The following is a 54,329-nucleotide window of genomic DNA, read 5'->3' as shown; positions in this document are numbered from 1 at the left end:
CCACGAGCCGATCGGGCACCTGGGACGAGCTGGTCGCCTCCCGGCTCGTCCAGGGCCCGGCGCCGGGCAGTCCCGGCAGCTCGGGCAGGACGGCGCGGCTGCCGGTGCACACGGCGACGGCGTGGCGCGCGGTGAGCACCCGGCGGTCGCCCTCGGGGCCCGCCACGACGACCCGGCGGGGTCCGTCGAGCCTGCCGTGGCCCCGGTAGAGGCGGGCGCCGGTGGACTCCACCCACGCCACCTGGCCGTCGTCCTTCCAGTCCCCGACCACGGCGTCGCGGTGGGCGAGGACGTCTCGGGCGTCGAGGGGGCCGTACGCCTGGCGGCGCAGTCCGGGCACCCTGCGCGCCTCGGAGCGGAGGATGGCGGGCCTGAGCAGCGCCTTGCTGGGCATGCAGGCCCAGTACGAGCACTCGCCGCCGACGAGTTCGCCCTCCACGACGGCGGTGCTGAGCCCGGCGGCGCGCACCCGGTCCACCACGTTCTCCCCGACCGGCCCCGCGCCCAGGACCACCACGTCGTACTCGTGCTCGTTTCGCGCCGCTGCTGTCATGGCACACAGTCTGCCGCGCCGGGGTGCGGAATAGCGCGGCTCGATACGCCGTTGTGCGGGGCGGGTCCCAAGGGGACCGTGAGGAAGGCGCGCCAAGGACGCCGGCCCCGGAGAGGTAGGAAGCATGAGCACTGTCGAGCTCACCAAGGACAACTTCGACCAGATCGTGAGCGAGAACGAGTTCGTTCTCATCGACTTCTGGGCTTCCTGGTGCGGCCCGTGCCGTCAGTTCGGGCCGGTCTTCGAGGCGGCGTCCGAGCGTCACGAGGACCTGGTGTTCGCGAAGGTGGACACCGAGGCGCAGCAGGAGCTCGCGGCGGCGTTCGAGATCCGTTCGATCCCGACCCTGATGATCGTCCGCGACAAGGTCGCGGTGTTCGCGCAGCCCGGCGCGCTGCCGGAGGCCGCCCTGGAGGACGTCATCGGCCAGGCGCGCGGTCTGGACATGGACGAGGTGCGCAAGTCCATCGCCGAGGCGCAGGCCCAGCAGGGGCAGTGACCCGAGCGCGGTGAAGGGGTGGTCCGGCGTCGCCGGGCCACCTCTTGCGCGTACCGCCGCGCCGATCGCTGACCGCGCCGCCGGGGTCAGCGCTCCAGGACGAGCGCGAGGCCCTGGCCGACGCCGATGCAGAGCGCGGCCAGCCCGGTGCCGGAGCCGGCCGCGGCGAGCTGGTGGGCGACGGCGCCGGCCAGGCGCGCGCCGGAGGCGCCCAGCGGGTGGCCGATGGCGATGGCGCCGCCGCGCGGGTTGACCACGGCGGGGTCCAGTTCCGGCCATTCGGCGAGGCAGCCGAGGGACTGGGCGGCGAAGGCCTCGTTCAGCTCGAAGGTGGTGAGGTCGCCGAAGCCGCGCCCCGCCTTCGCCAGGGCCTTGCGCACGGCCTCCACGGGGCCGAGCCCGAAGAGCTGCGGCTCGATGCCGGTGACGGCGGAGGCGCGGATCCGGGCGAGCGGTTCGCGGCCGGTCGCCCGCAGGCCCTCCTCGTCGACGACGAGCAGCGCGGCGGCACCGTCGTTGAGCGGGGAGGCGTTGCCCGCGGTGACGGTGCCGCCGTCGGGGCGGAACGAGGGCTTGAGCCTGGCCAGGGCCTCCGTCGACGTGTTGTCGCGGATGCACTCGTCCCGTACGAGCTCCACGCCCGGGTACGGGACGACCTCGCCGTCGTACAGCCCCTTGCCCCAGGCCTCGGCGGCCTTCTGGTGGCTGGCGAGCGCGAAGGCGTCCTGGGCCTCGCGGGTGAGGCCGTGCTTGTCGGCGACGAGTTCGGCGCCCTCGCCGAGGGCGACGGTCCACTCGGCGGGCATCCTCGGGTTGGTCATGCGCCAGCCGAGGGTCGTCGAGTGCAGCTGCTGGTGGCCGGCCGGGAAGGCGCGCTCCGGCTTCTGCAGCACCCAGGGGGCGCGCGACATCGACTCGACGCCGCCCGCGATGGCGATCGACGCGTCGCCGAGGGCGACGGCGCGGGCGGCCTGGATCACGGCCTCCAGGCCGGAGCCGCAGAGCCGGTTGACGGTCACGCCGGGGACCGAGGTGGGCAGTCCGGCGAGCAGGACGGCCATGCGGGCCACGTCGCGGTTGTCCTCGCCGGCGCCGTTGGCGTCGCCGAAGTAGACGTCGTCGATACGGGCCGGGTCCAGGTCCGGGCTGCGGTCCACGAGCGCCTTGACGACATGGGCGGCGAGGTCGTCCGGGCGGACGGAGGAGAGGGCACCGCCGAACTTGCCGATCGGGGTGCGGACGGCGTCGACGATGTAGACGTCGCGGATGCTCATCGGTTTCTCTCCCACGTGACCTTCGAGTACGGGCAAGGGTGCGGGGAGCGGCCTGGCGGGCGCCGCGCGGGCGCGCGGTGCCCGCTCGGCGTTCGCCAGGTGAAGTTTTCTTCGTCCCCGCGGGCCCGAGTCTCCGCCCGTCCGTGGCTCCTGTCAACGCCCCCTCAGGCCGTGCCCGGCCCCCTGATCAGCGCCGTCAGGCCGTAGTCGAGCTCCCTGCCGTCGACCAGCAGCCCCTCCACCGTGCGCGTGTCGGGATCGATGTCGGCGACCAGGCCGTGGCCCTCGTAGATCGGGTAGCCGGTCTCCCCGGTGCGGCCGGTCGCCTCGACGACCGCCGAGCGGACGGCGCTGTTCTCCACGGAGGCGCCCCCGCGGTCCTCCACGTGCGCGGGCACCAGCAGGATCTCGAAACGCTTCGGGTGAGTGCTCATGGACCGACGCTAAGCCGACCGGCCTCCCGCCGCCGCCGGGGGCGCGGCCAAGCCCGGGAGGGGGCACGGCCCGCGCCCGGGCGGAGACGCGGCCGGCAGCCAGGAGGGGCACGGCCCGCGCCCGGGAGAGGACGCGGCCCGCTCCCCCTTCCGGCCCGTCAGCTCGACTCCCGCCGCACCACCCTGGAGTCCAGCAGCTCCTGACGTTCCGGCGCCGACTCCGGGTCGCGGACCACCCGGTCGACGAGCTCGGCGAGCTCCCGCCCCAGGGCCATGTCGATGTGGACGGTGCTCAGCCGGGGCCGCAGCAGCCGGCCGAGCAGCAGGTCGTCCGAGCCGACCACGGCCGTCTCCTCCGGGATCGCGATCCCGGCGTCCTGGAGGGCGCGCATGAGCAGCATCGCGTACTCGTCGTTGTACGCGAACACCCCGTCGAGGCCGAGCTCGCGCCAGCGGGCGGCCAGGGCGTCGGCCGGCTCCTCCTCGTACCGCAGCGGCAGCGGTACGACCTCGGCGCCCGCCGCCTCCGCCGCACGCCGTACGCCGTCGAGGCGCGGCACCGAGAACATCTCCAGGCCGGGCTCCTCGGGCATCACGACCCCGATGGTCCGGCAGCCGCGCTCGACGAGGTGGGCGCCGGCCGCGTGCCCGACCTGGGCCTGGTCCATCACCAGGGCGTGGGTGCCCTCGACCCGCTGCGGGCCGACGGTGATGACGCCCTTGGCGCCGGAGCGCTTGAGCAGCTCGACGCCCTGCGCGGTCAGCTCGACCTGGCCGAGCGAGACCACGGCGACCGGGCGCAGCTCGGCCCAGGCGCGGGCCGCCTCGTCCGGGTCGAGGCCGACGCTGCCGTACTGCACCACGGTGTAGTCGAGGCGGCGCAGCGCCCACTGGAGCTCGTTGAAGAAGCGGCTGTAGAGCGGGCCGATCGGCACATGGGCGGTGGGCAGCAGGACCATCCGGCTGTGCCCGGCCCGCAGACTGCGGGCGGCGGCGTGCGGCACGTAGCCGAGCTCCTCGGCCGCCTCGCGGACCCGCTGGCGGGTGGGCTCGCTGATCCGCACGGCCGCGGTGTTGTTCAGGACGTAACTGACGGTGGCCCGGGAGACGCCCGCCAGCCGCGCCACATCGGCGCTGGTGGGGACGGTGCGTCCGGCGGACTGCTTGGGTGACTGACTCATCGCTTCGGCATCTTTGCAGAACGATCCGGACTCAGGTCTGGCGGATGGCCGGATTTGGGTGCTAGACAGGGCTTACACGCGTCACTGACACGTGTAACCCCCATCCTCACTTTCCGTTCCCGCCCCGCACGGGCGTCTTCACCTCAGGAGGGCATCGTGGCCCTTTCCTCCCCCGGAACCTCTCCGGACACCGGCAGCGGCACCGGCACCGCCGGCGCGGTCTCCGCCGCCGGTCCCCGGCCCACGCGCGGACTGCTCACCCTGCTCCTGGCCGGCAACACCGCGATGTACGCGCTCTACATCGGCGTCCCCGGCATGCTCCTCGCGCTCCAGATCGAGTCCATCGACCCGGCGTCGAAGGTGGCGAACTTCGGACTGGTCTCGGGCGTCTCCGCCATCTTCGCGACCGTCTTCAACCCGGTGGCCGGCGCGCTCTCCGACCGTTCGGGGCGCCGCAACCCGTGGATCCTGGCGGGCGGTCTGCTCGCCGTGCCGGTGATGCTGCTGCTCGGCAGCGTGCACACCATCCTGCTGGTGATGATCGCCTGGTGCCTCGGCCAGGCCGTGATGAACATCTACCAGGCCGCCATCACCTCCGTGGTGCCCGACCGCGTGCCTGTCGCCTCGCGCGGCAAGGCCTCGGCCGCCGTCGGTCTCGGCCTGCCGATCGGCTCCACCATCGGCGCGCTGGTCGGCGCCGCCTTCTCGGACGACTACCGCACCGGCTACCTGGTCTTCGGCGCGATCGTCGCCGCGACCGCCGTCCTGTTCACCTCCTGCGCGCGCGAGGAGCGCATGCCGGCCAAGGCGCCGATGCCGGTCGGGCAGCAGGTGGCGGCGTTCGGCAGCGCCCTGAAGGACCACGACTTCCGCTGGGCGTTCATCGGCCGCGCGCTGCTCGTCCTCGGCTACTTCGCCGTCGCCGGTTTCCAGCTCTACATCCTCAAGGACCACACCGACCTGCCGGCCGGGCTCAGCGCCGAGGAGGCCGTGGCGATCCTGATGCCGCTCAACGCGGTCGCCATGGTGGTCTCCACGGTCCTCGGCGGCTGGCTCTCCGACCGCTACGACCGGCGCAAGCTGTTCGTCGGCGCGTCCGCCGCCCTCGCGGCCGTCGCCCTGGTCATCCCGGCGGTCTCGTCGAGCTGGACCGCGATGCTCGCCTTCTCCGCCGTCAACGGCCTCGGCTTCGGCTGCTACATGGCCGTGGACACCGCCCTGGTGACGATGGTGCTCCCGAAGGCCGAGGACGCCGCCCGTGACATGGGCGTCCTGAACGTCGCCAACGCCGGTCCGCAGATCGTGGCGCCGTTCGTCGCCTCGCTGATCGTCTCCCTGAGTGGCGGATACACCGCGCTCTTCCTGGTCGCGGCCGTACTGTCGGTGCTCGGCGCGCTCGCCGTGCGCCCGATCCGTACCGTGCGCTAGGGACCGCCCGCGCACCCCGCAGAGAGGCACCGCCGTGCAGTTGCACACCACCACCTGGGGGACCGGCGACCGCGTCGCGCTCCTGGTCCACGGGATCATGTCCGACCACCGCACCTGGCGGCGGGTCGGACCCGCGCTCGCCGAGCGCGGCTACCGGGTGGTGGCCGTCGACCTGCGCGGCCACGGTGCCAGCGGGCGGGCGGACGGGCCCTCGGGGTACGGGCCGCGGGACTACGCCGACGATCTCGTCGAAACCCTGCCCGCCGGGGCCGAGTTGGCGATCGGCCACTCGCTCGGCGGCCTCACCCTGGCGAGCGCCGTGGAGCGGCTCGCCCCGCGCCGAGCCGTGTACGTGGACCCGGCCTGGCATCTGCCGGCGGGCCGCAACGGCTTCCGGGCCGAGCTGTTCACCCACGCCAAGTCGCTGACCCGGGAGCACGTACGGGAGTTCAACCCGCACTGGGCCGAGGAGGACCTGGACATCGAGCTGGAGACGGTACGCCTCTGGGACGAGCGCTCGGCGCACGGCCTGTCCCCGTTCGCGGGCAAGGAGCTCGCACCGGGGCACCCGGTGGTGCCCTCGCTGCTCATGCTGGCGGACCCCAGCATGCTGGTCACGCCGGAGCGGGCGAAGGCGCTCCAGGAGCGGGGCTTCCACGTCCGTACGGTGGCGGGTGCGGGTCATACGATCCAGCGGGACGACTTCGACGGGTTCATGAACGCCCTGGACGGCTGGATCTGACGTACCTTTCGGTCATGGACGACACGTCGATGGTGGGACTGCTCGGCCGGGTGACCGGCACTGTCGGACCGGGCCTCGTCGGTGAGGTGATCGTCCGGATCCGGGGCGGGGCCGAGCACTTCCTCGCCCATCCGGCCTCGCCCAAGGAGCGGATCGAGACCGGCACGGTGGTGATGGTCGTGGAACATCTACCGCCGCGCACCGTCTATGTCACAGCCGCGTACGACAGTTGACCGATCCATTGATCGGCGGGGGCACCGGGCGCACACTCCCTTCACCGGAACCGCACGGCTCCGGTGAAGGGGGACCAAGCCCATGAGCCTCGGGATCGTGGCGGGCGTCGTCGTCGGCGCGCTGGCCGTTCTGATCGCTCTGTTCAAACTGATGTGGCGCGTCGCCGAGCCCAACGAGGCGTTGATCATCTCCGGTTCCAACCACAGGATGGAGGGCCTGGGCGACGGCATGGGCTTCCGGATCGTCACCGGACGCGGCACGCTCGTGGTGCCGGGCGTCCAGGCGGTGCGGAAGCTGTCGCTCGACCTCAACGAGACGCAGCTGTCGGTGGAGTGCGTCACGCACCAGGGCATTCCGCTGAAGGTGCGGGGCGTGGTGATCTTCAAGGTGGGCGACGACTTCGTGTCGATCGCCAACGCGGCCCGGCGCTTCCTCGACCAGCAGAAGCTGATGTCGGAGCGGGTGCACATCGTCTTCGCCGGTCATCTGCGCGCCATCGTCGGCGGGTTGACGGTGGAGGACATGATCCGGGACCGGGAGAAGCTGACCGGGCAGGCGCGTTCGGCCTGTGGCACGGAGATGGAGAAGCTGGGCCTGATCGTGGACTCGCTCCAGATCCACGAGATCGAGGACCCGACCGGGTACATCAAGAACCTGGCGGCGCCGCACGCGGCGGCGGTCCAGCGGGATGCGCGCATCGCGCAGGCGGAGGCCAACCGGCGGGCGACCGAGGCGGAGCAGCAGGCCGCGGCGCGCATGTCGGAGGCGACCAGGGACAGCGAGATCCTCCAGGCGGGCTACCAGGCCGAACGGGACCAGGCGTCCGCGAAGGCCCGGCAGGCCGGTCCGCTGGCGGACGCGGCTTCGCGCCAGGAGGTCGTGGTGCAGGAGACCCGGGTCGCGCAGCTGGAGGCGGACCGCAAGGAGCAGCAGCTCCAGGCGGACGTGCGCAAGCCGGCCGACGCCCTGGCGTACGAGAAGCGGACGCTGGCGGCGGCCGAGCGTGACGCGCGGATCTCGGCGGCCGAGGCCGAGGCGAAGGAGACCGAGCTGGCGAGCGCGGCGGCGGCGACGGCCACCCGGGTGACGGGTGAGGCGGAGGCCGCGGCGGCGCACGCGAGGGGTCTGGCGGTGGCCGAGGCGACGCGGGCGAAGGGTCTCGCGGAGGCCGAGTCGATCAAGGCGCGGGCGGCGGCGCTCGCGGAGAACCAGGAGGCGGTGGTCGCGCAGCAACTGGCCGAGAAGTGGCCGGAGATCGTGGAGGCGGGCGCGTCGGCGTTCGGCAACGTGGATCAGATGGTGCTGCTGAACGGCGCGGACGGCATGGCGGACATGTTCGCCAAGGCGCTGACGATGGGCGGGACGGGCCTGGGCGTCGCCCGCCGGCTGCTCGCCACGATGGGCCCGGAGGCGACGGCGGTCCCTGCACCGCGCTCGGAGGAGATCACGGTCGGCGACGGGGAGTAGCAACACCGGCGGGGCCCGGCACCTCCCCGGTGCCGGGCCCCGCGCGCATACCGACGACCGCCGTCAGCAGTCCTCGCCCTTCTTCACAGCCCCGAGGTGGATCTGGCCCCCGTCGAGCGCGGCACCGGCCGCGGGCTCCTGGGTGCAGACCTTCCAGTCCTCGGCGTTCATGGGCACGCTCCGCCCCTTGCCGGAGACGTCCTCGACGAGCATCGACCCCGAGAACTGCGCCATCGCCCCGGCGACGCTGCCGCCCACGACGTCAGGCATGTACCCCTTGGCCGCCTGCGGAGGCTCACTGACCCCCGGGGTGGGCGTCTCGGGCCCCGCGTCCGGCGCCGGGGACGAACTACAGGCACTGAGCCCGAGGGCGAGCAGTCCGACGGCAAGGGCCGTGACGAGACGGGTGGTGCGCATGTATCCCCCTGGGACGAACGTGAACGGGGGACCATCATCCACGCTCCACACCTGACGTGTACACGCACCTCCCACCGCGAGGTGCGACGCCGGCAAGGGGAAGGCGCCCAACCGATGAGCTCGGACTGTCACACACCCCACGCGCTCCCTGTCTATGTACGTGTCGGGAAGCGAAACGCCCTGGCGCAGGGCGTCGAGTGGAAGAGGAAAGTGATGCAGTCCGTCAACCGAGCGCTATCTCACGCGCGTCGCCTCGCGGTTCTGGCGCTGGCCACTCTTTTGATGCTGGTGGGATTCCATACCCCACACGCGTCTGCGAGTACGGGTAACAACCAGACCACACGGATCACCATGGTGATTGACACCACGTTCAACAGGAACAACACGGAAAAGTTCAGGAGCGTCATTGCCCAGCTGCGCCAGGCGGCGGGATACATTCTCCACAACGATGTCTACATGACGACGGGGACCGCACACCCCGGCGGGCTCATCGCCCTGGAGCTGCGCGATTCATACAACCTCTATTGGACTACGCTCTACTTCAACTCGCAGAACCTGTACTTGGCGGGCTTCAGGGCCCAGAACGGACGGGCCTACATCCTGAGCGACGCCGGGGAGAACTCGGAGTCGGAAATCACGCGCGAGGCGGCGCAGGTGCCTGTCGTTCTGGGATTCGGCGGCCAGTACGGCTCCCTGCGCAATGCGTCCGGTACAGAATTGACGGTTCTCGGCCTGAACGAAATGGCCAGCGCCATGGAAATTCTGGGCAGAGTGCCGAGTCCCGCTGAAGCAACGGGTGCTTCACAGCCCTATATCGCGCGTTCCATCCTCAGGTTCGTCAGCGCATTCGCCGAGAGCTCCCGATTCCCGGAGTACCGCGATCATTTCGATCTGGTTTTCGATGGGCGCAACAATGCAATCAACGCCATCACCAGCTTCATGCAAGCGCTGCGCACCTCCTGGGGGCAGATGTCCGACTGGGTCCGGGCCTACGCCCAGGATCCGACGACCCCGCCTCGGTCATGGCTCGGTGTCGGAACGCTGGCCAACTGGGCCGATGTCTCGCGACTTCTGCGAGCAGTGAACGGGCCCCCCAAGTAAGGCTTGTCCCGTAACACCCGACCGCACTTGAGATTTCGGATCGGCTCAGGACTCGGACGAGTCCTTCGTGCTGGGCCTCCGAGGGCGTTTGACACCGCTGCACGCCAAGAGCTCGGTCCCGGTGGCGTCGAAGTACAGGTTGAAGAACCAGAGCCGGTCCGCTGCGAGGATGGTCCCGGTACGCAGTTGCTCGCCGCGGTGGCGTGCGAGGATCTCCACGGTCTCGTCGAGGCCGATGGTCTCTTGCAGGCCGCGCTTCGACGACCGTCTCAACCTCGTCGCGGCGATGCCGGCGACCATCCACTGGGGCACCTCGCTGTCCCAGACCGTTACCTCGGCGCCGACGGCTATGGCCTCGCGTGCCGGCTTGCACGCGCTCGTCTGGTCGGTGAGCATCGCGGTGATGTCGGGGTGCCATGGGGGCTCGTCTTGGGTGGCCATGCGGTGACTGTAGAGACCGCATGGGGGCGTTGCCAGTGCCGGGCGCCGTGGAACGATCTTGTGGTGGCTGGTGTGATCACGGCGTCGGAGTCGTCTTGGACAGCCCCGTTCACCGGGCTGAGCCCGCGAGCCTTCGAGAAGCTGGTGACCACTTCCTCAGAGAGCCACCCGGGGCTCTCGTCGGCCATTCTCCTGAGCTGCGACACTCTGCACGTGATCTATCCCGCGACAGACCAGCTATCCTCCGCCGAACGCGCCTTCATGATCAACGCCACCGAGATCGACATCCTCGCCGGCGTCTGGGGCGACCTCGACGAGCCGCTGGTCTCAGGGCCCGCCTCGGCTCTCGTCCCGATCCTCCTTCCCCTCGTCGGCAGAGGATGGATCGAAGTGCGTCGACTCGTGCCCTGGACAGCGCCGGATGGCTCTCTCGGGCTGCAGCCCGGTCTCCCCATCCCGAAGCAGGACCTTCCCGCGGTTCTGGCGGACGTCGAGAACTGGGAGTATCCGCAATCCGGTGAGTGGCTGGGGTGCCTCACGCTGACCCTCACCGAAGCAGGACGGGGAATCCACCGCTGACGCGCAGCATGCTCGGCATCGCACGCATGCACAACTCACCCAAGGCGCCTCATAGATCATTTACGGGACAGCCCTTACACGTCGTTTCTTATAGCGTGATCGGCCGTTGATCCGTGCATGACGGGTCTCGTTAAGCGGTTGGTGCCGGACGAGTTGTGGGTGCTGTTTCGGCGAGTGGTGCCGCCGACGGTGGTCACGTGTCCGCAGGGCGGTGGTTGACGTCGGGCGGGTGACCGCGAGGCCCTGGCCGCGACAATCTTCGTGGCGACGTCGGGCTGCACGTGGCGGCAGTTGCCGCCGATGTTCGGCCCCGCCTGGCCCACGGTCTACCGCCGGTTCGCCCAGTGGAGCCGGGACCGGGTCTGGGCCAGGCTCTATCGCGTGGTCCTCGACGAACTCGGAGCGCAAGGCGAGCTGGACTGGTCGCGGTGCGCGATCGACTCCGTCAGCCTGCGGGCCGCAAAAGGGGGCCGCTGACCGGACCGAATCCGACCGACCGCGGCAAGTTGGGATCGAAGATTCACCTGCACGGCGGACGAGGGCTACGACTACGACTATCTGCGCGGATGGCTCCGCCGGCGGGGGATCCGACACCGCATCGCCCGCAGAGGTGTCGAGTCCTCACAGCGGCTGGGCCTGCATCGGTGGGTGGTCGAGAGAACCGTGTCCTGGTTGGCGGGCTGCCGCAAGCTCCACCGGCGGTACGAGCGCAAAGCCGAACACTTCCTTGCCTTCGTCGGCATAGCCGCAGTCCTCATCGGCTACCGCCGGTTGATCCGGTGAGCCGGTCGGCGGGGAGCGACAATCGGCCAGCACCGGTGGTGTCAGTGACAGCTCGTAGGGTGCGCTGGTAATTCGACAAGGAGGTTCCATGGGCTTTTCCGGTCATCTGGTCTTCGCGCGTGGCGAGCGCCCACTGCTGGAAGCACCCCTGTTCCGCAGCACCGGTCCAGGGCTGAGGGACGACGTACACGAGTGGCAGCCGCGGCCTGGTGGCTGGCAGACCCTGCAGTGGGAACAAGGCATCTGGGAGGACGAGCACCTGTCCACCTTGGTCGAATGGACCGGAGCACCGGCCTGCGTCGCCGACGTCTCCGACAGCAGCGTCGCCCTCGTGACCGGCCTGGACACCAGCGGGCGGCGCTGGCAGGCATGGCTCAACCTGGACAACGCCGCTGCTCTCCTCGTCGAGGAACCCGAGGACGTGGACGACGTGAGCCTGTGGGTGACCACTCCGGAGTTCGAAAAGGCCATCGGACGTAAGCGCGCAGAGTTGGATGCGGAGGTGCCGGCCGACGCCGAAGGCGCTCTCATGTGGGCGTCAGCAGCTGGTGTCCAAGCCGCGGCGCAGCAGTCTCGGATCGAGGAACTGCTGCGTGCACAGGTGACCTTCGTGGAGGAGCTGTTCGACGCGCTGCTGGACGAGCTGGGCTTCCCTGAAGCTGTCCACTCCGCACCGCAGCCATAAGAAACGACGTCTTAGCGGACCAGCGTGGCGTTTCCGAGGGAGATCCAGGAATCCTCGGTGGAGCAGTCGTGCCGTTGGTAGGAGATGGTCAGCCTCACCTTGTCCTTGACGGAGAAGGTCATCGGGCGGGGCTGACCCACAGCGACGGTCCCGGTCCACAGGACCACGTCGTCGGCGGACACCGTGAGGGAGCCTGTCGTCTCGTACGAGTTGTCGTCCATGCCCGCGGTGAACGTGAGCTTGCTCCAATGCGTGCCGAGGTTGTACTCGGCCGCCCCGTCGCACCCCTGCTGCTCGGATGCGAGCGAGTCGGCGAAACCCTTCCCGCGGAAGGTGACGTTCGACGCGAAGAACTTGCTTGTCCCGACCGTTTCCAGGGTGTTCAGGAAGACCTTCTCCGGGCCGGTCTCGGTCGCCGTGGGCGCGGCCGTGGTGGTCGCCGGCGCCTCTGAGGACGCGGACGGCGAGGCCTGCTCCGTCGTCGGTGTAGGCGTGGGTTCGGTGCTCGCGCTTCCGCTGGTCGCAGAGGCGATGGGCCGTTCCGCGCGATCCGACTTGGCTGACGCGGCCCAGATGGTGGCGGCGATTCCGATCACCGGGACGAGGATGCCGATGACCCACCAAGCCCACTTCGGCGGATTGCCGCCACCCCGTTCCTGACCCGAGCCGCTGGTCGAGCTGTTGCTCAAAGCGTTGCCCTTCCCCCCGAGGAGCACCCTTCACGCAGCATACCGACGCGACTGACGCTTCGTCAGTGGACTGAAGCATCGGCCAGGTTCGGCGAGGCCATTCGGGTGTGTGCTGCCCTGAATGTGCCCCGCCGGGTGGGCCGCTTACGCGGCTGGGCTTTCAGTTGTGGCCGAACTTGCGTTCCTTGCGGTGGGACGGGGTGTCGAGGACCGGGCGGGGCGCCTCGGCTGCGGCCGGGTGCGGGCTCTCCTTCGCCGCGGTCGCCGTCCGGTGTTCGTGGCCGCCCGTGCGAGCGCCCTTGTTGACCCGCGTCTGTTTCTTGCCCACGATCGTGCCTCCCGTCGTGAATCTTCCTCTCAGACTCGCATGGGGGTACGAAGGGCGCATTTCAGGCAGCCGGGGCCCCTTGGGCGAGCACCGGCCACAGGGCGGGGTCCTCGAAGCCCAGGGCCCACAGGGCGGTGTGGGTGACGCCGTAGCGGCGCAGGACAGGGAGGTGGCCCGCGACGCCTCGGACGTCCTGGTACCAGACCTGGCGGCTGTCGGAGCCGTTCTCGTAGGTGAAATGTGGGGTGCTCGACTCCGGGTCCAGGTGGTACGGGGCTTTGCGCGCGCGCCGAAGGGCCTCGGCCTCCTTCCAGGTGACGTGGGCCGTCTTGCCCGCGCGGGTGCTCCAGTCCCATCCGTAGGCGGGGAGGGCCAGTTCCAGGCGTTCGGCCGGGATCAGGGCGGTGGCGGTGCGCAGGACCTCGTCGTACCAGGCCGTGCTCGCCAGCGGGCCGGGTGTGCCGCCTGCCCAGTGCAGGTTGTAGCCCATGATCCTGACCCGGTCGGCGGCCTTGCCGAGGGCCGCGTAGTCCCAGACGCGGCCGGTGGTGGCGGTCTTGGGCATGACCGTGACGACGCAGGTCAGGGCGCGGGCGCGCAGCCGGGCGCAGACGTCGGTGACCAGGGCCGCGTACCCGTCGCGTACGGCCGCGTACGTCGCGTCGCCGGTGGTGGCGAGGGTCTCGTAGTCGAGGTCGAGACCGTCGTAGTCGCCCTTGCGGGCGGTGGCCAGGAGGGCGTCGGCGTGGGCGGCGCGGCGGGCCGGGTCGGTGACTAGGGCGGCGAGGGCGCCCTTGGGCATCGACTCCATGACCGTGGGCGCGACCTTGATCCCGGCCCGGTGCAGTCCGTCGACGATCAGCCGCTCCCCCGCCCCGGGGTGGTCCGCGACGGTGCCGTCGGCCTTGGCCTCGTACCAGAAGGGGCTCACGGTGTGGAGCTGGTCGGCGTGGCGCAGGGCCTGGAGGTAGGCCGTCTCCTGGTCCCAGTACGGCAGCCAGCCGGAGACCGTGCGGCGGGCGGGCGGGGTGTCGGAGGCGGAGGCGGGTCCGTCCGCCGCCTCGGTCGCCGGGACGAGGGGAAGGAGTAGGGCGGCGGCAGCGAGCAGGGCTAGGCGCATGGCCACGAGCCTGCGGATCTTTCTCGCGACACGCCCGGCATGCTGGGCCGTTCAGGCGCTAGTGCCGCATCAGGCCTTGTTCGCCCTATCGTGACGCGTGGTCCGGGTGTAGGTCCGGGCCGCGCGGACACAGGCCATGCTGTTGTCGTGGCGGAGCGAGCGATGACGTGTTCGCCGCCCTGGACCTGGCAAGGGACAAGCTCTAGCGAACGCAGTTCCTGGAGTGGTGCCAGCGGGTCGGCGTATGGGCTGCCGCGAACACATCGTCGACCGGGCGAACGTCGTCTGATCTACTCGTCGTCGCGGCACAGGCAGAAAGGATGGCCGGCCGGGTCGAAGAGCACCCGGACGTTTTCCCGTGGTTGGAACTCCGCGATGGTGGCGCCCAGGGCCACCGCCTCGGCGACCGCCGAGTCCAGGTCACCGACCTGGAAGTCGAAGTGCATCATCGGGCGCTGGTCGCCGTCGGCCGGTGGCCACGCCGGAGCCCGATAGCCCTCCGCCTGCTGGAACACGAAGAACGGTCCTTGCGGTGAGGCGGCCACGACGGCTGTTCCCGGCTCTTCGTGACCGATGTGCCAATCGAGGAGTTCGGCATAGAACTTCGCCAAACCGCTGGGGTCCGGCGCTTCGATCGTGGTGCCCCACCACATGCCGCCTGTTCGAGATCGCATGCTTGAGCCTATCCGAGACCCCCACACACGCCGTCAACCCGCGCAACACGACAGGGCGAACGTTGCCCGATGCGGCACCAGCGTGCCGGGATGACGACACCCCTGCACTCCACGACCGCGGCTGATCGAGCGCTACGGCTGGTCCTGGCCCAGGACCCGGCGGAAGGCGGCGAGGGTGGTGCGGTCCCGGCTGCCGTCGAGGATGCCGAAGACGATCTCGTCGAAGTGGGCGGCGAAGCGGCCGTCGCCGGTGATCAGCCGTTTGAAGGCGGCGGCCACGTCGGCGGGCTCGTTCTGGAAGACGCCGCAGCCCCAGGCGCCCAGCACCAGCCTGCGGTAGCCGTGCGCGGCGGCCGTCTCCAGGACCCGCTCCGCGCGGACGGCGAGGACCTCGGGGAGGCGGCCGGCGCGCTCGGGGGTGCGGAGGCGGACCACGCCGGCGTTGGGCGCGGGCGAGGTGAGGAAGCCGACGGTGAACGGGTCGGTGAGCAGGACCCCACGGTCGGTCCTGAAGACGGGCACGCCGGGTGAGTGGATGACCCGATCGGTGTAGAAGGGGTCACGTTCCTCGCGGTGGTGCGCGTAGTACGCGGGGGCGCGCAGCAGGGTGGCGTGGAGGGCGGAGGAGCGGCACAGGGCCTCCTCCTGGGCCTGGGCGCCGTTGAGGTAGCCGCCGCCGGGGTTGCGGGCGGAGGCGAAGACGAGGACCGCGACGGGCGCGGTGGCGTCGGCGCGGATCATCCGGCGGGCGGCGACGAGGCTGCTCTCGCCGGTGACCTCGATCAGGGTCGTACGGCCGGTCCCGGGGGTGACGGGGACGGGCTCGGGGCCGTGGAGGGTGGTTCCGGCCAGGGCCGCCGCCAGCTCCTCGGTGAGGGAGACGGTCCGGCCGTCGGGTGCCGTGTAGCGGCCCGCCGCCACGATCTCCTCGGTCTCGCGGGCGACGGCCCGAAGTCGTGCGCTCATGGCCCGCAAGCATGATCGCCCCGCGTTCCGGGCGGCAACGGGTTTTCCCGGCCACGCCGCCGGAGGCGCTCTTGCACGCCCGCCCCGGGTGGCTTTAGGTGGAATCAGCGCTTTCCCAGGAGGTGCAACGATGCCCACGTCGCCGACGAGCGGCATACCCCAGGGCGGTTCCTCGCTCAACGAGGCCGAGGCCGAGGACCTGCTGCGATGTATCTGCTTCAAGACCGGACCGCCCCGCACGGTCGGGGCCGAGCTGGAGTGGCTCGTCCACGAGCTGCGTGACCCCCGCACTCCCGTCCCGCCGCCCCGGCTGGCGGCGGCCATCGACACCGTACGGGCCCTGCCGCTGGTGTCGGCCCTCACCTTCGAACCCGGCGGGCAGCTGGAGCTCAGCTCGCCGCCCGCCGCCTCCCTCATGGAGTGCCTGGACGCGCTCGCCACCGACCTGCGGGCGGTGCGCGGGGCACTCGCCCCCCTCGGACTCGGGCTCAACGGCTACGGGGTCGACCCCTGGCACGCGCCCCGCGCGCGGGTGCTGCACGAGCCGCGCTACGACGCGATGGAGCTCGCCCTCGGCAGGACCGGTCCTTCGGGCCGGGCCATGATGTGCGAGTCCGCCTCGGTGCAGGTCTGCCTCGACGCCGGGGTGGAGGGACCGGGGCCGCTCGGCTACCGGCGGCGCTGGGAGCTCGCCCATCTGCTGGGCCCGGTGCTGGTGGCGGCCTTCGCCAACTCCCCTCTGCACGGCGGCCGCAGGACCGGCTGGCGGTCCACCCGGCAGCGGCTGTGGGCCGATCTCGACCCGGCGCGGGCCCTGGCCCCGCCGGCCGACGGCGACCCGCGCGGCGAGTGGGCGGCGCACGTCCTGGACACCCCGGTGCTGTGCGTACGGATGCCGGAGGGACCGTGGGCGGTCCCGGAGCGGCTCACGTTCCGGGAGTGGCTGCGCACCGGCGAGCCGCGTCCGCCCGGTGTGGACGATCTGCGCTACCACGTCACGACCCTCTTCCCGCCGGTACGGCCGCGTGGGCATCTGGAGCTGCGGATGATCGACGCCCAGCCGGGCCCGGACGGGTGGATGGTGCCGATCGCCCTGACCACCGCCCTGTTCGAGGACCCGAAGGCGGCCGAGGCGGCCCACCGGGCGACGCTGCCGCTGGCGGCGCGCGGGGCGGCGGGACCCGCGCCGCGCAATCCGCTCTGGCTCGCGGCGGCCCGCGACGGCCTCGCGGACCCGGCGCTGCACGCCGCCGCGCTGGCCGCGTTCGACGCGGCCCTTGAGGCGCTGCCCCGGATCGGGGCGTCCGCCGACGTGGTGGGCGCGGTCGGCGCGTTCCGCGAGCGGTACGTGGTGCCGGGCGGCTGTCCGGCCGACGAGCTCCAGGAGGTGGTGTCATGACCGGGCGGGACACGGAGGCGCTGCGGCTGCGGGCCGTCACGGCACTGACCACGGCGCGGGAGCGGACCGCGCTGCTCACCTCCTGCGTGGAGGACTCCGAACTGACCGCCCAGCACTCGCCGTTGATGTCCCCGCTGGTGTGGGACCTGGCGCACATCGGCAACCAGGAGGAGCAGTGGTTGTGGCGGGCCGTCGCCGGCGGGGAGGCGCTGCGGCCCGAGATCGACTCGCTGTACGACGCCTTCGAGCACCCGCGCGCCACCCGGCCCTCGCTGCCGCTGCTCGCCCCGGCCGAGGCCCGCGCGTACGCGGCGGACGTCCGGGGCCGGGTCCTGGACGTCCTGGGCGACACCCGCCTGGAGGGCCGCCCGCTGGTCGACGCGGGCTTCGCCTTCGGGATGATCGCGCAGCACGAACAGCAGCACGACGAGACCATGCTGATCACCCATCAGCTGCGGAAGGGCCCGCCCGCGCTCTCCGCCCCTCCCCCGCCGAGGACGCACTCCTCGGGCCCGGTGGTGCGGGAGGTCCTGGTGCCGGGCGGCCCGTTCACGATGGGTACGTCCGACGAGCCGTGGGCGCTCGACAACGAACGCCCCGCGCATACGAGGATCGTGCCCGCCTTCTTCCTCGACACCGTCCCGGTCACCAACGGCGCCTACCAGGCGTTCATGGCCGACGGCGGCTACCACGAGGAGCGCTGGTGGCGGCCCGAGGGCTGGGCGCAGATCCGCGAACACGCCATCGAGGCACCGCTGTTCTGGCACCAGGACGGCGGGCGGTGGCTGCGCCGCAGGTTCGGGGTGACCGAGCCGGTGCCGGAGGACGAGCCGGTGCTGCACGTCAGCTGGTACGAGGCGGACGCCTTCGCCCGCTGGGCCGGACGGCGGCTGCCCACCGAGGCCGAGTGGGAGAAGGCCGCCCGCCACGACCCGGCGGCCGGCCGTTCGCGCCGCTACCCGTGGGGGGACGCCGACCCCGGACCCGTACACGCCAATCTGGGGCAGCGGCACCTCGGCCCGGCGCCCGCCGGGAGCTATCCCGAAGGGGCGTCGCCGCTCGGGGTGCGCCAGCTGATCGGTGACGTGTGGGAGTGGACGTCGAGCGACTTCCTGCCGTACCCGGGCTTCCGGGCCTTCCCGTACAAGGAGTACTCGGAGGTGTTCTTCGGGCCCGCGCACAAGGTGCTGCGGGGCGGGTCCTTCGCCGTCGACGCGGTGGCCTGCCGGGGCACCTTCCGCAACTGGGACCTCCCGGTGCGGCGGCAGATCTTCTCCGGCTTCCGTACCGCCCGCGACGCGGAGCCCGTCTGATGTGCCGGCACCTCGCCTACCTCGGCGAGCCGGTGGCGCTCGGGGAGCTGCTGCTGCGGCCGCCGCACTCCCTGGAGCGCCAGGCCTGGGCACCCCGGTCGCAGACCAGCGGGGTGGTGAACGCCGACGGCTTCGGGGTCGGCTGGTGGGCCCCGGACGACCTGGTGCCCGCCCGCTACCGGCGGGCGGTGCCTCTCTGGGGCGACCGCTCCTTCGCGGACCTCGCCCGGGTGGTCCGTACCGGCGCCCTGCTCGCCGCCGTCCGGGGCGCGACGCTGCCGACGGCGGACGGGGAGGCCGCGGCGGCGCCGTTCGCGGCGGACCGGTGGCTGTTCAGCCACAACGGGGCCGTCCCGGGCTGGCCGGGGTCGCTGGCCGCCCTGGCCGCGACGCTCCCCGCCGCCGAGCTGCTCGCCCTGGAGGCCGGGACCGACTCGGCCCTGGTGTGGGCGCTCGTGCTGCACCGGCTGCGGGCGGGGGACGCGCCCGAGCGCGCGCTCGCCGACACCGTACGGGAGGTGGCGGAGGCGGCCCCGGAGGCCCGGCTCAACCTGCTGCTCACCGACGGATCGACGATCACGGCCACGGCCTGGGGGAACTCGCTCAGCTGTCTCACCGGCCCCGACCGCGTGGTCGTGGCCTCCGAACCGTACGACGACGACCCGCGCTGGCGCCCGGTACCGGACCGCACGGTCCTCACCGCGTCCCGCTCCGGCGTCTCCCTCACCCCGCTCAAGGAGCCCTCCCCGTGAGCCCGTTCCAGCTGACCCGCACCCTGCCCGAGGACGCCACGGGCGCCGCGCTGCGCGCCGACGTCCTGCACGGCCTCACCCGCACGCCCAAGGAGCTGCCGCCGAAGTGGTTCTACGACGCCCGGGGCAGCGAGCTGTTCGAGGAGATCACCCGGCTCCCCGAGTACTACCCGACGCGCGCCGAGCGGGAGATCCTCGTCGCCCGCTCGCGGGACATCGCGGCGGCGACCGGGGCGCGGACCCTGGTGGAGCTCGGTTCCGGCTCCTCCGAGAAGACCCGTCATCTGATCGACGCGCTGCTGCCGGGGCTCGACGCCTATGTGCCGGTGGACGTGAGCGAGTCGGCGCTGCGGGGAGCGGGCGAGGCGCTGCTCGCCGAGCACCCGGGGCTGCGCGTGCACGCCCTGGTGGCCGACTTCACCCACGGCCTCGACCTGCCCGATACGCCGGGGCCGCGCCTGGTGGCGTTCCTCGGCGGCACGATCGGCAACCTCCTGCCCGAGGAGCGGCGGGAGTTCCTGCGCGCGGTACGGGGCATGCTGGCGCCCGGCGACGCGCTGCTGCTCGGCACGGACCTGGTGAAGGACGAGGCGACCCTGGTGGCCGCGTACGACGACGCGGCCGGGGTGACGGCCGCGTTCAACAAGAACGTGCTCGCGGTCGTCGACCGGGAACTGGGCGCGGACGCCCATCCGGAGGACTTCGAGCACGTGGCGCTGTGGGACCGCGAGCGCGAGTGGATCGAGATGCGGCTGCGGGCACGGCACGCGCTCGCGGTGAAGATCCCCGAGCTGGATCTGGTGGTGTCGTTCGAGGCGGGCGAGGAGCTGCGGACGGAGGTGTCGGCGAAGTTCCGTCAGGAGGGGGTGCGCAAGGAGCTGGCGGGGGCCGGGCTCACGCTGGCGCACTGGTGGACGGACGAGGCGGGCCGATTCGCGCTCTCGCTCGCGACCGTGGGCTGACGGGGGACGGTGTACGCGGAGACGGTGTACGGGGGGACGGTGTACGGGGCCCGCCGGGGGTGGACGGCGGCCTCGGCGGCGCGGGCGAGGGCGCGGCGGTCCGGATGCCGGGCGCCGGGTATCGGCTCCGCGAGCCGGATGTCGGCGACAAGCCGCCGGGCCCTCGCGATCCGCCACAGCGACGCCCCCAGGGGGTCGTCCCCGACGAACGCCGCAGGTCCCGTGGGCCGGTAGTCGATCCGTACGGGCTGGACGGCGGAGCCGGTGTCCACGGCGGCCTGGAACGCGGCCGGGCGGAAGGCGCCCCCGGCGCGCCCGCACCAGGTCGAGCCCTCGGGGAAGACCACCACCCGGCCGCCGCCCGCCAGGACGCAGCTCAGGGCGCCCACGGTGCCGGGCAGGCTCCTGAGCCGGTCGCGGTCGATGAACAGGGTGCCGCCGGAGGCCGCGAGCCTGCCGAGCAGGGGCCAGCCGCGCACCTCGCGCTTGGCGAGCATCCGGCCGGGCAGGACGGCGGCGATCAGCGGGACGTCCAGCCAGGAGACATGGTTCGCCACCACCAGGAGCGGCCCGCCGGGAGGCGTCACCGGGCCGTGCACCCGGATCCGTACCCCGAAGGCGCGGATCACCGCCCGGCACCAGCGGCGGACGAGGAGCCGCCGCCAGGGGGCCGGGAGGGCGGCCGTGAGCGGGGCGAGCAGCAGCCCGAGGAGCACGGCCGTGAGTCCGGCGGCAAGCCGGAGCACCCCCCGGGCCGCCGCGACGCGCGGGGCGTCGGGCCCGGGGTGGGCGGCGCACCGGCCCGGGGTGCAGGGCGCCGTGGGGAGCCACGGCGAGGGGGCCGTGGGGGTGCTCACCGGGCCGGGGCGAGCGAGAGGAAGTGGCGGAGGTAGCGGGGGTTGGTGCGGCGCAGCGACAGCAGGACGTAGAGGTCGGCGACGCCGAAGTCGGGGTCGTGGGCGGGGGCGCCGCACACCCAGGCGCCGAGCCGGAGGTAGCCGCGCAGCAGCGGGGGCAGCTCGGTGCGGCCCTGGGCGGGGGCGGCGCCCTCGGGGGTCCAGAGCCGGTGCGGGGTGACCCAGTACTCCTCGGGCGCGAGGTGCTTGGCCTTGACGGTGTCCCAGGTGGCGGCGGCGAGGGTGCCGCCGTCGGCGAGCGGGACCGAGCAGCAGCCGGCGAGCCACTCGTGCCCGGTGCGGGTCATGTAGCGGGCGAGCCCGGCCCAGATGAGGGCGATCACGGCGCCGTTGCGGTGGGCGGGGTGGACGCAGGAGCGGCCGACCTCGACCAGGTCGTGGCGGATGGGGGCGAGCCGGGTGAGGTCGAACTCGCTCTCCGAGTAGAGCCGGCCCGCGACGGCGGCGCGCTCGGGCGGCAGCACCCGGTAGGTGCCGACGACCTCGCCGGTCTCCTCGACCCGTACGAGGAGGTGGTCGCAGTAGGCGTCGAAGGCGTCGCTGTCGAGGCCGGGTTCCGGCCCGTCGAGGACGGCGCCCATCTCGCCCGCGAAGACCTGGTGGCGCAGCCGCTGGGCGGCGCGGACCTCCTCCTGGTCGCGGGCGAGGCCGACGACGTATCGGGGCTGGGGCGCGGCCCCGGGCTGGGCCGGTACGGTCACGACGGGTGCGGCGACGGTCTTGGCGACGGGTACTGCGGCCATGTCGGGCTCCTCCGGCGGTACGGAAGGGACGGTGGGAGCCGGACCGTTCGGGCGGTGGTCCGGCTCCTTGTTTCTTCCGTGACCGGCTGGATTCGACGTGACCGTGCGGGGGCCGGTTGGTGTGGAGGCGCTGAATGCTGTCCGGCGGGCGGGACCCTGCCGCGTCTACTCCGCGAGGCCGCTCGTGATCTGCTCGGACGCCTCCTTGGCGGCCTGCTTCGGGTCGCCGCCCTGGAGGACGGCGGTCATGTACGGCTTGATGGGGTTGCTGCCCTCGATGTCGGCCCACTGCGGGGAGTTCGGGGTGGCGCGGCCGCGGGCGGCGCCGACGGCCATGGTGGCGGTGGCCTCCTGGTCCTCGACGGCGGAGGCGAGCGAGGCCTTGTTGGGGACGTAGTTCATGGCGCGGGCCAGGTCTGTCTGCCACTTCTCGCCGGCCAGGGCCTTGACGACGTCGAGCGCGGCGGCGCGCTCGGGGGCGTTCTCCGGGATGATCAGGTCGGAGCCGCCGGTGAAGACGGCGCAGGGCTGGCCGGCCTTCTTGCCGGGGATGGGGAAGAAGCCCAGCTTGTCCTTGAGGCCGGGGTTGGCCTTGGTGATGACGGGGATGGCGCTGGGGGTCGCGATGATCTGGGCGACCTTGCCCTTGGCGAAGACCTCGGCCTGCGGCGGGTTCTGCTCGTCGGCGTCCTTGGGGCCCTGGCCGTGCGACTGGAGCTGCTTGTAGAACTCCATGCCCCGCAGGGCGGCGTCGCTGTCCAGGGCGCCGGTCCACGCGCCGCCCTTGTCGACGGCGAGTTCGCCGCCCTCGTCCCAGATGAAGCCGGACAGGGTGTACCAGTCCTGGCCCGCGAGGTAGATGCCCTGGGTGTCGTCCTTGTTGAGCTTCTCGGTGTCGTCGAGCCACTGGTCGCGGGTGGCGGGCGGCTTGGTGATGCCGCCCTGCGCGAAGAGGTCCTTGTTGTAGATGACGATGCGGTTGGCCGCGTACCAGGGGATGCCGTACTGGGCGCCGCCGATGGAGCCGGGGACGGCGAGACCGGGGAGCCAGTCCTGGCTGCCGAGGTCGCGGACCGACTCCAGGGTGAGGTCGTACAGCTTCTCGGTGTCGGCGTACTGGGCGACCTGGGTGTTGCCGACCTCGATGACGTCGGGTCCGCCGTCGCCCTCGATGGCCTCGGTGACCTTCTTGCCGATGCCGGTCCACTCCTGGATGGTGAACTTCAGCTCGATGTCGTCGTGCTCGGCCTCGAAGTCCTTCGTGAAGCGCTGGAGGAAGTCGTCGCTGACGCTGTCCCGCATCAGCCAGACGTTGACCGTGCGGGTGCCACCGCCGCCCGGAAGGAGACCGCACCCCGACAGGACGAGGGCGGAGACGACTATCAGCGGACAGGCGAGACGGCGGTTCTTCACGTGGGTCACCTTCTGCGTTCCAGGGCACGGGCTGCGGCATGGACTGCGGCGGCATGGGGGGCTGACCCGACGTGTGGGGGGACCTAACGGGAGGTTCGCGCGGGTATGTGGCCTGGATTCTGGTCTGGACCAAAGCGGATGGTCAAGTCCTTGACCAACTCGGCCGCCCGGCGCGGCGTCGGCCGGGCGGCGGCGGACGTGTCGCGGACCCCGGCGAGGTGGGGCACGGTGGAGGGAACGCACCGAGAGGAGTCCGGCTCCCATGTCGAACCACACCTACCGCGTCACCGAGATCGTCGGCACGTCCACCGAGGGCGTCGACGAGGCCATCCGCAACGGCATCGAGCGCGCCGCACAGACCCTGAGGGGCCTCGACTGGTTCGAGGTCACCCAGGTCCGGGGGCATCTCGTCGACGGGGCGATCGAGCACTACCAGGTCGGACTCAAGGTCGGCTTCCGGCTGGAGGACGAGGGCTGAGGTCGGGGCACGTCAGGTCCGCCGGGTCAGGTCCGCCGGGTCAGGTCCGCCCCTCCCGTTCCTGCGCCTCCGACAGTGCCTGCGACGGTGTCGCCCATCGCGCACGGACCACGGTGAAGCCGGCCTGCTCGGCCGCGTCGCAGACCAGCTCGTCGTCGTCGACGAGCATGCGGATCTCGCGGTCCTCCCCGATCCGGCGCAGCACGTCCAGCTTGGTCTGCCGGGCCGGGCGGAAGTCCCGGTCCCGGCGCATGTGGACCGGGCCCTCGGGGAGGCCGTGGGCGGCGAGCCAGGCGTGAGTGTCGCGGCGGCAGCGCTCGGGCCGGCCGGTCAGGTAGACGACGTCGCACTCCTCGGCGGCCTCCACGCACAGCGCGACGCCCTCGGCGAGCGGCGGGTCCTGGGGCGCCGCGGCGAAGAACGAGGCCCAGTCGCGCGGCCTGCCCTCCAGGAAGTGCTGGCGGTGCGCGGTGGAGCTCAGGGTGTTGTCCAGGTCGAAGACGGCCACGGGCCTGCGGTGTCGGGTCACTCCCCCAGCCTAGGCACCCGCTCTGCGGCCGGGCGCGCGGGAATCCCCGCCGCCCCGGCGCGTTGAACCCTGTGTGAGCACCCTGACAACAACGGCACTCGAAGGCATCCGGTTCTCCGTCCTGGACCGTTCCCGCACCCGGGAGGGCGAGGACGGCGGACAGGCGCTGCGCGACACCGTGCGGCTCGCCCGGGAGGCGGAGGCGCTGGGGTACCACCGGTTCTGGGTGTCCGAGCACCACAGCGTGCCGGGGGTGGCCGGTTCGGCGCCCGCAGTGCTGGCCGCGGCGGTGGCGGGGGCGACCTCACGGATCCGGGTGGGGACGGGCGGCGTGATGCTGCCGAACCACCAGCCGATGGTGGTGGCCGAGCAGTTCGGGGTGCTGGAGTCGCTCTTCCCGGGCCGGATCGACATGGGCCTCGGACGGTCGGTCGGCTTCACCGACGGCATCCGGCGGGCGCTCGGCCGGGACAAGGAGGACGCCGACCGGTTCGGGGAGCAACTGACGGAGCTGCTGGGCTGGTTCACCGGCGAGCAGACCGCCCATCCACAGGTGCACGCCCGTCCGACGGAGGGCCTGCGGGTGCCGCCGTTCGTGCTGGCCACCGGCGAGGGCGCGACGGTCGCGGCGGCGGCGGGGCTGCCGCTGGTCATCGGCGACCTGCGCGGGCGCGCCCGGATGCTGGAGGCGATCGACGCCTACCGGGCCGCGTTCCGGCCGTCGGTGTGGTCGGCGGAGCCGTACGTGATGGTGGCGGGCACGGTCGCGGTGGCCGCGACCGACGAGGAGGCCCGGCGGCTGCTGATGCCGGAGGCCTGGTCCCTCGCCTGGTCGCGGACCCGGGGCGTCTTCCCGCCGCTGGTGCCGCCGGAGCGGGTGGAGCGCCTGGAGGCGGCCGGGATGACGGAGAAGCAGCGCGGCTTCTACGCCTCGGGGCTCCAGGGGCACGTCCACGGTACGGAGGAGCGGGTCGCCGAGGAGCTGGCGCGGGTGGTGGCGGAGACCGGGGCCCGGGAGGTGCTGGTGACGACGAGCACGTACGACCGGGGCGCGCTGCTCGACTCGTACCGCAGGCTCGCCCGCCTGACGGGCCTGACCAGGGCAAACGGGACGGACGGCCTAGAATCGGCGGATGCACAGCCGCACTGACGCCCCGCTCGGACCGACCGCGCCACCCGGGCCCGGGACGCCCCACGACCCGTTCGTCCGCGTCCGGGGCGCCCGTGAGCACAACCTCAAGGGCGTGGACGTCGACGTCCCCCGGGACGCGCTGACGGTGTTCACGGGGGTGTCGGGCTCGGGGAAGAGCTCGCTGGCTTTCGGCACGATCTACGCGGAGGCGCAGCGCCGCTACTTCGAGTCGGTGGCGCCGTACGCCCGTCGGCTCATCCACCAGGTGGGGGCGCCGAAGGTCGGGGAGATCACCGGGCTGCCGCCCGCGGTCTCGCTGGAGCAGCGCAGGGCCTCGCCGAACGCGCGCTCCTCGGTCGGTACGGTGACGACGCTCTCCAACTCGCTGCGGATGCTGTTCTCCCGCGCCGGGACCTATCCGCCGGGGGCGCCGCGCCTCGATTCCGACGCGTTCTCCCCCAACACCGCCGCCGGGGCGTGCCCGTCCTGTCACGGGATCGGCCGGGTGCACGGGACGAGCGAGGAGCTGCTCGTCCCCGACCCGGGGCTCTCGATCCGGGAGGGCGCCATCGCCGCGTGGCCGGGGGCCTGGCAGGGCAAGAACCTGCGGGACGTCCTGGACACCCTGGGGTACGACGTGGACCGGCCCTGGCGGGAGCTGGACGCGAAGGACCGGGAGTGGATCCTGTTCACGGACGAGCAGCCCGTGGTGACGGTCCATCCGGTGCGGGAGGCGGGGCGCATCCAGCGCCCGTACCAGGGCACGTACATGAGCGCCCGGCGCTATGTGATGCACACGTTCTCGGACTCGAAGAGCGCGACCCTGCGGGCGAAGGCGGAGCGGTTCCTGACCAGCAGCCCGTGTCCGGTGTGCGGGGGCGGGCGGCTGCGGCCGGAGGCGATGGCGGTGACCTTCGCGGGCCGGACCATCGCGGAGCTCGCCGCGCTGCCGCTGACCGACCTGGCCGGGACGCTGACCCGGGCGACGGCACCGGAGGACGGCGCCACGTCCGAGACCGCCCGGGTCCTCGGCGAGGACCTGGTGGCGCGGATCGGCACGGTCACGGAGCTCGGCCTCGGCTACCTCAGCCTCGACCGGGCGACGCCGACGCTGTCCAACGGCGAGCTCCAGCGGCTGCGGCTCGCCACCCAGCTGCGTTCGGGGCTCTTCGGGGTCGTGTACGTGCTCGACGAGCCGTCGGCGGGGCTGCACCCGGCGGACACCGAGGCCCTGCTCGTGGTCCTGGACCGGCTGAAGGCGGCGGGGAACACGGTGTTCGTCGTCGAGCACCATCTGGACGTGGTGCGGCACGCGGACTGGCTGGTGGACGTGGGCCCGCGGGCCGGGGAGCACGGCGGCCGGGTGCTGCACAGCGGCCCGCCGGGCGGGCTCGCGGAGGTGGCGGAGTCGGCGACCCGCCGCTTCCTCTTCGACCGGGCGCCGACGCCCGTACGGGAGGTGCGCGCGCCCGCCGGGTGGCTGCGGACCGGGCCGGTCGACCGTCACAATCTGCGCGGTCTCGACGCCGCCTTCCCCCTGGGCGTGCTCACGGCCGTCACCGGGGTGTCCGGTTCGGGCAAGTCCACCCTGGTGGGCTTCCTGTCCGAGGAACTCCCGGACGTGGGGCGCCTGGTGACGGTCGACCAGAAGCCGATCGGCCGGACGCCCCGCTCCAACCTGGCCACCTACACGGGCCTGTTCGACGTCGTGCGCAAGCTGTTCACCGCCACCGACGAGGCGCGGGAGCGCGGTTACAAGGCGGGCAGGTTCTCCTTCAACGTGCCCGGCGGGCGGTGCGAGACCTGCCAGGGCGAGGGCTTCGTCTCCGTCGAGCTGCTCTTCCTGCCGAGCACGTACGCGCCCTGCCCGGACTGCCACGGGGCCCGCTACAACCCGGAGACGCTCCAGGTGCGGCTGCGCGGGCTGACCATCGCGGAGGTGCTGGACCTGACGGTGGAGTCGGCCGCCGGGTTCTTCGCGGACGTCCCGGCGGCGGCCCGCAGTCTGCGCACGCTGCTCGACGTGGGCCTCGGCTATCTGCGGCTCGGCCAGCCGGCGACGGAGCTGTCCGGCGGGGAGGCGCAACGGATCAAGCTGGCCTCCGAGCTCCAGCGCCCGCGCCGGGCGCACACCCTGTACGTGCTGGACGAGCCGACGACGGGACTCCATCCGGCGGACGTGGAGGTCCTGATGCGCCAGCTGCACGGGCTCGCGGAGGCCGGTCACACGGTGATCGTCGTCGAGCACGACATGGAGGTGGTCGCCACCGCGGACTGGGTCGTGGACCTGGGTCCCGGCGGTGGCGACGAGGGCGGCCGGATCGTGGCGGCGGGCCCGCCCGCGGAGGTGGCCCGGGCGGCGGGGAGCAGGACGGCTCCCTATCTCGCCCGGGCCCTGGGCCTCACCGCGACCGGCGAGGCCCGCTGAGAGCGGCTAGGCCGCCGTGTCGTAGGTGTAGTGGCGGGTGTGGTCCAGCATGTCGGCCGGGGTCACGTCGTTCCACGGGCGCATGGTGTCGTTGAGGTCGACGACGTTGGCGGTGCCGGCGGCCGGGAGGTAGGGGGAACGCGGGTGGCGGGCCTGCCAGTCGGCCCACAGCTTGTCGATGAAGGCGTGGTGCATCCAGAACACCGGGTCGTTCGGGGAGACCCCGGTGGCCATCTGGCCGCCGACCCAGACGTGGACGCGGTTGTGGAGGTTGACGCCGCGCCAGCCCTCCAGGTGGTTGCGGAAGCCGTCCGACGAGCTGTTCCAGGGGGCCATGTCGTAGGTCTCCATGGCGAGGACGGAGTCGACCTCGGCGCGGGTCGGCAGCTGGCGGCCGCCGGCGCCCAGGTCGCGGCGGAGGTAGTCGCGGCCGTCGACGCGGACGGTAATGGTCCAGCGGTTGCCGGAGCGGGCGAAGGCGCCGTCGAGGACCTGCCCGTCGCGGGCTCTGCCGGTGCCGCCGAGGAAATCGGGGGCCCAGAGCGAGGCGCTCGCGGCGCGGTCGGCGGTCCAGTCCCAGTAGGGCAGGGTGACGGTCGGGTCGACGGACTGGAGCGCCTGCTCGAACTGTATGAGGAAGCGGCGGTGCCAGGGCAGGAAGGAGGGCGAGCGGTGGCCGACGCGGTCGCCGCTGTCGGTGTCGCTCATGATGAAGGCGTTGTGGGTGGTGACGAAGGTGTCGTAGCGCCCCGAGCGCTTGAGTTCGAGGAGGGCGGCGACGAAGCGGCGCTTCTCGTCGGCGGTGAGGGCGGCCTGGTTCTTGCGTACGGTCACGGTGGTACGGCTCCTGGGTGGAACGGGCGTGCGGGATCGGGTCAGGCGAGGGTGAGGGGCACGAGCGGTGCCCCCTGGAGCTCGCGTACGGCCGCGCGGGCCACGGCCCTGGGCGTGGCGACGGGCTCGTAGTGGTTGATGACGCTGATCCAGGTGCCGTCGGCGTTCTGCATGACGTGCAGTTCCTCGCCGTCGATCGTCACGGAGTAGCCGCCCCCGTGGTGCCCCCCGTGGTGACCGCCGTCGTGCGACGGGCCGCCCTTGATGCGGCGGCCCTGGTAGACCTCGTCGAAGGCGGCCGGTGCCGGGCCGGCGGCCGGTGCGGCCGTGCGCGGTGTGGCGGCGCCTGCGGTGCCGGCCAGGGCGAGGCCGGCGACGGCACCGGCGGCGCCCGCGGCGACACCCAGGGCCTGGCGGCGGGTGATGCTGGACATGAAACCCCCAAATGGACGGGTACGACCGGGGGTTTGGTCATATGCCCCCGGCAGCACCCATCAGTACCCGGAGGTGCGGGAACGCCGGAAATCGCCCGAGGGAGGTTGGCTGCGATATGGACAACTCGCCATGATCAGTACAGCCTTGAACGGAGTTGATCTTGCTGTTCCGGCGCACAGAAGCGCCCCGGGACGAAAGTTCTGCGAAGATCACGGTGATCTTGTGAACGATCTTTCGTCCCGGGGCGCCGGACGTGGTGGGGCTCACGCTCCCAGACTGTCCGGATTCAGCCGCGCGCCTTCCGCCGCGCCCGCAGCCATTCCCTGTTCATCGCCGCGATCGACGGCAGCGGGATGCCCTTGGGGCAGGCCGTCGCGCACTCCCCGGTGAGGGTGCAGCCGCCGAAGCCCTCGGCGTCCATCTGGGCGACCATGTCGAGGACCCGGGTCTCGCGCTCGGGCGCGCCCTGGGGCAGCACGCCCAGGTGGTTGACCTTGGCGGAGGTGAAGAGCATCGCCGAGCCGTTGGGGCAGGCGGCGACGCAGGCGCCGCAGCCGATGCACTCGGCGTGCTCGAAGGCGAAGTCGGCGTCGGCCTTGGGGACGGGGGTGGCGTGGGCCTCGGGCGCGGAGCCGGTGGGGACGCTGACGTAACCGCCGGCCTGGATGATCCGGTCGAAGGCGGAGCGGTCGACGACGAGGTCCTTGACGACCGGGAAGGCGGCGGCCCGCCAGGGTTCGACGTCGATGGTGTCGCCGTCGCGGAACGCGCGCATGTGCAGCTGGCAGGTGGTGGTGCGCTCGGGGCCGTGGGCGTCGCCGTCGATGACGAGGCTGCACGCGCCGCAGATGCCCTCGCGGCAGTCGTGGTCGAAGGCGACGGGGTCCTCACCGCGCAGGATCAGGTCCTCGTTGAGGGTGTCCAGCATCTCCAGGAAGGACATGTCGGGCGAGACGCCGTCGACGTCGTAGGTGGCCATGGCGCCTTCGGCGTCGGCGTTTCGCTGGCGCCAGACGCGCAGGGTGAGCCTCATGCGTAGCTCCGCTGGGTGGGGTGGACATGTTCGAAGACGAGGTCCTCCTTGTGGAGGACCGGGGTGCCGGAAGCCGCGAACTCCCAGGCGGCGACGTACGAGAACTCCTCGTCGCGGCGGGCGGCCTCGCCGTCCGCGGTCTGGGACTCCTCGCGGAAGTGGCCGCCGCAGGACTCGGCGCGGTGGAGGGCGTCGAGGCACATCAGCTCGGCGAGTTCGAGGTAGTCGACGATCCGGTTGGCCTTCTCCAGGGACTGGTTGAACTCCTCTCCGGTGCCGGGGACCTTGATGCGGCGCCAGAACTCCTCCCTGATCTCGGGGATCCGGCGCAGCGCCTTCCGCAGGCCCTCCTCGGTGCGGGCCATGCCGCAGAACTCCCACATGAGCTCGCCGAGTTCGCGGTGGAAGGAGTCGGGGGTGCGGTCGCCGTCGACGGCGAGCAGGAGGTTCAGCCGGTCCTCGGTGTCGGCGAGCACCTCCCGTACCTCCGGGTGGGCGTCGGTGACGGGGGTGTCGTGCGGGTGGCGGGCCAGGTAGTCGTTGATGGTGGCGGGGAGCACGAAGTAGCCGTCGGCGAGGCCCTGCATGAGGGCGGAGGCGCCGAGCCGGTTGGCGCCGTGGTCGGAGAAGTTGGCCTCGCCGATGGCGAAGAGGCCCGGGACGGTGGTCTGGAGGTCGTAGTCGACCCAGAGTCCGCCCATCGTGTAGTGCACGGCGGGGTAGATCCGCATCGGCACCTCGTACGGGTCCTCCGCGGTGATCCGCGCGTACATGTCGAAGAGGTTGCCGTACTTCTCCTCGACCTTGGCGCGGCCCATCCGGCGGATGGCGTCGGCGAAGTCGAGGTAGACGCCCTGCCCGCCGGGGCCCACTCCCCTGCCCTCGTCGCAGACGTTCTTGGCGGCGCGGGAGGCGATGTCGCGGGGGACGAGGTTGCCGAAGGAGGGGTAGATCCGCTCCAGGTAGTAGTCGCGCTCGTCCTCGGGGATGTCGTTGGCGGGCCGGGTGTCGCCGTGCGCCTTGGGGACCCAGATGCGTCCGTCGTTGCGCAGCGACTCGCTCATCAGGGTCAGCTTGGACTGGTGGTCGCCGGTGCGCGGGATGCAGGTGGGGTGGATCTGGGTGAAGCAGGGGTTGGCGAAGTGGGCGCCGCGCCGGTGGGCCCGCCAGACGGCGGTGGCGTTGGAGTTCATCGCGTTGGTGGAGAGGTAGAAGACGTTGCCGTAGCCGCCGGTGGCCAGGACGACGGCGTCGGCGTAGTGGGTGGAGATCCGTCCGGTGACCAGGTCGCGGGCGACGATGCCGCGGGCCCGGCCGTCGACGACGATCAGGTCGAGCATCTCGGTGCGCGGGTGCATCTCGACGTTGCCGGCGGCGATCTGCCGGGAGAGCGCCTGGTAGGCGCCGAGCAGGAGCTGCTGGCCGGTCTGGCCCCGGGCGTAGAAGGTGCGGGAGACCTGGACGCCGCCGAAGGAGCGGGTGTCGAGCAGTCCGCCGTACTCGCGGGCGAAGGGCACGCCCTGGGCGACGCACTGGTCGATGATCTCGACGGAGATCTGGGCGAGCCGGTGCACGTTGGACTCGCGGGCGCGGAAGTCGCCGCCCTTGACGGTGTCGTAGAAGAGGCGGTGCACGGAGTCGCCGTCGTTGCGGTAGTTCTTGGCGGCGTTGATGCCGCCCTGGGCGGCGATGGAGTGGGCGCGGCGCGGGGAGTCCTGGTAGCAGAACTGGACGACCTGGTAGCCCTGTTCGGCGAGGGTGGCGCCGGCGGAGCCGCCGGCGAGGCCGGTGCCGACGACGATGACGCGGTGGCCCCGGCGGTTGGCGGGGTTGACCAGCTTCGCCTGGAAGCGGCGGGTGTCCCAGCGTTCGGCGAGGGGTCCTGTGGGGGCCTTCTCGTCGGTGAGCGGGGCGCCCAGGATGTAGTCGGGGGAGGTCATTCAGCTCACCACTCCGGTCATGACGGCGACGGGTACGGAGACGAATCCGGCGGTCAGCAGCAGCGCGAGACCGTTGGCCGTGGCCTTCAGGACGCGTTCGCGGCGGGCGTTGCCGACGCCGAGGGTCTGGGCGGCGCTCCAGAAGCCGTGCCGGACGTGGAGCCCGACGGCGAGCATGGCGACGATATAGATCACGTTGCCGTACCAGGTGGAGAAGGTGTCGACGACGTTCTCGTACGGCCTGCCCTCCTGGAAGCCGCCGGGGTGGACGGTGCCGGTGGTCAGGTCGAGGATGTGCCAGACGATGAAGAGACCGACGACGACGCCACCCCAGCGCATGGTGCGGGTCGCGTAGCTCGCCCGCCGGCGCTTGTGGACGTACGCGGTGGGGCGGGCCCTCAGGTCGCGCCTGCTGAGCTGGTACGCGGAGACGGCGTGGGCGACGACGGCGGCGACCAGCACGATCCGGGCGGCCCACAGGGCCCACTCGTGGTGCAGCACGGGGGCGCCCATGGTGCGCAGCCAGTGGGCGTAGCCGTTGAACTCCTCGGGGCCGAAGAAGACCTTCAGGTTGCCCGCGACATGGGCGACGAGGTACGCGAGCATCGTCAGGCCGCTGACGGCCATGACGGTCTTCTTGCCGAGGGTCGACGCCCAGAAGCCGCGCGTGGGCGGGGCCGCCGGGGGCCGTTCGGTCTTCGTTGCCAGAGCCATGTCAGCGACGGTAGGGGCGAACGGCCCGAGAGGTCCAAGACATGGTTCGGCTGATCTCGATAGGAGGACCCTATGGTGCGGGGTAGGCTGGGTCCATGCAGTTCCAGCAGCTCCTGTACTTCGTCGCCGTCGCCGAGACCCGCCACTTCACCCGGGCCGCCGAGCGGGTCCATGTCTCGCAGCCCTCGCTCTCCCAGCAGATCAAGGCCCTGGAGCAGGAGCTGGGCGCGGAGCTGTTCAGCCGGGCCCGCGGCAACATCGCGCTCACCGACGCGGGCGAGGCCCTGCTGCCGCTGGCCCGCCGGATCCTCGCCGACACGGACACCGCGCGGCACGAGGTGCAGGAGCTGGTGCAGCTGCGGCGCGGCCGGGTGCGGCTCGGGGCGACCCCCAGCCTCTGCACGGGCCTGCTGCCGGACGTGCTGCGCACCTTCCACGACCTGCACCCGGGGATCCGGCTGCTCATCGAGGAGGGCGGCTCGCACGACCTCGTACGCGAGCTGGCGCGCGGCGCGCTCGACCTGGCCCTGGTCGTGCTGCCGCTGCCCACGCCCTCACCGGCCCTGACGACGGTGGAGCTGCTGACCGAGGAGCTGGTGGTGGTCTCCTCGGCCTCGGCCCCCGCCCCGCGCCGCCCGGTGCGGGTCGCCGACCTGCGCGAACAGCCGCTCGTGATGTTCCGGCACGGCTACGACCTGCGGGAGCTGACCGTGGCGGCGTGCCGGGCGGAGGGCTTCGAGCCCTCGTTCACGGTGGAGGGCGGCGAGATGGACGCCGTCCTCGGTTTCGTACGGGCCGGGCTCGGGCTCGCCGTCGTCCCCACGATGGTCGCGGCGCGCGCGAGCCGCGACCTGCGGGTCACGGCCCTGGCCCGGCCGGGGCTCCAGCGCACGATCGCGCTGGCCCACCGCAGCGACGTGGCGCCCCCGCGGGCGGCCCGCGAGCTCCAGAAGCTGCTCATGGCCTCCCGGCGGGGCCCGGCCGAGTCCTGAGTCCGGCCGGGTCCTGGAGCCACCGGCGTCGGCCGGAGCCCGGTCCGCGCTACACCGCGTCCGCCAGGACCAGCGAGTGGATGCGGTCCGGGGCGCCGGGGCGGGCGTAGTACCAGCCCTGGGCCGTGTCGCAGCCGAGCTCGCGCAGCTGCTGGGCCTGCGCGCCGGTCTCCACGCCCTCGACCGTGACGGCCAGCTCCAGGCTGTGGGCCAGCTGCACGATCCCCTCCACGATCTTGAGGTCGACCGGGTCCACCGGGTGCTGCTGCATGCCCTGCGTGAAGGAACGGTCCAGCTTGAGCACGCTCACCGGGAGCCTGCGCAGGTTGGCCAGGTTCGAGTAGCCCGTGCCGAAGTCGTCGAGCGCGATGTCCACGCCCATCTCGGCGAGCTGCCGCAGCGGCTTGAGCAGATCGTCGTCGGCGCCGATGAGCGCCGACTCGGTCACCTCCAGGCAGAGCGCGCCGGGTTCGAGCCCGGAGCGCTCCAGGACGTCGACCGTGTCGGCGACGAGCCGCGGATGGTGCAGCTGGGTCGGCGACAGGTTGACGTTGATCCGCAGCGGGCCGCCGTCGGCGTGCCGGGCCTGCCAGAACCGGGCCTGGCGCACGGCCTCCTGGAGCACCCAGCGGCCCAGCGGCACGATGAGGCCGGTGTTCTCGGCGAGCGGGATGAAGCGGTCGGGGCCGAGCACGCCGTGCTGCGGATGGCACCACCGGACGAGCGCCTCGGCGCCGTGCACGCTGCCGTCGTCGAGGTGCACCAGCGGCTGGTACTCGATGAAGAACTCGCCGCGCTCCAGGGCGGCCGGCAGGGCGGTGGTGAGCCCGTGCCGGGTGATGGCCCGGGCGTCGGCCTCGGCGTCGGCGAACTCGAAGCGGTTGCCGCCCGCCGACTTGGCCCGGTACATGGTGATGTCGGCGCTGCGCAGCACCTCGGCCGCGGTGCGCTCCCCCGCCGGGCCCTCGACCACGCCGACGCTGCCGCGCACGGTCAGTTCGCGGCCGTCGATCCGGATCGGGGCGGCGAGGGCGGCGAGCATCCGGTCGGCGAGCTCGGCGACCTTGTGCTGGCTGTCGGGCCCGGTGGTCAGCGCGACGAACTCGTCGCCGCCGAGCCGGGCCACCATCTCGCCGGGCGCGGTGACCGAGCCCTGCAACCGGTCGGCGACCTCCACGAGCAGCCGGTCGCCGGTGGCGTGGCCGAGGCTGTCGTTGATGGCCTTGAAGCCGTCGAGGTCCAGGTAGCAGAGGCCGAAGCGGTTGCGTTCGTCGGGCGCGAGGGTCTTCTCCAGGCGCTCGAAGAACAGCGTGCGGTTGGGCAGTCCGGTGAGCGCGTCGTGCGTCGCCTCGTACCGCAGCCGCAGGTTGAGCAGCCGCCGTTCGGTGGTGTCCTCCATCAGCGCCAGCTGGTAGCGCGGGACACCGGCCGCGTCCCGCAGCAGCGAGACGGTCAGGTTGGTCCACAGCACGGTGCCGTCGCCGCGGTAGTACGGCTTCTCCACCCGGTAGTGCTCACGCTCGCCGCGCACCAGCTCGTCGTAGAGGCGCCACACGTGCGGCGGGTCCTCGGGGTGCGACCACTCGGCCACGTTGCGGCTGAGGACGTGCTGTTCGAGGCCGCCGAACATCCGGGTGAGGGTCTCGTTGACCTCCAGGACGTTGCCCTCCAGGTCGGCGATGCCGATGCCGACCGCCGCGCCCTCGAAGACCGCGCGGAAGCGGCTCTCGGTGGCGTGCAGGGCGAGTTCGGCGGCGCTGCGGGCGGAGAGCGCCGAGTGCGCGATGGACTCCTGCTCGGTCAGCGTGCGTTCACGCAGGGCCTGCGCGAACCCGGCGGCCATGGCGTGCTGGAGCCGGGAGCAGCGGGCCCTCAGCTCCTCGGCGGTGGCGCCGACGGCCGCCGGCTCCTCCGCGCAGTACAGCACCAGATAGGCGTCGACGACGCCGAGGCTGCGGGCCAGCGCGTCGGGATCGGTGCAGTGCGCGGCGATCAGGGCCTGGCCGACGCGGTGCGCGGGCGCGGTGTCGAAGGGCCGGGCGCGCAGGGCTCCGCTCAGGACTCGGGCGAGCGGCAGCAGATGCTGTTCGAACTCCTGACGGGTCATCGAGGTCGCGGTGACCGGGAAGACGGCCCTGCTCCAGATGGTCACGAACCGTCTGAGTCTGTCCTCGGGGCCGTCGGCGTCGGCGACGGACCCGGCCGGCTGGGACGGAACCTTCACGCCTTGCGCCCCACCCCTGCGAACCCGGAGAAGGCGTAGGGGTCCTCCTCCTCTTCCGACGTCTCGGGCCGCCAGTGGGGCATCGACACGAGTCCGGGCTCGACGAGTCCGGTGCCGTCGAAGAAGCGGGCGATCTCCTCGCGCGAGCGCATCACCAGCGGGGTGCGCATGTCGCGGTAGACGCCGACGGTGCCGCCGGCCCGCTCCTGCGGCAGCGGGATGCCCTCGTACGAGGCGTGGGTGAGGACCAGGAGGCTGCCGGGAGCGAGCGCGTCGAGCAGCTCGGCGACGACGGCGGCCGGGTCGTCGGCGTCCTCCAGGAAGTGCAGGACGGCGACGAGGAGCAGGGCCACCGGCCGGTCCAGGTCCAGGAGTTCGCCGACCTCGCGGCTGTCCAGGATCCCGGCCGGCTTGCGCAGGTCGGCGGCGAGCACGGCGGTGCGGGCGTCGCCTTCGAGCACGGCCCGGCTGTGGGCGACGGCCACCGGGTCGTGGTCGACGTAGACGACCCGGGCGGTGTCGCTCGCGGCCTGGGCGACCTCGTGGACGTTGCCGAAGGTGGGTATGCCGGAGCCGATGTCCAGGAACTGGGTGACGTCGTTGTCAACGGCGTACCGCACGGCGCGGCGCATGAAGGCACGGTTCGCCTGCATGATCTTGGGGAGCCCCGGCATGAACTCCATGGCCTTGCGGGCGGTTTCCCGGTCCACTTCGAAATTGTGCGAGCCGCCCAGATAGAAGTCGTACATTCGGGACACGCTCGGCACCGAAATATCGATGCCCGGCGGAGCCCAGGCGGGACGCTCCATCAAAGTCTCCAACAAGTCGCCACGGACGATGCGGCCATGTGTTCGCGGCCGACGTTCGAGCCGAGGCTACTGATCGCTTGCCTGGAGAGCGAGTGGAAACGGAAATTCGCGATCCGTTCTTGGTCACACGCCATTGGCACGTGCGGTGGGAACGGAAGAGTTCACGCCTTCGGCCCGTGCAAATTCACGTGCATATGGTCGTGCCGTGCCTCCCGGGCAGACGGGAGACGGGTCGGGACCGCGCGGCCCGCCCCGTCAAGGGGTGACAACCGGCCACTTCCCCCGCCTGACCGCCCACCCCGCGGAGACACCGCCCCAATTCCGCCCAAGAAGTCTTAATACGGCGCAACCGCACGTGCTTTGGGACCAGTGCACACCAACGGTTCGACAACGACAAGGGAAACGTCAAACCCGTACACCCCGAGATCCCCCCCACCGGGGGAATCCTGAGCCGTTCCGGGCCTACGGCCCGATTCGCGTGATCATGCTGCTCGGCGTGTCCCTGTTGTCTCAGTACGGCTCGCTCCTCGCGCGGCCCCTGGCGGCCGGCGCGCTCGTGTGGCTGCTCGCCACACCGGTGCCCGTCGCCGCCGACGCCTGCGCCTCCGCCACGACCGGACCCGACGGTTCGAACACCGCGGTCTCCTTCGCCGGTTCGGGCCACTGCCACCCGAACCACCACCCGCACCCGCCCCATCCGACGCACCCGGGTCACCCGGGCCACCCCGGGCATCCCCCTCACCCCACGCATCCACCGCACCCGACGTGCCCCCCGGAGCCGACGGATCCGCCGACCCCGACCCCAACCCCGACTCCTACCCCGACGCCGACGCCGACGCCCCCGAAGCCCACCCCGACTCCCCCGCCTCCGCCACCCCCGCCGCCGTCCCCCGAGCCCCCGCCGGCCCCGAAGCCCCCGCCCGTACGGACCCCTCCCCCGCCGAGGCCCGCACCACCGCCGAAGCCCGCCCCGGCCACGCCCGAGGCCGAGCCCCCCGCGCCGCCGAAACCTTCCCCCTCGCCCACCGCGCGCCCGTGGCCGGCCGCGCCCGTGGCCCTGCCGCACTACCGGCGCGCGGCGGCCCGGGTGAAGCCGAAGAGCGCCCCGAACGTCATCACCACCACCCTGCTCATCACCGCCCCGGCCGTGATCGCGACCGCGATCCTGCGCCCGCGCGGGCGCTGAACGCACGCCCCACCGCGCGCCCCACCAACGGAGGAAACCTTGTCCGAATGGCTCGTCCTGACCCTGGCGATGGCCGCCGCATGCGCCGTCGTCCTCGCCATCGTCGTCATCAACCACCGGAGGATCCCCGAGGACGACGACCCGAGCGAGACCCCTGACGTCATCGAGTACATGACGATGATGATCGGCGTGGTCTACGCCATCGTCCTCGGCCTCGCCATCGCCGGCGTCTGGGAGGCCCGCAGCGCCGCCCAGGAGACCGTGCGCCAGGAGGCGCAGGCGCTGCACGAGATCTCCGCGCGGGCCGAGGTGTACCCGGTCGCCGCGCGCGAACGGATCCGCTCCGACGTCGACACGTACGTCCGCTTCGTCGTCCAGGACGAGTTCCCGCACATGTCGGACCACGGCGAGCTCAGCGACAAGGGGACGGAGCTCCTGGAGAAGGTGCGCCGGAGCGTGACCGACTACCAGCCGGCGAACGACTTCGAGGGCCAGGCCTACCAGCCGCTGGTGGACCAGGTGGCCGTCGCCGACGACGCGCGCGGGGCCCGCGGGCAGAGCGCGGGCGACACGATGCCGGGAGTGGTGTGGTTCGGCCTGATCATCGGCGCCCTGGTGACGGTGGGTCTGATCTTCACGCTGCAGATCCGGCGCACCGGCAAGGAGTTGCTCCTGGCCGGTCTCTTCAGCGCCCTCATCGCCTTCCTGCTCTTCCTCATCTGGGACTTCGACGCCCCCTTCGGCCGGGGCATCGCGGCCACCGCCGCGCCGTTCACCGATCTGTTCCCGCAGCTCACCGGCTGATCAGGGAGCGGAATGTAGGCCGGGCGAGGGACCTGGGTGCCCCATTCGCCCGCCTGGGATCGCGGCTGTGGTAGGGCGCTCCTAGCGTTTCGGGCATCGAGGTGCATGTCGCTTGATGTGTGGAAACCCCTTCCGCACCTGCTCCTCGGGGACCCGGAGGATTCACCATGCGCGCGATACGTGCCGTGTCCGCCGCTCTGCCGGTGGCGGCCGCCCTCGCCCTGGCCGCCCCGCTCGCCGTCGCCGCCGACGGCGGGCCGAAGGGGCCGCAGGGGCCGAAGGGGCCGGGGGCCAGGCAGGCGGGCGACTTCGTCATCTCCCCCGGGGTCGTCGCACCGGGCGGCCGGATCACCCTGAGCGCCCCGGGCTGCGCGAGTACGGCGACGGCCTCGGCCGGCATCTTCGACACCGTGACGATCGCCCCGGGCTCGGCGGCGACGGCGCTGGTGGACGCCGACGCCAAGCGCGGGGCCGTCTACACGGTGTCGTTCAACTGCACCGGCGGGATCGCCGGCACCGTCGACCTGACGATCAGCGGCGGCTCCACCTCGACGCCCACGGCCAGTTCGACGCTGCTGACCCCGCCGCGCGGGGTCCAGGGCGGCCTCGGCGGCTCGATCGGTCCGGCGGACGCCTGGACCCTGGCAGCGGGCGGGGCCCTGGTGCTCACCGCCGCCACCGGTGTGGTGCTCGCCGTACGGCGCAGGTCCGCCGACGGCCGGCGCCACTGACGGCGCGGACGGTGCCCCGCAAGCCCCTCGCCCCCGGGTCCTGAAGAGGACTCGGGGGCGACGGGCGTTGCGGGGCCGACGGGGAGGTTCGGCCGGTCAGACCCCCGCGCCGGACGTGCGGCGCCGGCGGGCGATGAACAGTCCGCCGCCGAGCGCGGCGGCCGCGACCAGGCTGCCGCCGACGGCCATCTCGGTGGAGCTCGGGGCGAGCGAACCGCCCAGGCCGCCCTGCGCGCCCTGTCCGGCCAGGACGCGGAACGACTGGGTGAGCGTACGGCCGCCGCACTGCACGGCCAGGTTGTACTGGCCGGGCGTCGCGTTGTTGAAGATGCGGGCGGTGGCGGTGGACACCCCGTTGTTGGTGGCGGAGAGGTTGGTCGCCGTGAAGGCGGTGGATGTGACCGTGCCACCGGCGCAGCCCCGGACGGTGATCGTGAGGATCGCCCCCTGGTGGACCGCGAAGGGCGACACCGTGACGCCGTTGGAACCGTCGCCGCCCCGCTCGGTCTGGAAAGGGCTGAGCGTCACACCGCTGGGCCCGTTGGTGGCGGTGGCGAGGGGGGCCGCGAGCCCGAGCGCCGCGAACGCGGTCGCCGTCACCGCCAGAGTGCGTGCAGCACGCATGGTGAACCTCCAGTGGAAGACGCCCCGAAGCGGCGCTCCGGGAGATTCGACGAGTACGCCTTCCATGACGAACCATCACAAGAGGGAAGAAGCCCCGCATGTCGGCTTTGGGCCACCCCGGTGAGACGGGGCACCGGCCGAACGGGGGTGGGTGTCTGACGGTTCCGCAGGTCACGCGCCGTCGGGCCGATGATCTGACGATTACTCGGATGGGTCATCACCCGGACGCACCCGCACCGACGGCCGACACCCGTTCGCGCCGCCCCGATCGCAGGCCCCCGCGGGCCCCCTTACCGTTCCGGTGACGCCGACGAAGGGAGAACCATGAGGACCAAGGACTTCAGCGTCCTCGACGCGGCCAGGAGACGCCAACCCTGGGGAGCCCTGGCTCTGGTCATGCTGTCCGGGCTGGCGATAATGCGCAACGGCGTCGGCTTCGAAGCGGGTCCCCCGCAGCCCGCCGCGGCCGCCCGCCCGGTCGCCCGTCCCGTCGGCCCCGCTCCGACCGCGGCCGCCGGACTCCAGGCGCTGCCCTTCGCCCCGGCCTCCCGGATCAGGATCCCGGCGCTCCAGGTGGCCGCCCCGCTCATCGACGTGGGCCTGGACGACAACGGCTGGATCAGCGCTCCCCCGCCGCAGGACGCCAACCTCGCCGGCTGGTACCAGAACGGCATCGCGCCGGGCATGCGCGGCACTTCGGTGGTCGTGGGCCATGTCGACAACCTGGCGGGCCCCGCCGTCTTCTACGGCCTCGGCTCGCTCCAGAAGGGTCAGCACGTCGAGGTCGAGCGGTACGACGGCCGGGTCGTCGTCTTCGAGATCTACGGGGTCGAGGTGTACGCCAAGAACGACTTCCCCGTGCAGGTCTACGCCGACACCGGCGAGCCCGAGCTCCGCGTGATCACCTGCGGCGGCGGCTACTCGCGGGCGCACGGCTACGACGGCAACGTCGTCGTCTACGCCCGGATGGTCGGCTCGCGGTAGCGGCCGGAGCACGACGAGGGCCCCGGCGCGGGAGACCGCGCCGGGGCCCTCGTCCCGCGCCGGGGCGCACTCAGCGGCGCGGGACGGTGATGCCGTATCCGGCGTCGAGGAGTTCGGGCAGGTAGCGCTTGAGCGCGGCCACGCTGTGCGCGCGGTTGCCGCCCGCGTCGTGGTTGAGCACGACGACCCCGGGTCCGGCGCCGTCCAGGACCCGGCGCACGATGGAGTCGGTGGGCGGCTCCTGCCAGTCCAGGGTGTCGACGGTCCAGGCCATCGGCTCCATGCCCAGCTCGGCGCCGATCTCGAACGAGAGCCGGTTCCACGCCCCGTACGGCGCCCGGTACCAGAGCGGCGGGGTGCCGAGGGCCTGCTCGATGACCTCGCTGGTGGAGCCGAGCTCCTGACGGATGCGGGAGGGCCGCAGCTTCGGGATCAGCGGGTGCGACCAGGAGTGGTTGCCGATCACGTGCCCGTCGTCGGCCATCTCCTTGAGCAGGTCCTGGTTGTCGACCGCCATCTCGCCGCAGACGAAGAACATCGCCCGGCAGCCGTACCGGCGCAGGGTCGCGAGGATCTCCGGGGTGTAGAGCGGATCGGGACCGTCGTCGAAGGTGAGCACCATCGAGCGGCCCACGCCGGTCAGATGGAGGAAGGGCCGGGTGCGCACCGGCGGGATCGCCCGGCGGAACGCGGGGGGCGCGTAGCCGGTCATCGGCTGGAGGCGGTACGCGGCGGGCCGCGGCCTCGCCGGCGCCTGCGCGCCCGGCGCACCGGCCGGACGCGCGGGGGGCGCGGGGGGCGCGGCCCCGGTCGCGGGCCCGGTGTCGGAGCCGCTCAGGCGGTCCGCCGCCAGGGCTCCCACGGTGGCGGTGGCCCCGAGTGCGGCGGCGAGCCGCAGCAGCGACCGCCGCCCCATGGGCATCTCATCGTTTTTCATGACCAATGGTTCGTACGCGGGGCCGCACACGGTTCTCAGCGACACCGGGCGGTCGCGCGAAAGCACCCGATGAGCCGATAACCTCGGAGGGTGAGTGGTTTCGAACGAGGTACCGACGGCCCGAAGGTGATCCTGGCCGGGGTCGACGGCTCCGACTCCTCCCTGCGCGCCGCCGCCTACGCGGCCGGTCTCGCCCGGCGGCAGAACGCCCTGCTGGCCCTGGTCTACGTGCAGCCGCTGATCCCGGTGGGCGCGGCCCTCGGCGCGCCGGTGACCGAGACCACGGACGAGATCGCCGAGGGCCTGGTCGCCGAGATCCGCGAGTCCACGGAGCGGATGAAGGAGATCTGGCAGGTGCGCTGGGAGTTCCACACCTTCCGGGGTGACGCGTACGCGGGCCTGGTCGCCGCCGCCGACAAGCTCAGGGCGGACGCGGTCGTGGTGGGCGTCTCGGAGTCGGCCGGGCACCGTTTCATCGGCTCGGTCGCGGTGCGCCTGGTCAAGGCGGGCCGCTGGCCGGTCACCGTGGTGCCGTAGCCGGGCTGTTCGGAGCCCGGGGGGCCTACTCCCCCATGACCAGGCCGTCGCGGGCGGCGCCGCGGCCGAGGACGACCTCGCGGATGGCGTCGCGGGGCTCGGCGTACTGCTCCTCGCCGTCGCGGATCGCCGCGTTCAGGTTCACGACGCGGCCGCGGGCGGTGTCGAAGAACTGCGGGACGAACTCGGCCTTGGTCACCTCCCAGCGTGCGCCGCGCGCGGCCGGCGGGGCGAAGGTGAAGCGGGCCAGGGTGCCCTGGTTGCCGCGCCGGTCGTACGAGCCCTCGTAGTTGATCATGTCGCCGGCGATCTGGTCGCCCATCCCGTAGACGATCCAGGTGCCGTTGACCTTCTCGTACGCCTGCGGGACATGGGCGTGGGTGCCGAGGACGAGGTCGATGTCGGGGCGCCCGCCGGTCCGCGAGGCGGTGAGCGAGCGGCCGAGGGTGAGCTGGCGCTCGTCGGGCGCGGTCTCCCACTCGGTGCCCCAGTGGACGGAGACCACCACGACGTCGGCCCCGGCCCTGCGGGCGGCCCGGGCGTCGGCGACGATCCTCTGCTCGTCCATCAGGTTGACGGCCCAGGGCTGTCCCTCGGGCAGGGGGTAGCCGTTGGTGTCGTACGTGTAGGCCAGCTGGGCCACGGTGGCGCCGCCGGCCTTGAGCAGGGCGGGCCGGGCCGCCTCCTCGGCGGTGCGGGCCGATCCGGCGTGCCGTACGCCCGCCCGGTCGAGGGCGTCGAGGGTGCGGCGCAGTCCGTCGGCGCCGTCGTCCAGGGTGTGGTTGGAGGCGGTCGAGCAGGAGTCGTAGCCGGTCTCCTTGAGGGCGGCGGCGACCTCCGGCGGCGACTTGAAGGCCGGGTAGCCGGTGTAGGGGCCGCCGTCCTCCCCGTAGACGGTCTCCATGTGGCAGATGGCCAGGTCGGCGCCGGAGACGACGGGCTTCACCCCGGCGAGCATCGGGCGGAAGTCGTAGCCCGTGCCGCCCGCGTCGAGGGAGGCCTGGCGGATGATGGAGTCGTGCGGCAGGACGTCGCCGGAGGCGACGAGGGTGAAGCCGGCCGGCGCGGCCGCTCCCCCGGGGGCCGCGGGGCGGCTGGGCGCCCGGCTCGGGGCGCCGGGGGCGGGGTCCTGGGCGGCGCAGCCGGTGGCCGCGGCGAGCAGGAGGGCGGCGAGGGCCGCCGCGCCGGTTCTGGTGCGTGAGGTCATCTGCCGGCTCCACCGATTCATCGGATGAACATCTGTTCATCCGAATTCATCGTCAGCGAGGGGCCCAGTCAAGGGTCATTGCCGCAGACCGCGCCAAAGCCCGCTGAATCGGACGCAAGGCTTCCGGTCGACCGCTCGCCGTACCGTTCACCGCGCGGTGCGACCGTTCGTCGCAGACCGCCGTCCATTCCCTGTCCCTCACCGGCCGGATGCGTTCGGATACGGCCCATGACCACGGCAACCACCGACGAGCGGACCCTCAAGGATCTCCAGTGCGAGCACGGTCCCGCGCTGCTCGGCTTCCTGCTCGGGCTGACCCACGGCGACCGGCAGCGCGCCGAGGACCTGGCACAGGAGACCCTGGTACGGGCCTGGCTCCACCCCGAGGCCTTCGCCGCGCCCTACGAGTCGATGCGGCCCTGGCTCTTCACGGTCGCCCGGCGCCTCGCCATCGACGCGCGCCGCTCCCGGCTCGCCCGCCCCGTCGAGATCGGCGACGACGTGCTGGCCGTCACCGCCGACCCGGCCGACGCCACCGCCTCCGCCGACGCGGCCCTGGACGTACGGGCCGCCGTGCGCGGCCTCAGCCCGGAGCACCGCGCGGTCCTCGTCCGGCTCTACTTCCACGGCCTGACCGTCAACGAGGCCGCCGCCGAGCTCGGCATCCCGGCCGGCACCGTCAAGTCCCGCTCCCACTACGCGCTACGCCTGCTGGGCCGTCGGCTGCCCGGCTACCGGCCGCCCCGGTGCGCGCCCGTTGCCCGGCCGCGCGCCACCACCCCACAATGACCCGCGTGACACTGACTCTCGCCGCCGCCGAAAAGCTCCTCGCCGACAACTTCGCCCCCTGGGTGCTCGATCTGGGGCTCACCGTGGCCTCCGTCGACAGCCACGAGGCCGTCCTCCGGCTCCCCTGGTCCGACCGGCTCGCCCGGGAGGGCGGCGGTCTCTCCGGCCAGGCGCTGATGGCCGCGGCCGACACCGCGACGGTGCTCGCGGTGGCCGCCGCCCGCGGCGGCTTCGTCCCCATGACCACGGTCCAGCAGTCGATCAGCTTCCAGCGCGCGGTGGTCGACGCGGACGTCCTGGTGCGGGCCCGGCTCACCAAGGCCGGCAAGCGGATGGCCTTCGCGGACATCACCATGACCGCCGAGGGCAGCGAGGAGACGGCCGCCCACGCGACGGCGGTGTACGCGCTCCTCGGCTGACCCCACCGGCGCTCCCCGGCCGGCCTCCACCGGCGCTCCCGCCCCGCACCTCACCCGCGTCACACGGCTCCCACCTGCACCGATGCGGCGGGAGCCGTATCCGGAACCGCGCGGGCGAGTTGAGCAAAGTGCGCCCCGCGTCCGTGCTTCCTGGTGGAGGCTCGTCGTCGGGGCCTCGTGAGGACCGTCCGGGAGAAGGTGGAGCGTTGCTGCCCGAGAGCACGAACGGCGCCGGCGGGGGCGGGCTCGCCGTCCCCATGGACTGGCTGTGCGCCGAGTACGCCGCCGACGACCTGCTGCGCGTCAGCGGCCTCGTCGAGCCGGGATCGCTGGAGTTCCGCGCCGGACTCCAGGCACTCGCCCTGACCGTGCACCTGTCGGGCCCCGGGCTCGACGAGTGGCTGTGGCGCACCTCCCACGACCATCCCTGGTCCGGCTGGGTCGAGGGACGGCTCGCCGCACCGGCCGCCGATGGGCCCGATCTGGCGCTTGCCCGGGCCACCTGGCACCGGCTGCGCGCGACCGAGCTGCGCGCCGCCGATCTGGCGGACCTCGCGGGTGTGGCGGGACCGGTCCCCCCGGCACCGGTGGCCGGGATCGACGAGGACCGTCAGGTGTGGCTCCCCGCCTGGCAGTTGGGCGTCGCCCTCGCCCATCTCGCGCTGCACCTGCACTGACCGGTCAGGCCGCGGGATGCACCCCGGGGCGGTATTTGGGGACCCGTACCGTCACCTTCATACCGGCGCCGACACCCGTCTCTATGACGAGTCCGTGCTCCGGTCCGTACACCTGGCGCAGCCGCTCGTCGACGTTGCGGAGGCCGATCCCCGAGGCCGAGGGCCGCTCGCCGCGCAGCACCGCCCGGAGCTCCTCGGGGTCCATGCCCACCCCGTCGTCCTCGATGGTGACGACGGCCTCGGCGCCCGCGTCATGGGCCGCGATGACGATCCGGCAGCCCTCGGCGGAGTCCTCAAGGCCGTGCTTGACGGCGTTCTCCACCAGCGGCTGGAGGCAGAGGAAGGGCAGCGCCACCGTCAGCACCTCGGGCGCGATCCGCAGGGTCACCTTCAGGCGGTCGCCGAAGCGGGCCCCGGCGAGCGCCAGATACTGCTCGATGGACCGCAGTTCGTCGGCGAGCCGGGCGAACTCGCCGTGCCTGCGGAAGGAGTAGCGGGTGAAGTCGGCGAACTCCAGGAGCAGTTCGCGGGCGCGTTCGGGGTCGGTGCGGACGAACGAGGCGATGGCGGCGAGGGAGTTGAAGATGAAGTGCGGGGAGATCTGGGCGCGCAGGGCCCGGATCTCCGCCTCGACGATCCGGGTGCGCGAGCGGTCGAGCTCGGCCAGTTCGAGCTGGACGGAGACCCAGCGGGCCACCTCTGTGGCCGCCCGCACCAGCACCGCCGACTCCCCCGAACCGTAGGCGACGAGCGCGCCGAGCACCCCGTCCTCGCCGGTGAGCGGGGCGACCACCGCCCAGCGCAGCGGACAGGTGTCGTCGGCGCAGAGGGTGTGCGCGGAGCGGCTGCGGCCCGAGGCGAGGGTCTCGGCGACGAGCTCCGCGACCCGGTCCCTGTGGTGTCCGTCGCCGGGCCCGTCCCAGGCGAGCACCGCCGTACGGTCGGTGAGGCACAGCGCCTCGGTGCCGAGCAGGGAGCGCAGCCGCCCGGCCGCCCGGGCGGCGGTCTCCTCGGTGAGCCCGGCGCGCAGCGGCGGCGCGGCGAGCGAGGCGGTGTGCAGGGTGTGGAAGGTGGCCCGTTCGACGGGGGTGCCGAGACCGGGGGCCGCCGAGCGGCGGGCGGTGCTCCGGCCGAGGACGAAGCCGACGGCGAGCAGCACCGCCCCGACGGCGACCGCCGCCGCGAGCGCGATGCCGCTCACCGCTCGGCCGCCTTCGGGAGCGCCGCACCGGCCGGGCCCGGCTCCCGTGGCTCCGGCCGGCCGCTGAACTCCTCGGGCAGGTGCAGTCGGGCGAGGATCGCCGGGGTTCCGGCCGGGATCCGGCGCGGGGTCGCCAGCGAGACCAGGACCATGCTGAGGAAGCCGAGCGGCACGGACCAGACCGCGGGCCAGGCCATGAGCGTGTGCGGCCAGCCGGCCGGTGGCAGTCCCGCCCGGGTCGCCATCACGGCGGCGAGCGCGGAGCCGCCGCCGAGCAGCAGCCCGGCGACCGCGCCCGGCGGGGTGAGCCGCCGCCACCAGATGCCGAGGACCAGCAGCGGGCAGAACGAGGAGGCGGACACGGCGAACGCGAGGCCGACGGCGTCCGCGACCGGCACCTTGGAGGCGACCGCGCCCACGCCCAGCGGCACGGCCGTGGCCAGCAGGGTCGCCAGCCGGAAGTGCCGTACGCCCCGGGAGGGCAGCACGTCCTGGGTGAGGACGCCGGCGACGGACATCGTGAGCCCCGAGGCCGTCGACAGGAAGGCGGCGAAGGCGCCGCCCGCGAGCAGCGCGCCCAGCAGGTCGCCGAGGACCCCGCCGAGCATCCGCTCGGGCAGCACGAGCACGGCGGCGTCGGCGGCGCCGGTCAGGGCCAGTTCGGGGGCGTAGATCCGGCCGAGCGCCCCGTACACCGGCGGCAGCAGGTAGAAGACGCCGACCAGGCCGAGGACGACGAGGGTGGTGCGGCGGGCGGCGCGGCCGTGCGGGCTGGTGTAGAAGCGGACGGCGACGTGGGGCAGGCCCATGGTGCCGAGGAAGGTGGCCAGGATCAGCCCGTAGGTGGCGTACAGCTGGTGCCCGTCGCGGCCCCCGGCGAGCGGCTGGGACCAGCCGAGGGGGTCGGCGCCGGTGCCGGTCCTGCGCGGGACCGGCGCGCCCTCGGGGAAGGCGAGCGCGGTGCCCGCCTCGACGCGGTGGGTGCCCGGGGCGAGGGTGACGCCCTCGCCCTCGTACCTCCGGGCATCGATCCGGCCGGTGACGGTGAGGGTGAGCGGGGCGTCGACCTCGACGCGTACGGTCTCGGCGACCCGCACGGCGGTGTGCTCGCGGAACAGGGCGGGGGCGTCGAAGCGGGCGCGCGGGGCGCCGTCCCCGTACCAGGCGGCGGCGAGGAAGAGCACCGGGACGAGGAGGGCGGTCAGCTTGAGCCAGTACTGGAAGGCCTGGACGAAGGTGATGCTCCGCATGCCGCCGGCGGCGACCGTGCCAGTGACGACGAGGGCGACGAGCAGCCCGCCCACCCAGCCGGGCGCGCCGGTGAGGATCTCCAGGGTGAGGCCCGCGCCCTGGAGCTGGGGCAGCAGGTAGAGCCAGCAGATGCCGACGACGAAGAGGCTGGCGAGCCTGCGGACCTGCGGCGATTCGAGGCGGGCCTCGGCGAAGTCGGAGAGGGTGTACGCGCCGGAGCGGCGCAGCGGGGCGGCGACGAGGAGCAGCAGGACGAGGTAGCCGGCGGTGTAGCCGACCGGGTACCAGAGCATGTCGGGGCCCTGGACGAGGACGAGCCCCGCGATGCCGAGGAAGGAGGCCGCGGAGAGGTACTCGCCGCTGATGGCGGCCGCGTTGAGCCGGGGGCCGACGGTGCGGGAGGCGACGTAGAAGTCGGAGGTGGTGCGGGAGATGCGCAGGCCGAGGGCGCCGATGAGGACGGTGGCGAGGACGACCGCGGTGACGGCGGCGACCGCGTAGGTGTGGTTCACGGTACGGGGTTCACCGCTCGACGAGGCCGGTGAAGTCGCGTTCGTTGCGTTCGGCGCGGCGCACGTACCAGTGGGCGACGGCCCAGATGACGGGGTGCACGCCGACGCCGAGCGCGATCCAGACGGCGGCCTCGGGGGCGGGCAGCGCGAGCAGCAGCGGCAGCGGGCCGACGAGCAGGACGAGCGCGCCGAGTGCGGTGAGCGCGGTGCGCAGCTGGCTGCGCATCAGGGAGCGTACGTAGGTGTGCCCGAGGGTGGTCTGCTCGCTGATCTCGGAGTGGGCGGGCGCGTGCTGGGGCCGCGGGCGGGGCACGGCGCCGCCGAGCGCCGAGGCGTAGGTGACGGTCTCGCGCCGGGGCCGTCGCGGGGGGTGGTGCTCGGACATGGGTGTCCGCCCTCTCACGGTCGGGTGGGCCCGTGGAGTGTACGTGGAAGGGGTCCGCGCCCGGTAGGCCTCCTCACGGGGTGCGGCGCATGAGGAGGTCGCGCAGGTGGCGGGCGTGGCGGCGGGAGACGGCGAGGTCGGCGTCGCCGACGCGCACGGAGGTCGCGCCGCCGTCGAGGCGGAGTTCGTCGATGCGGGCGAGGGCGACGAGATGGCTGCGGTGGATGCGCACGAAGCCGCGGGCGGCCCACCGCTCTTCGAGCGTGGACAGCGGGATGCGCACGAGGTGGCTGCCCTGGTCGGTGTGGAGGCGGGCGTAGTCGCCGTGCGCCTCCACGTACGCGATGGCGTCGACGGGCACGAAGCGGGTGACGCCGCCGAGTTCGACGGGGACCTGCTCGGGGGCGGGCGCCTGGGCGGTGGCGTGCACCAGGTCGTGGACGCGGCGGACGGCCTCGGCGAGGCGTTCGCGGCGCACGGGTTTGAGGACGTAGTCGACGGCCTCCAGGTCGAAGGCCTGGACGGCGAAGCCCTCGTGGGCGGTGACGAACACGATGAGCGGCGGCCGGGCGAACCCTCCGAGCACCCGGGCGAGGTCGAGGCCGCCGAGTCCGGGCATGTGGATGTCGAGGAAGACGACGTCGATGCCACCGGCACCCTCGTCGCCGCCGGGACCCGCCTCCAGGGCGCGCCCTATCCGGCGCAGCGCCTCGGTGGCGTCGCCCGCGCCCTCGGCACTGCGCACCCGCGGGTCGGCCCGCAGCAGGTAGAGGAGTTCCCCGAGGGCCGGCGCCTCGTCGTCGACGGCCAGTACGCGCAGCATGCCGGGGAGTCTAGGAGGCTGTTCGAGGAGGAGGCCATGCGAGGAGGAGGCTATTTGAGGAGTTTCGACATGCGGCGGTCGGCGAGCGGCTTTCCGCCGGTCTGGCAGGTGGGGCAGTACTGGAGGGAGCTGTCGCTGAAGGAGACCTCACGGATGGTGTCCCCGCAGACGGGGCAGGCCTCGCCGGTGCGGCCGTGGACGCGCAGGCCGCTCTTCTTCTCGGCCTTGAGCTTGCCCGCGGCAAGTCCGTGGGAGCGCTCGACGGCCTCGGTGAGGGTGGTGCGCATCGCCGCATAGAGAGCGGCGGTATCTGCGGGTGTCAGGTTCTGGGTGGGTTTGAAGGGGGACATCTTCGCGGCGTGGAGGATCTCGTCGCTGTAGGCGTTGCCGATGCCCGCGATGAGGCGCTGGTCGCGCAGCGCGCCCTTGATCTGGCGGTGTTCGCCGGCGAGCAGCGCGGTGAAGGCGGCGAGGTCGAAGTCCTCGGCGAGCGGGTCGGGTCCCAGGCGGGCGACGCCGGGCACCTCGACGGGGTCGCGGACGAGGTGGACGGCGAGGCGCTTGGTGGTGCCGGCCTCGGTGAGGTCGAAGCCGTCGCCCCCGGTGAGCGCGGTACGCAGCGCCAGCGGGCCCTTGCCCGGGCGGGGCGGCCCGTCGGGCAGCACGTCCTTCCACTGGAGCCAGCCGGCCCGGGCGAGATGGACGAGCAGATGGAGCGGCCCGGCCGCGCCGTCCGTGGCGATGTCGAGGAACTTGCCGTGCCGGGCGACGCCGGTGACCCGTGCCCCGTCGAGGGCGCCGAGCGGCGGGTCGTAGGTCTTGAGCACGCTGATCGCGACGGGCAGCACCCGGGCGATCTCCTTGCCCACCAGGTGCTCGTCCAGGAAGGCGCGGAGCGCTTCGACCTCGGGCAGTTCGGGCATGCTCCCACCCTGCCGTACGGGGACGGGGGCCGCCTGGCGGGAGGGGGCGCGGCCCGCGGCGTCCGGCCGCTCAGTCCTCCGCGCCGCTCAGTCCTCCGGCTGCTCCGTGACGAACTCGCACCACACGCACTTGCCGCCGCCGCGCGGCTCCACGCCCCACAGGTCGGAGAGCCGGTCCACGAGCAGCAGTCCGCGCCCGGAGACGCCCGCCTCCCCCGCCTCCCGGCGGCGCGGCAGGGCGCTGGAGCGGTCCTCGACCTCGACGCGGAGCCGCCGTTCGGGTCCGGGCAGCATCCGCAGGGTCACGATGGCGCCGCCGTCGGTGTGCATCAGGGCGTTGGTGGTGAGCTCGTCGGCGACCAGCTCGATCTCGTCGGAGCGCTCGCCCGCGCCCCAGGCGCGTACCGCTGCCCGGATCATGTGCCGGGCCGAGCTGAGGGCCTCCGGGTCGTTCTGGCCGACGTGCTGCTGGAGGCGCCCGCCGGACTGCGACGGCTGGGCGCCCTCGCGGCGCAGCAGCAGGATGGCCACGTCGTCCTCGCCGCCCCGCTCGTCGACCACCTCGCACAGATGGTCGGCGAGGTCCTGGAGGTCCCGAGGGCCGCGTTTGACCAGCGAGGAGAGCCACTGGAGCCCCTCGTCGAGGTCGGCGCCCGGCTTCTCGACCAGGCCGTCGGTGTAGAGCAGCAGGGTCTGGCCCGGGTCGAGTTCGACGGTGGTCACGGGGTAGTCGAGCCGGGCGAACTCGGCGGAGAGGCCGAGCGGGAGGCCGCCGTCCACGGGGAGGCGGCGGGCCGTGCCGTCGGGGTCCTGGACGAGCGGGTCGACATGGCCGGCCCGCACGATCTGGACGAGCCCGGTGGCCGGGTCGGCCTCGGCGTAGGTGCAGGTCGCGAAGCGCTCGGTGTCGAGCTCGTGCAGGAAGACGGAGGCGCGGGCCATCACGGTGGCGGGGGTGTGCCCCTCGGCGGCGTAGGCGCGCAGCACGATCCGCAGCTGTCCCATGACGGCGGCGGCGTGGGTGTCGTGGCCCTGGACGTCGCCGATGACGGCGCCGACCCGGCCGCCGGGCAGCGGGATGATGTCGTACCAGTCGCCGCCGATGTCCTGGCCGAGCCGGGCGGAGCGGTAGCGGACCGCGATCTGGGTGCCGGGGACGTCGAGGATGCGGCGGGGCAGCATCGCCTGCTGGAGGCCTTCAGCGAGGTCGTGCTCCTGCTCGTACAGCATGGCGCGCTGGAGGCTCTGGGCGATGGAGCTGCCGAGGGCGACGAGCAGATTGCGCTCGTCGGCGCTGAAGCCGGTGCGGTCGCCGCTGTAGAGCAGGCCGAGGGCGCCGATGGGGCGGGCCTGCGCGATGAGCGGGAGATAGGCGGCGGAGGTGATGCCGAGGCCGCTGATGTGCGGCCACAGGACCGGGAAGGAGGCGGCGAAGTCCTCCGGGGACTCGATGAAGCGGGGGCGCAGGGTGCGGATGACCTCGCCCATCGGGTACGGCTCGTCCACCCGGGTGAACCGGGTGCCCGGGACGAAGGCGCCGTCCGGCCCCTCGGCGACCAGGTGGATGCGTCCGGCCTCCAGGAGGCCCATGACGAGGCTGGCCGCGCCGAAGTGTTCGAGGCCCTGGGAGTCGTTGAGCAGGTCGATGATGTCCTGCACGGTGCGGGCGTGGGCGAGGGCCGCCGTGGTGCCCTCGACGATGCTGGTGCGCTGCCGCCGTCCCTCGTCGAGGCCGAGCCGCGCGGCGGACTCGGTCAGCTCCTCGGAGGCGTCCCGGACGATGCCGACGATACGGAACGGGCGGCCGCTCTCGTCGCGCCGGACGAGGCCCTGGGTGTGGGTCCAGCGCTGGACGCCGGAGCGGGTGCGGATGCGGAAGTACGCGCCGTAGCGGTCGCTGCCGTCCTTGAGGGCCTGGGTCACCAGGGTGTCGAGGCGGCGGCTCTCGTCGGGCAGCACGCGGGAGCCCAGGCTGCTGGGGTCGCCGTCGTAGGAGTCGGCGTCCATGTCGAAGACGTTCAGGGCGCCCTCGTCCATCGTCAGCCGGCCGGTGAGCAGGTCCCAGTCGAAGCTGCCCATCCGGAATTCCTGGCCGAACTCATGGAGAAAGCAGCAGGTCGGCCCCGCCGAGCCCGCTTCGCAGCGGCACTGCTCGGCCGCCTCCCCGCCCCCGTTGCCCGCGTTCATGGGGCCACGCTAGGCGCAGCCCCGGCCGCGCGCACGGCGAAGATCGGAAATGGGTTCGGATCGAGATCATCGAGGGCGGGGAGGGGGTGGGGCAGGCCCCGGCGCCGGGGGTGGTCAGCCTTCGAAGGTCTCGGGCTGGCGGGCGGCCGGGTCGTTCGGGAACAGCTCCTCGAAGGAGGGCGGCGGCTCGGCGGAGGGGGCGTCGGGCGGCAGGTCATGGGGGGCATCGGGCATCGGGGTGTCGGGGGTCGGCACGTCCGGGGCGGGGACGTCGGGGACGGGGGTGTCGTGGGAGGGGGTGTCGTGGGACGGGGCGTCATGCGTGGGGGCGTCGGGCGTGGGCGCGTCGGGGAGCGGGTCGGCGGGGTGCGTTCCGTGGTCGGGCGCCTGCGGCTCCGGGGGCGACTGAGGTGACTGCGGGGACTGAGGTGACTGCGGCGTCCGGCCGTCCGGGAGCGGTGCGGCCGGTGCGGTCACCGGGTCGCAGGAGGCGGGGTCGCAGGGCGGACGGACGTCGGGGCTGCTGTCCTCGACCCCCTCGTCGGCGGGCTTCCGCTCGATCCAGGTGTTGCCGGCGAGGTCAGCGATCACCAGGCCGGAGACGAGGGTGGTGGCGGGCGTGATGGCGACGACGCGGTCCGGCGCGTAGCCGGGCCAGGGCTTCCCGGTGTGCACGGCGTCCGGCCCGGCGGCCGGGGAGCGCAGCGGGTTGCCGCAGGCGCAGCGGACGCGCGGGGTGCCGTACTGGTCGACGAGGACGGCCGTACCGGCCTGGAGGACGGTCTGGACGGCGGCGGCCCGGCCGTCGCGGTAGCGGTGGTCGGTGACGCGGGTGTCGGCGCGCAGCAGGACGGGGGTGAGCCCGCGCAGCCAGCCCGCGACGTTGGTCTCGGGGATGCCGGCGGCCTCGGCGAAGGAGCGGGCCCTGGCCGGATCGGCGGTGAGCAGGGCGGCCTGCTGAGCGACGTCGCAGCTGGCGACGGAGCGGGTGCCCGAGTAGAGGCCGGGGGTGGCGCCGCCGATCTCGCGCGCGGCCGGCACGGGGCTGCCGGTGACTCCCTCGGGTGCCGTGCCGGAGCCGACGGGGGCGCCCTCCCGCGCGGTGGACGGGGTGAAGGCGTCGGGGCCCTGGGCGGCGGCCGGCTGGAGCAGCACCTCGCGGGCGGGTGCGGGGGCGGCCTGTTCCGCCCCGGCCTCGCCCGTGCCGCCGGAGGAACAGCCCGCGATCAGCACGGCGGAGGCCAGCGTGGCGGTCGCCACGGCACCGGGCCGTGTGGGCCATCGTCTGGGTGTACGCACCTGGTCTCCCGCCTGTCGCCCCCGAGCCGTCCCTCTCATGTCTCCCGCAGGGCCGGGGGGCCCGCAATCCGGGTACGCCCATCCGGCGAGTCGCCGGTCACCCACCCCACCCTTGAACGTGTTCAAGCAAGGCCTTACGCTCACTCCTGACGGTTGAACATGTTCAAAGGAGCCCCGGCATGACCCGTCTCATCCGCAGCCTCTCCGACCG

59 protein-coding genes and 2 pseudogenes (2 of these 61 running past the window's edge) are annotated in these 54,329 nt (G+C 72.9%); 28 read left to right on the top strand and 33 right to left on the bottom strand.

Features of this window, described 5'->3' with window-relative positions; translation table 11 throughout:
- Positions 1–553 carry the start of a dihydrolipoyl dehydrogenase family protein gene (locus ABTZ54_RS00655; protein WP_351654947.1) on the bottom strand. It extends 905 nt beyond the left edge of the window, so the window shows 553 of its 1,458 coding nt (coding positions 1–553); its start codon is at positions 551–553; its stop codon lies beyond the left edge, outside the window.
- A 124-nt stretch (positions 554–677) separates the two neighbouring features.
- Between ABTZ54_RS00655 and trxA the strand changes: the two genes are divergently transcribed.
- Positions 678–1,052: a thioredoxin gene (gene trxA / locus ABTZ54_RS00650; protein WP_046909586.1), complete on the top strand. Its 375-nt coding sequence runs from the start codon at positions 678–680 to the stop codon at positions 1,050–1,052.
- Positions 1,053–1,138: 86 nt separating this feature from the next.
- Here the strand turns inward: trxA and ABTZ54_RS00645 are convergent, their stop codons facing one another.
- From ABTZ54_RS00645 to ABTZ54_RS00635, 3 genes are all read right to left on the bottom strand, one after another.
- Complete coding sequence (locus ABTZ54_RS00645; protein ID WP_351654944.1) at positions 1,139–2,326, bottom strand: thiolase family protein; 1,188 nt, start codon at positions 2,324–2,326, stop codon at positions 1,139–1,141.
- A gap of 164 nt (positions 2,327–2,490) precedes the next feature.
- The gene (locus tag ABTZ54_RS00640) at positions 2,491–2,760 is read right to left on the bottom strand and encodes a hypothetical protein (RefSeq protein WP_351654941.1); all 270 of its coding nucleotides are present in this window, start codon (positions 2,758–2,760) and stop codon (positions 2,491–2,493) included.
- A gap of 158 nt (positions 2,761–2,918) precedes the next feature.
- Positions 2,919–3,941 carry a LacI family DNA-binding transcriptional regulator gene (locus ABTZ54_RS00635; RefSeq protein ID WP_351654939.1) on the bottom strand — a complete coding sequence of 341 codons (1,023 nt, stop codon included), beginning with the start codon at positions 3,939–3,941 and terminating at the stop codon, positions 2,919–2,921.
- A 156-nt stretch (positions 3,942–4,097) separates the two neighbouring features.
- Here ABTZ54_RS00635 and ABTZ54_RS00630 point away from each other — a divergent pair, with 156 nt between their 5' ends.
- The 4 genes from ABTZ54_RS00630 to ABTZ54_RS00615 all read left to right on the top strand — a co-directional run bounded on the left by ABTZ54_RS00630 (position 4,098) and on the right by ABTZ54_RS00615 (position 7,812).
- Positions 4,098–5,369 carry an MFS transporter gene (locus ABTZ54_RS00630; RefSeq protein ID WP_351654936.1) on the top strand — a complete coding sequence of 424 codons (1,272 nt, stop codon included), beginning with the start codon at positions 4,098–4,100 and terminating at the stop codon, positions 5,367–5,369.
- 34 nt (positions 5,370–5,403) lie between these two features.
- A complete protein-coding gene (locus ABTZ54_RS00625) occupies positions 5,404–6,111 on the top strand; it encodes an alpha/beta fold hydrolase (RefSeq protein WP_351654933.1) in 708 nt (235 codons plus the stop codon).
- A gap of 14 nt (positions 6,112–6,125) precedes the next feature.
- Complete coding sequence (locus ABTZ54_RS00620) at positions 6,126–6,344, top strand: NfeD C-terminal domain-containing protein (RefSeq protein WP_351654930.1); 219 nt, start codon at positions 6,126–6,128, stop codon at positions 6,342–6,344.
- 82 nt (positions 6,345–6,426) lie between these two features.
- Positions 6,427–7,812, top strand: coding sequence for a flotillin family protein (locus tag ABTZ54_RS00615; RefSeq protein WP_351654928.1), 1,386 nt, complete (start codon positions 6,427–6,429; stop codon positions 7,810–7,812).
- Between the two features lie 63 nt (positions 7,813–7,875).
- Here the strand turns inward: ABTZ54_RS00615 and ABTZ54_RS00610 are convergent, their stop codons facing one another.
- Positions 7,876–8,229: a hypothetical protein gene (locus tag ABTZ54_RS00610; RefSeq protein WP_351654924.1), complete on the bottom strand. Its 354-nt coding sequence runs from the start codon at positions 8,227–8,229 to the stop codon at positions 7,876–7,878.
- 213 nt (positions 8,230–8,442) lie between these two features.
- On the opposite strand from ABTZ54_RS00610, the gene ABTZ54_RS00605 reads away from it, so the two are divergent.
- On the top strand, positions 8,443–9,330 hold the full coding sequence (locus tag ABTZ54_RS00605) for a ribosome-inactivating family protein (protein ID WP_351654921.1): 888 nt from the start codon (positions 8,443–8,445) through the stop codon (positions 9,328–9,330).
- 45 nt (positions 9,331–9,375) lie between these two features.
- On the opposite strand, the gene ABTZ54_RS00600 is transcribed toward ABTZ54_RS00605, so the two are convergent.
- Entirely contained in the window at positions 9,376–9,771 is a 396-nt protein-coding gene (locus ABTZ54_RS00600) for a hypothetical protein (protein WP_351654918.1), read from the bottom strand.
- A 63-nt stretch (positions 9,772–9,834) separates the two neighbouring features.
- Here ABTZ54_RS00600 and ABTZ54_RS00595 point away from each other — a divergent pair.
- The 5 genes and pseudogenes from ABTZ54_RS00595 to ABTZ54_RS00575 form a co-directional block, all read left to right on the top strand.
- Positions 9,835–9,921 (top strand): annotated as a pseudogene (locus ABTZ54_RS00595) (IS5/IS1182 family transposase); the annotation flags it as partial.
- A gap of 63 nt (positions 9,922–9,984) precedes the next feature.
- Positions 9,985–10,350, top strand: coding sequence for a hypothetical protein (locus tag ABTZ54_RS00590; RefSeq protein ID WP_351656467.1), 366 nt, complete (start codon positions 9,985–9,987; stop codon positions 10,348–10,350).
- A gap of 237 nt (positions 10,351–10,587) precedes the next feature.
- Positions 10,588–10,827 (top strand): annotated as a pseudogene (locus ABTZ54_RS00585) (transposase); the annotation flags it as partial.
- 9 nt (positions 10,828–10,836) lie between these two features.
- Positions 10,837–11,133: a transposase gene (locus tag ABTZ54_RS00580; RefSeq protein WP_351656369.1), complete on the top strand. Its 297-nt coding sequence runs from the start codon at positions 10,837–10,839 to the stop codon at positions 11,131–11,133.
- An 88-nt stretch (positions 11,134–11,221) separates the two neighbouring features.
- A complete protein-coding gene (locus ABTZ54_RS00575; RefSeq protein ID WP_351654915.1) occupies positions 11,222–11,818 on the top strand; it encodes a hypothetical protein in 597 nt (198 codons plus the stop codon).
- Positions 11,819–11,829: 11 nt separating this feature from the next.
- Here the strand turns inward: ABTZ54_RS00575 and ABTZ54_RS00570 are convergent, their stop codons facing one another.
- The 5 genes from ABTZ54_RS00570 to ABTZ54_RS00550 form a co-directional block, all read right to left on the bottom strand.
- The gene (locus ABTZ54_RS00570; RefSeq protein WP_351654913.1) at positions 11,830–12,507 is read right to left on the bottom strand and encodes an NPCBM/NEW2 domain-containing protein; all 678 of its coding nucleotides are present in this window, start codon (positions 12,505–12,507) and stop codon (positions 11,830–11,832) included.
- A 160-nt stretch (positions 12,508–12,667) separates the two neighbouring features.
- Complete coding sequence (locus ABTZ54_RS00565; RefSeq protein WP_351654910.1) at positions 12,668–12,835, bottom strand: hypothetical protein; 168 nt, start codon at positions 12,833–12,835, stop codon at positions 12,668–12,670.
- Positions 12,836–12,896: 61 nt separating this feature from the next.
- Positions 12,897–13,955 (bottom strand): glycosyl hydrolase family 18 protein, encoded by a 1,059-nt coding sequence (locus ABTZ54_RS00560; RefSeq protein ID WP_351654907.1) that lies wholly within the window; start codon positions 13,953–13,955, stop codon positions 12,897–12,899.
- 290 nt (positions 13,956–14,245) lie between these two features.
- Positions 14,246–14,608, bottom strand: coding sequence for a VOC family protein (locus ABTZ54_RS00555; RefSeq protein WP_351654904.1), 363 nt, complete (start codon positions 14,606–14,608; stop codon positions 14,246–14,248).
- Between the two features lie 153 nt (positions 14,609–14,761).
- Entirely contained in the window at positions 14,762–15,595 is an 834-nt protein-coding gene (locus ABTZ54_RS00550) for a TIGR02452 family protein (RefSeq protein WP_351654901.1), read from the bottom strand.
- A gap of 130 nt (positions 15,596–15,725) precedes the next feature.
- Here ABTZ54_RS00550 and egtA point away from each other — a divergent pair, with 130 nt between their 5' ends.
- From egtA to egtD, 4 genes are read left to right on the top strand one after another with little or no spacing between them, the layout of a single operon-like run.
- Positions 15,726–16,994 carry an ergothioneine biosynthesis glutamate--cysteine ligase EgtA gene (gene egtA, locus ABTZ54_RS00545; protein ID WP_351654899.1) on the top strand — a complete coding sequence of 423 codons (1,269 nt, stop codon included), beginning with the start codon at positions 15,726–15,728 and terminating at the stop codon, positions 16,992–16,994.
- Positions 16,991–18,307: an ergothioneine biosynthesis protein EgtB gene (gene egtB / locus ABTZ54_RS00540; RefSeq protein ID WP_351654896.1), complete on the top strand. Its 1,317-nt coding sequence runs from the start codon at positions 16,991–16,993 to the stop codon at positions 18,305–18,307. The genes egtA and egtB overlap by 4 nt, the downstream gene beginning before the upstream one ends.
- On the top strand, positions 18,307–19,059 hold the full coding sequence (egtC, locus tag ABTZ54_RS00535) for an ergothioneine biosynthesis protein EgtC (protein WP_351654893.1): 753 nt from the start codon (positions 18,307–18,309) through the stop codon (positions 19,057–19,059). The genes egtB and egtC overlap by 1 nt, the downstream gene beginning before the upstream one ends.
- Positions 19,056–20,021 (top strand): L-histidine N(alpha)-methyltransferase, encoded by a 966-nt coding sequence (gene egtD, locus ABTZ54_RS00530; protein WP_351654890.1) that lies wholly within the window; start codon positions 19,056–19,058, stop codon positions 20,019–20,021. Before egtC ends, egtD begins: the two co-directional genes overlap by 4 nt.
- Here egtD and ABTZ54_RS00525 read toward each other — a convergent pair.
- The 3 genes from ABTZ54_RS00525 to ABTZ54_RS00515 all read right to left on the bottom strand — a co-directional run bounded on the left by ABTZ54_RS00525 (position 19,916) and on the right by ABTZ54_RS00515 (position 23,094).
- Entirely contained in the window at positions 19,916–20,878 is a 963-nt protein-coding gene (locus tag ABTZ54_RS00525; RefSeq protein WP_351654888.1) for a lysophospholipid acyltransferase family protein, read from the bottom strand. The genes egtD and ABTZ54_RS00525 overlap by 106 nt on opposite strands.
- Entirely contained in the window at positions 20,875–21,681 is an 807-nt protein-coding gene (locus ABTZ54_RS00520) for a GNAT family N-acetyltransferase (RefSeq protein WP_351654885.1), read from the bottom strand. The genes ABTZ54_RS00525 and ABTZ54_RS00520 overlap by 4 nt, the downstream gene beginning before the upstream one ends.
- Before the next feature lie 165 nt (positions 21,682–21,846).
- Complete coding sequence (locus ABTZ54_RS00515) at positions 21,847–23,094, bottom strand: extracellular solute-binding protein (protein ID WP_351654882.1); 1,248 nt, start codon at positions 23,092–23,094, stop codon at positions 21,847–21,849.
- 262 nt (positions 23,095–23,356) lie between these two features.
- Here ABTZ54_RS00515 and ABTZ54_RS00510 point away from each other — a divergent pair, with 262 nt between their 5' ends.
- Complete coding sequence (locus ABTZ54_RS00510; RefSeq protein WP_351654879.1) at positions 23,357–23,572, top strand: dodecin; 216 nt, start codon at positions 23,357–23,359, stop codon at positions 23,570–23,572.
- A gap of 40 nt (positions 23,573–23,612) precedes the next feature.
- Here the strand turns inward: ABTZ54_RS00510 and ABTZ54_RS00505 are convergent, their stop codons facing one another.
- Entirely contained in the window at positions 23,613–24,101 is a 489-nt protein-coding gene (locus tag ABTZ54_RS00505; RefSeq protein WP_351654876.1) for a phosphatase domain-containing protein, read from the bottom strand.
- 73 nt (positions 24,102–24,174) lie between these two features.
- Here ABTZ54_RS00505 and ABTZ54_RS00500 point away from each other — a divergent pair, with 73 nt between their 5' ends.
- Positions 24,175–25,251: an LLM class flavin-dependent oxidoreductase gene (locus ABTZ54_RS00500; protein ID WP_351654872.1), complete on the top strand. Its 1,077-nt coding sequence runs from the start codon at positions 24,175–24,177 to the stop codon at positions 25,249–25,251.
- Positions 25,235–27,661 (top strand): ATP-binding cassette domain-containing protein, encoded by a 2,427-nt coding sequence (locus ABTZ54_RS00495; protein ID WP_351654869.1) that lies wholly within the window; start codon positions 25,235–25,237, stop codon positions 27,659–27,661. The genes ABTZ54_RS00500 and ABTZ54_RS00495 overlap by 17 nt, the downstream gene beginning before the upstream one ends.
- 6 nt (positions 27,662–27,667) lie before the next feature.
- On the opposite strand, the gene melC2 is transcribed toward ABTZ54_RS00495, so the two are convergent.
- The 5 genes from melC2 to ABTZ54_RS00470 form a co-directional block, all read right to left on the bottom strand.
- Positions 27,668–28,495: a tyrosinase MelC2 gene (gene melC2, locus ABTZ54_RS00490; RefSeq protein WP_351654866.1), complete on the bottom strand. Its 828-nt coding sequence runs from the start codon at positions 28,493–28,495 to the stop codon at positions 27,668–27,670.
- Positions 28,496–28,536: 41 nt separating this feature from the next.
- Positions 28,537–28,929, bottom strand: a complete 393-nt coding sequence (gene melC1, locus ABTZ54_RS00485; protein ID WP_351654863.1) for an apotyrosinase chaperone MelC1 — start codon at positions 28,927–28,929, stop codon at positions 28,537–28,539.
- Between the two features lie 287 nt (positions 28,930–29,216).
- Positions 29,217–29,963, bottom strand: coding sequence for a succinate dehydrogenase/fumarate reductase iron-sulfur subunit (locus ABTZ54_RS00480; protein WP_351654860.1), 747 nt, complete (start codon positions 29,961–29,963; stop codon positions 29,217–29,219).
- Complete coding sequence (locus ABTZ54_RS00475; RefSeq protein WP_351654858.1) at positions 29,960–31,903, bottom strand: fumarate reductase/succinate dehydrogenase flavoprotein subunit; 1,944 nt, start codon at positions 31,901–31,903, stop codon at positions 29,960–29,962. The genes ABTZ54_RS00480 and ABTZ54_RS00475 overlap by 4 nt, the downstream gene beginning before the upstream one ends.
- The gene (locus ABTZ54_RS00470) at positions 31,904–32,617 is read right to left on the bottom strand and encodes a succinate dehydrogenase (RefSeq protein ID WP_351654855.1); all 714 of its coding nucleotides are present in this window, start codon (positions 32,615–32,617) and stop codon (positions 31,904–31,906) included.
- Positions 32,618–32,712: 95 nt separating this feature from the next.
- On the opposite strand from ABTZ54_RS00470, the gene ABTZ54_RS00465 reads away from it, so the two are divergent.
- Positions 32,713–33,609, top strand: coding sequence for a LysR family transcriptional regulator (locus ABTZ54_RS00465; RefSeq protein ID WP_351654852.1), 897 nt, complete (start codon positions 32,713–32,715; stop codon positions 33,607–33,609).
- 49 nt (positions 33,610–33,658) lie between these two features.
- Here the strand turns inward: ABTZ54_RS00465 and ABTZ54_RS00460 are convergent, their stop codons facing one another.
- The 3 genes from ABTZ54_RS00460 to ABTZ54_RS00450 form a co-directional block, all read right to left on the bottom strand.
- On the bottom strand, positions 33,659–35,833 hold the full coding sequence (locus tag ABTZ54_RS00460) for a putative bifunctional diguanylate cyclase/phosphodiesterase (protein WP_351654849.1): 2,175 nt from the start codon (positions 35,831–35,833) through the stop codon (positions 33,659–33,661).
- Positions 35,830–36,642 carry an SAM-dependent methyltransferase gene (locus ABTZ54_RS00455; RefSeq protein WP_351654847.1) on the bottom strand — a complete coding sequence of 271 codons (813 nt, stop codon included), beginning with the start codon at positions 36,640–36,642 and terminating at the stop codon, positions 35,830–35,832. The genes ABTZ54_RS00460 and ABTZ54_RS00455 overlap by 4 nt, the downstream gene beginning before the upstream one ends.
- Before the next feature lie 510 nt (positions 36,643–37,152).
- On the bottom strand, positions 37,153–37,278 hold the full coding sequence (locus tag ABTZ54_RS00450) for a hypothetical protein (protein WP_351654844.1): 126 nt from the start codon (positions 37,276–37,278) through the stop codon (positions 37,153–37,155).
- Between the two features lie 415 nt (positions 37,279–37,693).
- Between ABTZ54_RS00450 and ABTZ54_RS00445 the strand changes: the two genes are divergently transcribed.
- The 3 genes from ABTZ54_RS00445 (at position 37,694) to ABTZ54_RS00435 (ending at position 39,363) form a co-directional block, all read left to right on the top strand.
- A complete protein-coding gene (locus tag ABTZ54_RS00445) occupies positions 37,694–37,828 on the top strand; it encodes a hypothetical protein (protein ID WP_351654842.1) in 135 nt (44 codons plus the stop codon).
- Between the two features lie 39 nt (positions 37,829–37,867).
- Positions 37,868–38,632, top strand: a complete 765-nt coding sequence (locus tag ABTZ54_RS00440; protein ID WP_351654839.1) for a bestrophin-like domain — start codon at positions 37,868–37,870, stop codon at positions 38,630–38,632.
- Positions 38,633–38,799: 167 nt separating this feature from the next.
- Positions 38,800–39,363 carry a hypothetical protein gene (locus ABTZ54_RS00435; protein ID WP_351654837.1) on the top strand — a complete coding sequence of 188 codons (564 nt, stop codon included), beginning with the start codon at positions 38,800–38,802 and terminating at the stop codon, positions 39,361–39,363.
- Between the two features lie 96 nt (positions 39,364–39,459).
- Here ABTZ54_RS00435 and ABTZ54_RS00430 read toward each other — a convergent pair whose 3' ends face one another.
- A complete protein-coding gene (locus ABTZ54_RS00430) occupies positions 39,460–39,987 on the bottom strand; it encodes a hypothetical protein (RefSeq protein ID WP_351654834.1) in 528 nt (175 codons plus the stop codon).
- A gap of 324 nt (positions 39,988–40,311) precedes the next feature.
- On the opposite strand from ABTZ54_RS00430, the gene ABTZ54_RS00425 reads away from it, so the two are divergent.
- Positions 40,312–40,971: a class F sortase gene (locus ABTZ54_RS00425; RefSeq protein ID WP_351654831.1), complete on the top strand. Its 660-nt coding sequence runs from the start codon at positions 40,312–40,314 to the stop codon at positions 40,969–40,971.
- A gap of 70 nt (positions 40,972–41,041) precedes the next feature.
- Here the strand turns inward: ABTZ54_RS00425 and ABTZ54_RS00420 are convergent, their stop codons facing one another.
- A complete protein-coding gene (locus ABTZ54_RS00420; RefSeq protein ID WP_351654828.1) occupies positions 41,042–41,908 on the bottom strand; it encodes a polysaccharide deacetylase family protein in 867 nt (288 codons plus the stop codon).
- A 90-nt stretch (positions 41,909–41,998) separates the two neighbouring features.
- On the opposite strand from ABTZ54_RS00420, the gene ABTZ54_RS00415 reads away from it, so the two are divergent.
- Positions 41,999–42,445: a universal stress protein gene (locus ABTZ54_RS00415; RefSeq protein ID WP_351654825.1), complete on the top strand. Its 447-nt coding sequence runs from the start codon at positions 41,999–42,001 to the stop codon at positions 42,443–42,445.
- 25 nt (positions 42,446–42,470) lie between these two features.
- Here ABTZ54_RS00415 and ABTZ54_RS00410 read toward each other — a convergent pair whose 3' ends face one another.
- Positions 42,471–43,652, bottom strand: coding sequence for a CapA family protein (locus tag ABTZ54_RS00410; protein WP_351654821.1), 1,182 nt, complete (start codon positions 43,650–43,652; stop codon positions 42,471–42,473).
- 228 nt (positions 43,653–43,880) lie between these two features.
- Here ABTZ54_RS00410 and ABTZ54_RS00405 point away from each other — a divergent pair, with 228 nt between their 5' ends.
- The 3 genes from ABTZ54_RS00405 (at position 43,881) to ABTZ54_RS00395 (ending at position 45,537) form a co-directional block, all read left to right on the top strand.
- Positions 43,881–44,441: a sigma-70 family RNA polymerase sigma factor gene (locus ABTZ54_RS00405; RefSeq protein ID WP_351654818.1), complete on the top strand. Its 561-nt coding sequence runs from the start codon at positions 43,881–43,883 to the stop codon at positions 44,439–44,441.
- Between the two features lie 5 nt (positions 44,442–44,446).
- Positions 44,447–44,860 carry a PaaI family thioesterase gene (locus tag ABTZ54_RS00400; RefSeq protein ID WP_351654815.1) on the top strand — a complete coding sequence of 138 codons (414 nt, stop codon included), beginning with the start codon at positions 44,447–44,449 and terminating at the stop codon, positions 44,858–44,860.
- A gap of 206 nt (positions 44,861–45,066) precedes the next feature.
- On the top strand, positions 45,067–45,537 hold the full coding sequence (locus ABTZ54_RS00395; protein ID WP_351654812.1) for a hypothetical protein: 471 nt from the start codon (positions 45,067–45,069) through the stop codon (positions 45,535–45,537).
- A gap of 4 nt (positions 45,538–45,541) precedes the next feature.
- On the opposite strand, the gene ABTZ54_RS00390 is transcribed toward ABTZ54_RS00395, so the two are convergent.
- The 7 genes from ABTZ54_RS00390 to ABTZ54_RS00360 form a co-directional block, all read right to left on the bottom strand.
- Complete coding sequence (locus ABTZ54_RS00390; RefSeq protein WP_351654809.1) at positions 45,542–46,738, bottom strand: histidine kinase; 1,197 nt, start codon at positions 46,736–46,738, stop codon at positions 45,542–45,544.
- On the bottom strand, positions 46,735–48,501 hold the full coding sequence (locus ABTZ54_RS00385; RefSeq protein WP_351654806.1) for a sodium/solute symporter: 1,767 nt from the start codon (positions 48,499–48,501) through the stop codon (positions 46,735–46,737). Before ABTZ54_RS00385 ends, ABTZ54_RS00390 begins: the two co-directional genes overlap by 4 nt.
- A gap of 10 nt (positions 48,502–48,511) precedes the next feature.
- Entirely contained in the window at positions 48,512–48,886 is a 375-nt protein-coding gene (locus ABTZ54_RS00380; protein WP_351654803.1) for a DUF485 domain-containing protein, read from the bottom strand.
- A 73-nt stretch (positions 48,887–48,959) separates the two neighbouring features.
- Positions 48,960–49,709, bottom strand: coding sequence for a LytR/AlgR family response regulator transcription factor (locus ABTZ54_RS00375; RefSeq protein ID WP_351654801.1), 750 nt, complete (start codon positions 49,707–49,709; stop codon positions 48,960–48,962).
- A gap of 50 nt (positions 49,710–49,759) precedes the next feature.
- On the bottom strand, positions 49,760–50,632 hold the full coding sequence (locus ABTZ54_RS00370; protein WP_351654798.1) for an Fpg/Nei family DNA glycosylase: 873 nt from the start codon (positions 50,630–50,632) through the stop codon (positions 49,760–49,762).
- Positions 50,633–50,719: 87 nt separating this feature from the next.
- Positions 50,720–52,711 carry a SpoIIE family protein phosphatase gene (locus ABTZ54_RS00365; RefSeq protein WP_351656366.1) on the bottom strand — a complete coding sequence of 664 codons (1,992 nt, stop codon included), beginning with the start codon at positions 52,709–52,711 and terminating at the stop codon, positions 50,720–50,722.
- 222 nt (positions 52,712–52,933) lie between these two features.
- Positions 52,934–54,079: a DUF6777 domain-containing protein gene (locus tag ABTZ54_RS00360; RefSeq protein ID WP_351654795.1), complete on the bottom strand. Its 1,146-nt coding sequence runs from the start codon at positions 54,077–54,079 to the stop codon at positions 52,934–52,936.
- 218 nt (positions 54,080–54,297) lie between these two features.
- Between ABTZ54_RS00360 and ABTZ54_RS00355 the strand changes: the two genes are divergently transcribed.
- Positions 54,298–54,329: the 5' end (the start) of a DUF1990 domain-containing protein gene (locus ABTZ54_RS00355; RefSeq protein ID WP_351654792.1), read on the top strand. It continues 535 nt past the right edge of the window; 32 of the gene's 567 nt are visible here — the first part of the coding sequence; the start codon lies at positions 54,298–54,300; its stop codon lies off the right edge, out of view.

This window comes from Streptomyces sp. NPDC094032 (genome assembly GCF_040303965.1).
Taxonomy (GTDB): Bacteria; Actinomycetota; Actinomycetes; order Streptomycetales; family Streptomycetaceae; genus Streptomyces.
This window is presented reverse-complemented; position numbering and strand designations above follow the sequence as displayed.

Coding starts and splice junctions, on each gene's coding strand:
- trxA (WP_046909586.1), top strand. CDS start 678: ATGAGCACTGTCGAGCTCACCAAGGACAACTTCGACCAGATCGTGAGC.
- ABTZ54_RS00645 (WP_351654944.1), bottom strand. CDS start 2,326: ATGAGCATCCGCGACGTCTACATCGTCGACGCCGTCCGCACCCCGATC.
- ABTZ54_RS00640 (WP_351654941.1), bottom strand. CDS start 2,760: ATGAGCACTCACCCGAAGCGTTTCGAGATCCTGCTGGTGCCCGCGCAC.
- ABTZ54_RS00635 (WP_351654939.1), bottom strand. CDS start 3,941: ATGAGTCAGTCACCCAAGCAGTCCGCCGGACGCACCGTCCCCACCAGC.
- ABTZ54_RS00620 (WP_351654930.1), top strand. CDS start 6,126: ATGGACGACACGTCGATGGTGGGACTGCTCGGCCGGGTGACCGGCACT.
- ABTZ54_RS00615 (WP_351654928.1), top strand. CDS start 6,427: ATGAGCCTCGGGATCGTGGCGGGCGTCGTCGTCGGCGCGCTGGCCGTT.
- ABTZ54_RS00610 (WP_351654924.1), bottom strand. CDS start 8,229: ATGCGCACCACCCGTCTCGTCACGGCCCTTGCCGTCGGACTGCTCGCC.
- ABTZ54_RS00605 (WP_351654921.1), top strand. CDS start 8,443: ATGCAGTCCGTCAACCGAGCGCTATCTCACGCGCGTCGCCTCGCGGTT.
- ABTZ54_RS00600 (WP_351654918.1), bottom strand. CDS start 9,771: ATGGCCACCCAAGACGAGCCCCCATGGCACCCCGACATCACCGCGATG.
- ABTZ54_RS00575 (WP_351654915.1), top strand. CDS start 11,222: ATGGGCTTTTCCGGTCATCTGGTCTTCGCGCGTGGCGAGCGCCCACTG.
- ABTZ54_RS00560 (WP_351654907.1), bottom strand. CDS start 13,955: ATGCGCCTAGCCCTGCTCGCTGCCGCCGCCCTACTCCTTCCCCTCGTC.
- ABTZ54_RS00555 (WP_351654904.1), bottom strand. CDS start 14,608: ATGTGGTGGGGCACCACGATCGAAGCGCCGGACCCCAGCGGTTTGGCG.
- ABTZ54_RS00550 (WP_351654901.1), bottom strand. CDS start 15,595: ATGAGCGCACGACTTCGGGCCGTCGCCCGCGAGACCGAGGAGATCGTG.
- egtA (WP_351654899.1), top strand. CDS start 15,726: ATGCCCACGTCGCCGACGAGCGGCATACCCCAGGGCGGTTCCTCGCTC.
- egtB (WP_351654896.1), top strand. CDS start 16,991: ATGACCGGGCGGGACACGGAGGCGCTGCGGCTGCGGGCCGTCACGGCA.
- egtC (WP_351654893.1), top strand. CDS start 18,307: ATGTGCCGGCACCTCGCCTACCTCGGCGAGCCGGTGGCGCTCGGGGAG.
- ABTZ54_RS00520 (WP_351654885.1), bottom strand. CDS start 21,681: ATGGCCGCAGTACCCGTCGCCAAGACCGTCGCCGCACCCGTCGTGACC.
- ABTZ54_RS00510 (WP_351654879.1), top strand. CDS start 23,357: ATGTCGAACCACACCTACCGCGTCACCGAGATCGTCGGCACGTCCACC.
- ABTZ54_RS00495 (WP_351654869.1), top strand. CDS start 25,235: ATGCACAGCCGCACTGACGCCCCGCTCGGACCGACCGCGCCACCCGGG.
- melC1 (WP_351654863.1), bottom strand. CDS start 28,929: ATGTCCAGCATCACCCGCCGCCAGGCCCTGGGTGTCGCCGCGGGCGCC.
- ABTZ54_RS00480 (WP_351654860.1), bottom strand. CDS start 29,963: ATGAGGCTCACCCTGCGCGTCTGGCGCCAGCGAAACGCCGACGCCGAA.
- ABTZ54_RS00475 (WP_351654858.1), bottom strand. CDS start 31,903: ATGACCTCCCCCGACTACATCCTGGGCGCCCCGCTCACCGACGAGAAG.
- ABTZ54_RS00470 (WP_351654855.1), bottom strand. CDS start 32,617: ATGGCTCTGGCAACGAAGACCGAACGGCCCCCGGCGGCCCCGCCCACG.
- ABTZ54_RS00465 (WP_351654852.1), top strand. CDS start 32,713: ATGCAGTTCCAGCAGCTCCTGTACTTCGTCGCCGTCGCCGAGACCCGC.
- ABTZ54_RS00455 (WP_351654847.1), bottom strand. CDS start 36,642: ATGGAGCGTCCCGCCTGGGCTCCGCCGGGCATCGATATTTCGGTGCCG.
- ABTZ54_RS00435 (WP_351654837.1), top strand. CDS start 38,800: ATGCGCGCGATACGTGCCGTGTCCGCCGCTCTGCCGGTGGCGGCCGCC.
- ABTZ54_RS00430 (WP_351654834.1), bottom strand. CDS start 39,987: ATGCGTGCTGCACGCACTCTGGCGGTGACGGCGACCGCGTTCGCGGCG.
- ABTZ54_RS00425 (WP_351654831.1), top strand. CDS start 40,312: ATGAGGACCAAGGACTTCAGCGTCCTCGACGCGGCCAGGAGACGCCAA.
- ABTZ54_RS00420 (WP_351654828.1), bottom strand. CDS start 41,908: ATGAAAAACGATGAGATGCCCATGGGGCGGCGGTCGCTGCTGCGGCTC.
- ABTZ54_RS00410 (WP_351654821.1), bottom strand. CDS start 43,652: ATGACCTCACGCACCAGAACCGGCGCGGCGGCCCTCGCCGCCCTCCTG.
- ABTZ54_RS00405 (WP_351654818.1), top strand. CDS start 43,881: ATGACCACGGCAACCACCGACGAGCGGACCCTCAAGGATCTCCAGTGC.
- ABTZ54_RS00380 (WP_351654803.1), bottom strand. CDS start 48,886: ATGTCCGAGCACCACCCCCCGCGACGGCCCCGGCGCGAGACCGTCACC.
- ABTZ54_RS00375 (WP_351654801.1), bottom strand. CDS start 49,709: ATGCTGCGCGTACTGGCCGTCGACGACGAGGCGCCGGCCCTCGGGGAA.
- ABTZ54_RS00370 (WP_351654798.1), bottom strand. CDS start 50,632: ATGCCCGAACTGCCCGAGGTCGAAGCGCTCCGCGCCTTCCTGGACGAG.
- ABTZ54_RS00365 (WP_351656366.1), bottom strand. CDS start 52,711: ATGGGCAGCTTCGACTGGGACCTGCTCACCGGCCGGCTGACGATGGAC.